Origin of the sequence: Kineococcus deserti, from assembly GCF_050871945.1 — a bacterium.
Classification (GTDB): domain Bacteria; phylum Actinomycetota; class Actinomycetes; order Actinomycetales; family Kineococcaceae; genus Kineococcus.
The window spans coordinates 1-55,810 of sequence record NZ_JBJLSI010000016.1 but is presented as its reverse complement, the minus strand read 5'-3'; the positions used below and the strand labels follow the sequence as shown (position 1 = coordinate 55,810).

At 73.8% G+C, this 55,810-nt stretch carries 57 protein-coding genes (1 of these 57 cut by a window edge); 29 read left to right on the top strand and 28 right to left on the bottom strand.

Translation table 11 applies throughout. The features are described 5' to 3' along the window. On the bottom strand, positions 1–639 hold the 5' portion of the coding sequence (locus ACRYR2_RS13775; protein ID WP_432563442.1) for a histidine phosphatase family protein. It extends 90 nt beyond the left edge of the window; the window shows 639 of its 729 coding nt (coding positions 1–639); its start codon is at positions 637–639; its stop codon lies beyond the left edge, outside the window. A gap of 106 nt (positions 640–745) precedes the next feature. Here ACRYR2_RS13775 and ACRYR2_RS13770 point away from each other — a divergent pair, with 106 nt between their 5' ends. Further along, positions 746–1,798, top strand: coding sequence for a magnesium and cobalt transport protein CorA (locus ACRYR2_RS13770; RefSeq protein WP_432563441.1), 1,053 nt, complete (start codon positions 746–748; stop codon positions 1,796–1,798). 7 nt (positions 1,799–1,805) lie between these two features. Here ACRYR2_RS13770 and ACRYR2_RS13765 read toward each other — a convergent pair whose 3' ends face one another. Further along, a complete protein-coding gene (locus ACRYR2_RS13765; RefSeq protein WP_432563488.1) occupies positions 1,806–2,648 on the bottom strand; it encodes an undecaprenyl-diphosphate phosphatase in 843 nt (280 codons plus the stop codon). A 130-nt stretch (positions 2,649–2,778) separates the two neighbouring features. Further along, positions 2,779–3,099, bottom strand: a complete 321-nt coding sequence (locus ACRYR2_RS13760) for a primosomal protein (protein ID WP_432563440.1) — start codon at positions 3,097–3,099, stop codon at positions 2,779–2,781. Between the two features lie 68 nt (positions 3,100–3,167). Here ACRYR2_RS13760 and ACRYR2_RS13755 point away from each other — a divergent pair, with 68 nt between their 5' ends. From ACRYR2_RS13755 to ACRYR2_RS13740, 4 genes are all read left to right on the top strand, one after another. After that, positions 3,168–3,395, top strand: a complete 228-nt coding sequence (locus ACRYR2_RS13755) for a DUF5703 family protein (RefSeq protein ID WP_432563439.1) — start codon at positions 3,168–3,170, stop codon at positions 3,393–3,395. 20 nt (positions 3,396–3,415) lie between these two features. Then, positions 3,416–4,885 carry an amino acid permease gene (locus tag ACRYR2_RS13750; protein ID WP_432563438.1) on the top strand — a complete coding sequence of 490 codons (1,470 nt, stop codon included), beginning with the start codon at positions 3,416–3,418 and terminating at the stop codon, positions 4,883–4,885. Between the two features lie 80 nt (positions 4,886–4,965). Next, positions 4,966–6,066, top strand: coding sequence for an LLM class flavin-dependent oxidoreductase (locus ACRYR2_RS13745; protein ID WP_432563437.1), 1,101 nt, complete (start codon positions 4,966–4,968; stop codon positions 6,064–6,066). Next, positions 6,059–6,493 carry a MarR family winged helix-turn-helix transcriptional regulator gene (locus ACRYR2_RS13740; RefSeq protein WP_432563436.1) on the top strand — a complete coding sequence of 145 codons (435 nt, stop codon included), beginning with the start codon at positions 6,059–6,061 and terminating at the stop codon, positions 6,491–6,493. Before ACRYR2_RS13745 ends, ACRYR2_RS13740 begins: the two co-directional genes overlap by 8 nt. Before the next feature lie 84 nt (positions 6,494–6,577). Here ACRYR2_RS13740 and ACRYR2_RS13735 read toward each other — a convergent pair whose 3' ends face one another. From ACRYR2_RS13735 to ACRYR2_RS13720, 4 genes are all read right to left on the bottom strand, one after another. Further along, positions 6,578–7,255, bottom strand: coding sequence for a hypothetical protein (locus ACRYR2_RS13735; protein WP_432563435.1), 678 nt, complete (start codon positions 7,253–7,255; stop codon positions 6,578–6,580). Between the two features lie 364 nt (positions 7,256–7,619). Beyond that, positions 7,620–9,533: an ABC transporter ATP-binding protein gene (locus ACRYR2_RS13730; RefSeq protein WP_432563434.1), complete on the bottom strand. Its 1,914-nt coding sequence runs from the start codon at positions 9,531–9,533 to the stop codon at positions 7,620–7,622. Between the two features lie 44 nt (positions 9,534–9,577). After that, positions 9,578–10,942: a hypothetical protein gene (locus ACRYR2_RS13725; RefSeq protein WP_432563433.1), complete on the bottom strand. Its 1,365-nt coding sequence runs from the start codon at positions 10,940–10,942 to the stop codon at positions 9,578–9,580. A gap of 60 nt (positions 10,943–11,002) precedes the next feature. Further along, positions 11,003–11,548, bottom strand: a complete 546-nt coding sequence (locus tag ACRYR2_RS13720) for a hypothetical protein (RefSeq protein WP_432563432.1) — start codon at positions 11,546–11,548, stop codon at positions 11,003–11,005. A 100-nt stretch (positions 11,549–11,648) separates the two neighbouring features. Here ACRYR2_RS13720 and ACRYR2_RS13715 point away from each other — a divergent pair, with 100 nt between their 5' ends. Further along, on the top strand, positions 11,649–12,353 hold the full coding sequence (locus tag ACRYR2_RS13715; RefSeq protein WP_432563431.1) for a hypothetical protein: 705 nt from the start codon (positions 11,649–11,651) through the stop codon (positions 12,351–12,353). On the opposite strand, the gene ACRYR2_RS13710 is transcribed toward ACRYR2_RS13715, so the two are convergent. Both ACRYR2_RS13710 and ACRYR2_RS13705 read right to left on the bottom strand, forming a co-directional pair. Next, complete coding sequence (locus tag ACRYR2_RS13710) at positions 12,307–14,577, bottom strand: DUF2201 family putative metallopeptidase (RefSeq protein ID WP_432563430.1); 2,271 nt, start codon at positions 14,575–14,577, stop codon at positions 12,307–12,309. The genes ACRYR2_RS13715 and ACRYR2_RS13710 overlap by 47 nt on opposite strands. 5 nt (positions 14,578–14,582) lie before the next feature. Further along, positions 14,583–15,719: an ATP-binding protein gene (locus tag ACRYR2_RS13705; protein WP_432563429.1), complete on the bottom strand. Its 1,137-nt coding sequence runs from the start codon at positions 15,717–15,719 to the stop codon at positions 14,583–14,585. Positions 15,720–15,796: 77 nt separating this feature from the next. Between ACRYR2_RS13705 and ACRYR2_RS13700 the strand changes: the two genes are divergently transcribed. After that, positions 15,797–17,197, top strand: coding sequence for a sensor histidine kinase (locus ACRYR2_RS13700; protein ID WP_432563428.1), 1,401 nt, complete (start codon positions 15,797–15,799; stop codon positions 17,195–17,197). On the opposite strand, the gene ACRYR2_RS13695 is transcribed toward ACRYR2_RS13700, so the two are convergent. From ACRYR2_RS13695 to ACRYR2_RS13680, 4 genes are all read right to left on the bottom strand, one after another. Continuing rightward, complete coding sequence (locus ACRYR2_RS13695; RefSeq protein WP_432563427.1) at positions 17,170–17,847, bottom strand: response regulator transcription factor; 678 nt, start codon at positions 17,845–17,847, stop codon at positions 17,170–17,172. The two genes, ACRYR2_RS13700 and ACRYR2_RS13695, sit on opposite strands and share 28 nt — an antisense overlap. Before the next feature lies 1 nt (position 17,848). Continuing rightward, positions 17,849–18,502 carry a response regulator gene (locus ACRYR2_RS13690; RefSeq protein ID WP_432563426.1) on the bottom strand — a complete coding sequence of 218 codons (654 nt, stop codon included), beginning with the start codon at positions 18,500–18,502 and terminating at the stop codon, positions 17,849–17,851. After that, a complete protein-coding gene (locus ACRYR2_RS13685) occupies positions 18,499–19,662 on the bottom strand; it encodes a sensor histidine kinase (RefSeq protein WP_432563425.1) in 1,164 nt (387 codons plus the stop codon). Before ACRYR2_RS13685 ends, ACRYR2_RS13690 begins: the two co-directional genes overlap by 4 nt. Positions 19,663–19,749: 87 nt before the next feature. Beyond that, positions 19,750–21,078 (bottom strand): amino acid permease, encoded by a 1,329-nt coding sequence (locus tag ACRYR2_RS13680; protein ID WP_432563487.1) that lies wholly within the window; start codon positions 21,076–21,078, stop codon positions 19,750–19,752. Between the two features lie 137 nt (positions 21,079–21,215). Between ACRYR2_RS13680 and ACRYR2_RS13675 the strand changes: the two genes are divergently transcribed. Further along, a complete protein-coding gene (locus ACRYR2_RS13675) occupies positions 21,216–21,686 on the top strand; it encodes a PPOX class F420-dependent oxidoreductase (protein WP_432563424.1) in 471 nt (156 codons plus the stop codon). A 36-nt stretch (positions 21,687–21,722) separates the two neighbouring features. Here ACRYR2_RS13675 and ACRYR2_RS13670 read toward each other — a convergent pair whose 3' ends face one another. Together ACRYR2_RS13670 and ACRYR2_RS13665 are read right to left on the bottom strand one after the other, a co-directional pair. Beyond that, positions 21,723–21,896, bottom strand: coding sequence for a DUF1059 domain-containing protein (locus ACRYR2_RS13670; RefSeq protein ID WP_432563423.1), 174 nt, complete (start codon positions 21,894–21,896; stop codon positions 21,723–21,725). After that, on the bottom strand, positions 21,893–23,074 hold the full coding sequence (locus ACRYR2_RS13665) for an EAL domain-containing protein (protein WP_432563422.1): 1,182 nt from the start codon (positions 23,072–23,074) through the stop codon (positions 21,893–21,895). The genes ACRYR2_RS13670 and ACRYR2_RS13665 overlap by 4 nt, the downstream gene beginning before the upstream one ends. 197 nt (positions 23,075–23,271) lie before the next feature. Here ACRYR2_RS13665 and ACRYR2_RS13660 point away from each other — a divergent pair, with 197 nt between their 5' ends. Next, positions 23,272–24,387: a lytic transglycosylase domain-containing protein gene (locus ACRYR2_RS13660; RefSeq protein ID WP_432563421.1), complete on the top strand. Its 1,116-nt coding sequence runs from the start codon at positions 23,272–23,274 to the stop codon at positions 24,385–24,387. On the opposite strand, the gene ACRYR2_RS13655 is transcribed toward ACRYR2_RS13660, so the two are convergent. Further along, positions 24,384–25,130, bottom strand: a complete 747-nt coding sequence (locus tag ACRYR2_RS13655; RefSeq protein WP_432563420.1) for an anti-sigma factor family protein — start codon at positions 25,128–25,130, stop codon at positions 24,384–24,386. The two genes, ACRYR2_RS13660 and ACRYR2_RS13655, sit on opposite strands and share 4 nt — an antisense overlap. Continuing rightward, on the bottom strand, positions 25,130–25,636 hold the full coding sequence (locus ACRYR2_RS13650; protein ID WP_432563419.1) for a sigma-70 family RNA polymerase sigma factor: 507 nt from the start codon (positions 25,634–25,636) through the stop codon (positions 25,130–25,132). Before ACRYR2_RS13650 ends, ACRYR2_RS13655 begins: the two co-directional genes overlap by 1 nt. A 76-nt stretch (positions 25,637–25,712) precedes the next feature. On the opposite strand from ACRYR2_RS13650, the gene ACRYR2_RS13645 reads away from it, so the two are divergent. Further along, positions 25,713–26,477, top strand: coding sequence for a phosphotransferase (locus ACRYR2_RS13645; protein ID WP_432563418.1), 765 nt, complete (start codon positions 25,713–25,715; stop codon positions 26,475–26,477). A 54-nt stretch (positions 26,478–26,531) separates the two neighbouring features. Further along, positions 26,532–27,194, top strand: coding sequence for a pyridoxine/pyridoxamine 5'-phosphate oxidase (locus ACRYR2_RS13640; protein ID WP_432563417.1), 663 nt, complete (start codon positions 26,532–26,534; stop codon positions 27,192–27,194). Between the two features lie 95 nt (positions 27,195–27,289). Here the strand turns inward: ACRYR2_RS13640 and ACRYR2_RS13635 are convergent, their stop codons facing one another. Beyond that, positions 27,290–28,078 carry an ABC transporter ATP-binding protein gene (locus ACRYR2_RS13635; protein ID WP_432563416.1) on the bottom strand — a complete coding sequence of 263 codons (789 nt, stop codon included), beginning with the start codon at positions 28,076–28,078 and terminating at the stop codon, positions 27,290–27,292. 34 nt (positions 28,079–28,112) lie between these two features. On the opposite strand from ACRYR2_RS13635, the gene ACRYR2_RS13630 reads away from it, so the two are divergent. The 6 genes from ACRYR2_RS13630 to ACRYR2_RS13605 all read left to right on the top strand — a co-directional run bounded on the left by ACRYR2_RS13630 (position 28,113) and on the right by ACRYR2_RS13605 (position 33,228). Next, positions 28,113–28,922, top strand: coding sequence for a hypothetical protein (locus ACRYR2_RS13630; protein WP_432563415.1), 810 nt, complete (start codon positions 28,113–28,115; stop codon positions 28,920–28,922). 211 nt (positions 28,923–29,133) lie between these two features. Next, a complete protein-coding gene (locus ACRYR2_RS13625; protein ID WP_432563414.1) occupies positions 29,134–29,388 on the top strand; it encodes a hypothetical protein in 255 nt (84 codons plus the stop codon). 118 nt (positions 29,389–29,506) lie between these two features. Next, the gene (locus tag ACRYR2_RS13620) at positions 29,507–29,836 is read left to right on the top strand and encodes a hypothetical protein (RefSeq protein ID WP_432563413.1); all 330 of its coding nucleotides are present in this window, start codon (positions 29,507–29,509) and stop codon (positions 29,834–29,836) included. A 185-nt stretch (positions 29,837–30,021) separates the two neighbouring features. Continuing rightward, positions 30,022–31,218 (top strand): type III polyketide synthase, encoded by a 1,197-nt coding sequence (locus ACRYR2_RS13615; protein ID WP_432563412.1) that lies wholly within the window; start codon positions 30,022–30,024, stop codon positions 31,216–31,218. Beyond that, complete coding sequence (locus ACRYR2_RS13610) at positions 31,215–31,928, top strand: class I SAM-dependent methyltransferase (protein ID WP_432563411.1); 714 nt, start codon at positions 31,215–31,217, stop codon at positions 31,926–31,928. The genes ACRYR2_RS13615 and ACRYR2_RS13610 overlap by 4 nt, the downstream gene beginning before the upstream one ends. Position 31,929: 1 nt before the next feature. After that, complete coding sequence (locus ACRYR2_RS13605; protein ID WP_432563410.1) at positions 31,930–33,228, top strand: FAD-dependent oxidoreductase; 1,299 nt, start codon at positions 31,930–31,932, stop codon at positions 33,226–33,228. Positions 33,229–33,259: 31 nt separating this feature from the next. Here the strand turns inward: ACRYR2_RS13605 and glgA are convergent, their stop codons facing one another. Next, positions 33,260–34,450, bottom strand: a complete 1,191-nt coding sequence (gene glgA, locus ACRYR2_RS13600; protein WP_432563409.1) for a glycogen synthase — start codon at positions 34,448–34,450, stop codon at positions 33,260–33,262. Between the two features lie 59 nt (positions 34,451–34,509). On the opposite strand from glgA, the gene glgC reads away from it, so the two are divergent. From glgC to serB, 3 genes are read left to right on the top strand one after another with little or no spacing between them, the layout of a single operon-like run. After that, positions 34,510–35,745: a glucose-1-phosphate adenylyltransferase gene (gene glgC, locus ACRYR2_RS13595; RefSeq protein WP_432563408.1), complete on the top strand. Its 1,236-nt coding sequence runs from the start codon at positions 34,510–34,512 to the stop codon at positions 35,743–35,745. Further along, positions 35,742–36,551 carry an LLM class F420-dependent oxidoreductase gene (locus ACRYR2_RS13590; protein ID WP_432563407.1) on the top strand — a complete coding sequence of 270 codons (810 nt, stop codon included), beginning with the start codon at positions 35,742–35,744 and terminating at the stop codon, positions 36,549–36,551. Before glgC ends, ACRYR2_RS13590 begins: the two co-directional genes overlap by 4 nt. A 44-nt stretch (positions 36,552–36,595) precedes the next feature. Beyond that, positions 36,596–37,819, top strand: a complete 1,224-nt coding sequence (serB, locus tag ACRYR2_RS13585; RefSeq protein ID WP_432563406.1) for a phosphoserine phosphatase SerB — start codon at positions 36,596–36,598, stop codon at positions 37,817–37,819. A gap of 93 nt (positions 37,820–37,912) precedes the next feature. On the opposite strand, the gene ACRYR2_RS13580 is transcribed toward serB, so the two are convergent. Continuing rightward, positions 37,913–38,644 carry an SDR family oxidoreductase gene (locus ACRYR2_RS13580; RefSeq protein ID WP_432563486.1) on the bottom strand — a complete coding sequence of 244 codons (732 nt, stop codon included), beginning with the start codon at positions 38,642–38,644 and terminating at the stop codon, positions 37,913–37,915. 104 nt (positions 38,645–38,748) lie between these two features. On the opposite strand from ACRYR2_RS13580, the gene ACRYR2_RS13575 reads away from it, so the two are divergent. From ACRYR2_RS13575 to ACRYR2_RS13560, 4 genes are all read left to right on the top strand, one after another. Further along, positions 38,749–39,111 (top strand): DUF3099 domain-containing protein, encoded by a 363-nt coding sequence (locus ACRYR2_RS13575; protein WP_432563405.1) that lies wholly within the window; start codon positions 38,749–38,751, stop codon positions 39,109–39,111. A 59-nt stretch (positions 39,112–39,170) separates the two neighbouring features. Next, entirely contained in the window at positions 39,171–39,449 is a 279-nt protein-coding gene (locus tag ACRYR2_RS13570; RefSeq protein ID WP_432563404.1) for a hypothetical protein, read from the top strand. Beyond that, positions 39,446–40,390: an SURF1 family cytochrome oxidase biogenesis protein gene (locus ACRYR2_RS13565; RefSeq protein ID WP_432563403.1), complete on the top strand. Its 945-nt coding sequence runs from the start codon at positions 39,446–39,448 to the stop codon at positions 40,388–40,390. The genes ACRYR2_RS13570 and ACRYR2_RS13565 overlap by 4 nt, the downstream gene beginning before the upstream one ends. A gap of 100 nt (positions 40,391–40,490) precedes the next feature. Continuing rightward, positions 40,491–41,243 (top strand): SDR family oxidoreductase, encoded by a 753-nt coding sequence (locus ACRYR2_RS13560; RefSeq protein WP_432563402.1) that lies wholly within the window; start codon positions 40,491–40,493, stop codon positions 41,241–41,243. A 45-nt stretch (positions 41,244–41,288) separates the two neighbouring features. On the opposite strand, the gene ACRYR2_RS13555 is transcribed toward ACRYR2_RS13560, so the two are convergent. Continuing rightward, on the bottom strand, positions 41,289–41,507 hold the full coding sequence (locus tag ACRYR2_RS13555; protein WP_432563485.1) for a helix-turn-helix domain-containing protein: 219 nt from the start codon (positions 41,505–41,507) through the stop codon (positions 41,289–41,291). 227 nt (positions 41,508–41,734) lie between these two features. After that, complete coding sequence (locus ACRYR2_RS13550; RefSeq protein WP_432563401.1) at positions 41,735–43,333, bottom strand: ABC-F family ATP-binding cassette domain-containing protein; 1,599 nt, start codon at positions 43,331–43,333, stop codon at positions 41,735–41,737. Positions 43,334–43,538: 205 nt separating this feature from the next. Here ACRYR2_RS13550 and ACRYR2_RS13545 point away from each other — a divergent pair, with 205 nt between their 5' ends. Further along, entirely contained in the window at positions 43,539–45,119 is a 1,581-nt protein-coding gene (locus ACRYR2_RS13545; protein ID WP_432563400.1) for a methyl-accepting chemotaxis protein, read from the top strand. Between the two features lie 70 nt (positions 45,120–45,189). Here the strand turns inward: ACRYR2_RS13545 and ACRYR2_RS13540 are convergent, their stop codons facing one another. The 5 genes from ACRYR2_RS13540 to ACRYR2_RS13520 are packed head-to-tail and all read right to left on the bottom strand — an operon-like array spanning position 45,190 to position 49,701. Beyond that, positions 45,190–45,534, bottom strand: a complete 345-nt coding sequence (locus ACRYR2_RS13540; RefSeq protein ID WP_432563399.1) for a metal-sulfur cluster assembly factor — start codon at positions 45,532–45,534, stop codon at positions 45,190–45,192. 26 nt (positions 45,535–45,560) lie between these two features. After that, entirely contained in the window at positions 45,561–46,319 is a 759-nt protein-coding gene (sufC, locus tag ACRYR2_RS13535) for a Fe-S cluster assembly ATPase SufC (protein ID WP_432563398.1), read from the bottom strand. Further along, complete coding sequence (gene sufD / locus ACRYR2_RS13530) at positions 46,320–47,555, bottom strand: Fe-S cluster assembly protein SufD (protein ID WP_432563397.1); 1,236 nt, start codon at positions 47,553–47,555, stop codon at positions 46,320–46,322. It abuts the gene before it with no gap. Next, entirely contained in the window at positions 47,555–48,991 is a 1,437-nt protein-coding gene (gene sufB / locus ACRYR2_RS13525) for a Fe-S cluster assembly protein SufB (RefSeq protein ID WP_432563396.1), read from the bottom strand. Before sufB ends, sufD begins: the two co-directional genes overlap by 1 nt. After that, positions 48,988–49,701 carry a helix-turn-helix transcriptional regulator gene (locus ACRYR2_RS13520; protein ID WP_432563395.1) on the bottom strand — a complete coding sequence of 238 codons (714 nt, stop codon included), beginning with the start codon at positions 49,699–49,701 and terminating at the stop codon, positions 48,988–48,990. Before ACRYR2_RS13520 ends, sufB begins: the two co-directional genes overlap by 4 nt. Before the next feature lie 141 nt (positions 49,702–49,842). Here ACRYR2_RS13520 and ACRYR2_RS13515 point away from each other — a divergent pair, with 141 nt between their 5' ends. The 3 genes from ACRYR2_RS13515 (at position 49,843) to ACRYR2_RS13505 (ending at position 51,984) form a co-directional block, all read left to right on the top strand. Next, entirely contained in the window at positions 49,843–50,805 is a 963-nt protein-coding gene (locus ACRYR2_RS13515; RefSeq protein ID WP_432563394.1) for an ABC transporter ATP-binding protein, read from the top strand. Continuing rightward, complete coding sequence (locus ACRYR2_RS13510) at positions 50,802–51,563, top strand: ABC transporter permease (protein WP_432563393.1); 762 nt, start codon at positions 50,802–50,804, stop codon at positions 51,561–51,563. Before ACRYR2_RS13515 ends, ACRYR2_RS13510 begins: the two co-directional genes overlap by 4 nt. 148 nt (positions 51,564–51,711) lie before the next feature. Next, entirely contained in the window at positions 51,712–51,984 is a 273-nt protein-coding gene (locus tag ACRYR2_RS13505; RefSeq protein ID WP_432563392.1) for a hypothetical protein, read from the top strand. Positions 51,985–52,095: 111 nt separating this feature from the next. Here the strand turns inward: ACRYR2_RS13505 and ACRYR2_RS13500 are convergent, their stop codons facing one another. Beyond that, on the bottom strand, positions 52,096–53,115 hold the full coding sequence (locus ACRYR2_RS13500; RefSeq protein WP_432563391.1) for a heme o synthase: 1,020 nt from the start codon (positions 53,113–53,115) through the stop codon (positions 52,096–52,098). Positions 53,116–53,466: 351 nt separating this feature from the next. Here ACRYR2_RS13500 and tkt point away from each other — a divergent pair, with 351 nt between their 5' ends. Next, positions 53,467–55,557: a transketolase gene (gene tkt, locus ACRYR2_RS13495; RefSeq protein WP_432563390.1), complete on the top strand. Its 2,091-nt coding sequence runs from the start codon at positions 53,467–53,469 to the stop codon at positions 55,555–55,557. Positions 55,558–55,810: the final 253 nt, after the last annotated feature.

The following is a 55,810-nucleotide window of genomic DNA, read 5'->3' as shown; positions in this document are numbered from 1 at the left end:
CGCGAGGTCGCCGCCGGAGTCGTTCATGCGCAGGACGAAGGGCCGCAGGGGCGCGTACCGGACGACCGAGACCGAGCAGGGGTCGGCCGAGATGCGCTGGAACAGGTCCAGGTGCATGCCCAGGGCGTCGGCCAGGACCGCCTTGATCACGTCGCCGTGGGTGACCGCGACCCAGACCGCGTCCTCCCCGTGCTCGGCCGCGATGCGCGCGTCGTGCTCGCGGACCGACTCCACCGCCCGGTGCTGCATGGTCGCCAGTCCTTCACCGCCGGGGCCGGGGAACACCGCGGCCGACGGGTGCGACTGGACGGTCCGCCACAACGGTTCCTTGGCCAGGTCCTTCAGCGCCCTGCCCGTCCAGTCGCCGTACTTGCACTCCCCCAGCCGGTCGTCGGTGCGCAGCGCCGGGCGCGGCCCGCTCGGGCCGTCCACGGCGACCAGCGCGGCCGCCGTCTCCTGGCAGCGCTCCAGGGGGGAGACGACGACGTCCGCCACCGGCACCGGCGCCAGCCGCCGGGCCAGCGCCTCGGCCTGCCCGCGGCCCGTGTCGTCGAGGTGGACGCCCGGCGTCCAGCCGGCCAGGACGGCGGCGGTGTTGGCGGTGCTGCGCCCGTGGCGTACGAGCAGGAGGGTCGGCACCGGTTCAGCCTACGGGCGGGCGATCTTCGCCGCGGCCGGGCGTCCACCGCCGACGAGGGCGGCCGCCGTCGATGCGGGCCGGGCGGCCGAGGAGCACGATGAGCCGGTGATCGTCGACGTGGCCACCTACCGGGACGGAACGCGCCAGGAGGTGGCGGACCTGCACACCGCGCTGCGCCGCTGCGCCGACCTCGCCGACCCTGCCGACGACACGCAGGCACTGCCCTCCTCGCAGGAGTTCCTCTGGCTGGGCCTGAAGGACCCCTCGGCCGAGGAGTTCACCGACATCGCCTCCGCGCTGCATCTGCACCGCCTCGCCGTCGAGGACGCGGTCGTGGGCCACCAGCGGCCCAAGATCGAGTACTACGACGACACCGTCTTCGTCGTCCTGAAGGTGCTGGAGTACTTCGACGAGACCTCCAGCGTCGAGACCGGCGAGATCATGGTGTTCGTCGGGCGGCACTTCGTCGTGACCGTCCGGCGCGGCGAGATCGGGGCGCTCTCGGACGTGCGCGCCGCCGTGGAGGGCGACACCGCCGAACTGCGGCGCGGGCCCAAGGGTGTGCTGCACGCCGTGATGGACAAGGTCGTCAGCGGCTACACCGTCATCGACGCGGCGCTGGAGCAGGACGTCGAGGAGGTGGAGGAGCAGGTCTTCTCCCCCACCCGCAGCTCGGACGCCCAGCAGATCTACTCGCTCAAGCGCGAGGTCCTGGAGGTCCGGCGCGCCGCCTTCCCGCTGGTGGCGCCCATGAAGCGGCTGGTCGACGGGGACGGGAACGGCGGCGGGCCGGGCGAGGGGCAGGACCCGCACGCGGCCCACCACCCCTTGGACGAGCAGGCGGTGTTCGTGCTGCGCGACGTGCTCGACAACCTGGTCCGGACCGTCGAGCACGTCGAGAGCTACGACCGGCTGCTCACCGACATCCTCAACGCCCACCTGGCCCAGGTCTCGGTGCGGCAGAACGAGGACATGCGCAAGATCTCCGCCTGGGCGGCCATCGCCGCGGCCTCGACGCTGATCGCCGGGATCTACGGCATGAACTTCGAGCACATGCCGGAACTGACGTGGCGGCTGGGCTACCCCGGCTGCCTGCTGCTGATGGCCGGGGTCTGCCTGGGCCTGTACCGGTTCTTCAAGCGCTCGGGCTGGCTGTGACGGCCGCTCAGCCCAGCGCGCCGTTCTGGAACGCCGGCAGCTGCCCCGCCAGGACGAGGGCGTAGACGACGACCGCGGCCGCGATCCGGTAGACCACGAACGGCGTGTAGCTGTGCGTGGAGATGAACCGCATGAGCCAGGCGATGACGGCGTAGCCGACGACGAACGCCACGAGGGTGGCCACGACGGTCGGTGCCCAGGCGATCGTCACGCCCGTGCTGACCTCGTCGAACAGCTGGTAGAAGCCGGACAGCACGACCGCGGGGATCGCCAGCAGGAACGAGTAGCGGGCCGCGGCCTCGCGCGTGTACCCCAGGAGCAGGCCCATCGTGATGGTGCCGCCCGAGCGGGACACCCCGGGGATGAGGGCCATCGCCTGGGCGAGCCCGAAGAGGACACCGTGCTTCCAGGTGAGCTGGTCCAGCGTCCGCGTCTTGCGGCCGAACCGGTCAGCGGCCCCGAGGACCAGGGCGAAGACCCACAGCGAGGTGGCGATGACGACGAACCCGCGCAGCACGGTCTCGATGGAGTCCTGGAACAGCAGCCCGAGCAGACCGATGGGGATCGTGCCGAGGATGACCAGCCAGCCCATGCGGGCGTCGGGGTCGTCGCGCGGGACGCGCCCGGTCAGGGACAGCACCCAGCGGCTGATGATCCGGGCGATGTCCTTGCGGAAGTAGATGATGACGGCGGCCTCGGTGCCCAGCTGGGCGATGGCGGTGAACGCCGCGCCCGGGTCGGCGGTCCCGATGAGGGTGCCGACGACCGCGAGGTGACCGCTGGAGGAGATCGGCAGGAACTCGGTCAGCCCCTGCACCAGGCCGAGGAACGCTCCCTCGGCGACGCCCATGCTCACGCGCGGGCACCTCCGGTGCAGAGGCGGCGTGGACGTGGGGGCGAGGCGGGCAGAAGCACGTGACGCACGGTAGCCGCTACGCCCCGCCGCCCCCGGCGGCACTCACCCGCACGCCACCGAACCCTCACATGGCGGTCGGGCGGTTCCCGTCGCCGTCGTCGTCGCCGTCGTCGTCGCTGTCGTCCACGTCCTCGTCGTCCTCGTCGTCGAGGTCGTCGTCGTCCTCGTCGTCGTCCTCGTCGTCGTCGTCGTAGAGGACGAAGGGGGTGACCTCGTCGTAGGCGTCGTACAGCGCCTCCTCGTAGGTCTCGAACGCCTCGGCGGCGCGCTGGTAGGCGTCGGCGACGGCGGGGTCCGTCTCGCCTCGGCGGTTGGCGGCGGCGGCGAGGTGGTCCTCGAGCGCGGCCACGAGGCGGGCCAGGGCCGCACGCGGGTCGGGCGTCATGGCCCGACCGTACCGAAGATCGGCCGGGTGGCCCCACCGGGACGAGCCCGGGTGCATCATGGACGGCGATGGCTGCACACACCGGCACGGGACGCACCGACTCCGGCACCCCCGACCAGTACGAGTACCGCGTGCTGACCCTGTCGCGCGAGACCTCGCGCTCGGACGCGCGCCAACTGCTCACCGAGCACGCCGAGTACGGCCGCTGGGAACTGGCCCGGGTCCGGCTCTACATGGGCGGCGGGCGCAAGATCTGGTTGCGGCGGAAGATCATCCGGGTCGCACGGACGGCCTGAGGGGCCTACCGTCGCCGTCCGTGGGCATCTTCCGGACGAAGAGCGTCGAGGACGCGATCGCGACCACGGACGAACCCGAGCACCGGCTGCGCAAGACGCTCAGCGCCTGGGACCTGACGGTGTTCGGGGTCGGGGTCATCATCGGGACGGGCATCTTCGTCCTGACGGGTGAGGCCGCGGGCACGCGCGCGGGGCCGGCCGTGGCCCTGTCGTTCGTGGTCTCCGGGATCGTCTGCGCCCTGGCGGCGCTGTGCTACGCCGAGTTCGCCTCCACCGTGCCGGTGGCCGGCTCGGCCTACACCTTCTCCTACGCCAGCCTGGGCGAGGTCGTGGCGTGGATCATCGGCTGGGACCTCATCCTCGAACTGGCACTGGGCGCCTCGACGGTGGCGGTCGGCTGGTCCAGCTACGCCGCGGACCTGTTGTCGGTCACGCTCGGCCTCGACCTGCCGCCCTGGCTGTACTCGACCGATCCCTCGCCGACGAACCCCAACCTCATCGCCGCCGCGGTGATCCTGGTGCTGACCGCGGTGCTGTGCGTGGGCACGAAGACGTCCGCCCGCGTCAACGCCGTCGTCGTGGGGATCAAGCTGCTGGTCGTCGGCATCGTCATCGTCGCGGGGTTGTTCTTCGTCCAGCGGGACAACTGGTCCCCGTTCGTCCCGCCGACCGGTTCGGCCGGGGCCTCGAGCACGCCGGCGGACCCGTCGCTGTGGGAGGACCTGGGGGTGCCGCTGGGCACCTTCGGCATCGGCGGTGTCTTCACCGCGGCGGCGCTGGTCTTCTTCGCCTTCATCGGCTTCGACATCGTCGCCACGGCCGCCGAGGAGACCAGGAACCCGCAACGCGACGTGCCCCGCGGCATCTTCGGCTCGCTGGCGATCTGCACCGGCTTGTACGTGCTGGTCTCGCTCGTGGTGACCGGGATGGTCAGCTACGAGCAGATCAGCGTCGAGGCCCCGCTGGCCAACGCCTTCCGCTCGGTCGGTGCGGAGGTGGTCGCGACGCTCATCAGCGTCGGGACGGTGGCCGGTCTGCTGACGGTGATGATGATCCTCATGCTCGGCCAGAACCGGGTGCTGTTCGCGATGTCGCGCGACCGGCTCATCCCGGCCTGGTTCTCCAAGGTCAACGAGCGCAGCGGGGTGCCGACCCGGATCACCGCGGTCACGGGTGTCGTCGTGGCCGTCGTGGCCGCGGTCACCCCGATCTCCGAGCTCGCCGAGATGGTGAACATCGGCACGCTGTTCGCCTTCGTCCTGGTCTCGATCGGCGTGGTGGTGCTGCGCCGCACCCGCCCGGACCTGCCGCGGGCGTTCCGCATGCCGTGGGTGCCGGTGCTGCCGATCCTGTCGGCCGTCGCGGCGCTGGTCCTCATGGGCTTCCTGCCGGCGATCAGCTGGATCCGGCTGGGGATCTGGATGGCCGTCGGCGTCCTGGTCTACCTGGCCTACGGCTACCGGCACTCCCGGCTGGCGAAGCGCTCCTAGCCGCCCGGGAACAACCCCGAGTGCTGTACGCTTCAACCAAGTACATGCAGACGCATGGACTTGTCGGAGAGGAGCGGGTCGTGCAGTTCGGGATCTTCACCGTCGGGGACGTGACGACCGACCCCACCACGGGGCGCACGCCCACCGAGGCAGAGCGCATCAAGAACATGATGACCATCGCCGAGCACGCCGAGGCCGTCGGCCTGGACGTCTTCGCCACCGGCGAGCACCACAACCGGCCGTTCGTGCCGAGCTCGCCCACCACCATGCTGGGCTACCTCGCCGGCCGGACGAAGAGGATCGTCCTGTCCACGTCGACGACGCTCATCACGACGAACGACCCGGTGAAGATCGCCGAGGACTTCGCCATGCTGCAGCACCTGTCCGACGGCCGCACCGACCTCATGCTCGGCCGCGGCAACACCGGACCGGTGTACCCCTGGTTCGGCCAGGACATCTCCAAGAGCGTCGAGCTCACCATCGAGAACTACTCGCTGCTGCGGCGCCTGTGGGACGAGGACGTCGTGGACTGGGAGGGGCAGTTCCGCGCCCCGCTGCAGGGGTTCACCTCGACCCCCCGCCCGCTGGACGGCGTCGCGCCGTTCGTGTGGCACGGCTCGATCCGCACCCCGCAGGTGGCCGAGATCGCGGCGTACTTCGGTGACGGGTACTTCGCCAACAACATCTTCTGGCCCAAGGAGCACTACATCCGGCTCATCGACCTGTACCGGCAGCGCTACGCCCACTACGGGCACGGCACGCCCGAGCAGGCCATCGTCGGGCTGGGCGGTCAGGTGTTCATGCGCAAGAACTCGCAGGACGCGGTGCGGGAGTTCCGGCCGTACTTCGACGTGGCCCCGGTCTACGGGCACGGGCCCTCGCTGGAGGAGTTCACCCGCCAGACGCCGCTGACCGTCGGGTCCCCCGAGCAGGTGGTCGAGAAGACGCTGACGTTCCAGGAGTTCTTCGGCGACTACCAGCGGCAGCTGTTCCTCATCGACCACGCGGGTCTGCCGCTGAAGACGGTCCTGGAACAGCTCGACCTGCTCGGCGGCGAGGTGGTCCCGGTGCTGCGCAAGGAGTTCGAGGCCCGTCGTGCGGCCGGTGTGCCGAGCGACCCGCCCTCGCACGCGAGCCGCGTCGCGGCCCGTGACCTCCAGGCGGCGCAGGCGCTTGTCTGACGGCCGGACCCGCGCGGCCGTCGACGCCTGGGAGTCGGTCTTCCGGGTGCAGGCGACGCTGCTGCGCCGGTTCGCCGCGCAGGACGTCTGGGGCGGGCTGAGCGTGCGCGAGTACGACGTGCTCTACACGCTCTCCCGCTCCGCCGGCGGCCGCTGCCGGCTGGGGGAGCTCAGCGAGGAGGTCTACCTCCCGCAACCCTCCCTCAGCCGGCTGGTGGACCGCCTCGCCGGCCGGGGCCTGCTGGCCCGCGAGGCCGACCCGCACGACGGCCGCGGTGTCGTCGTGCGCCTGACCGAGGCCGGTGCGGCGCTGCGCCGCGAGGCCGGCGGGCGGCACGCGGCGGCCATCGCGCGGGAGTTCGCGGGCCTCAGCCGGGAGGAGCTGGCCGAGCTCACCCGGCTGTGCGGCAAGCTCCTCCCGGCCTGAGCCCGTCGACCACGCCGTCCCGGGTCCACCGTCGCCCACGAGGCCGTGACCCGCGGGCAACGGTGGACGGTGGACGTCCCAGGGTCAGCCCGCCGCCCAGACCACCTGGTCGTCGGAGAAGTTGAAGTTCTGCTCGACGGCGACGACTCCGCCGGCGATCGCTTCAGCCGGCACGTCGAAGCACTCCTGGTACGTGGCGCTTCCGCCGGCTCGCAGGGCGGGGAGCGTCGCCGGGGACGTCGGTTCCACCGCGGCGCAGGAGGAGGCGGAGTAGTTCCGCGCGTCGGTGGCCTGGTAGTCGGTGGACAGGTCGAGCCACGGGTTGGCCTCCTCCGCCGTCCCGTTGTAGGTCACTGCGAGATCCACCAGGACGTACCGGCCGGCCGCCGGTTCGTTGAAGGGGTTCGCCTCCGCCATGGCCTGGGTCGCGTCCTGGTTCACGGCAGTCACGGTCACGGTGTAGTCGCCCACGGTCGCCGCGGTGCCGATCGGCAGCGCTTCGGCCTGCGCGGCGGCTGCTTCGTCGGGAGCGAGGGTGCTGTAGCCGTTCTCCGTGTCCGTGACGGCCTGGTCCACGGCCTGGTCGACCGCGTCGACGGCCGCGCCCGCCAGCAGGTTGACGACGATGGCTACCACGACCGCCACGACGGACAGCACGACGCCGGCCACCGCCATCCCCTTGCCTTCCGCCCGGCGAGCGAGCGCCACAGCACCCAGGACGAGCCCGACGACCGCCAGCAGGATGCTGCCGATGTTGAGCAAGGGGATGAAGCATCCTACTGCTGCAACGATTCCGAGGACGAGGGCGGCGACGGGCAGTCCCTTCCCGGGCCGACGCGACGTCGGCGGCGGAGGGGTGGCGATCTGGGACACGTGATTGCTCCTGAGACGGTGCTTCGACAGTCCGTGTTCGGACTGTTGAGCAGTCAACCACGCCGGGTGCGTCTACCGTGACTGGTTGCCGAATCTCGACCGGCCGCGGGACGAGGAGTTCGCGTAGTTCTCGAAGCTGCCGATGGCCGGCGTCGCGGCGGACGGGCTGAAGGACCACGGGTGCACGTGTTCGCGCAGCTCCCTCGACCTCGACGGCCACGGTGGCAGGTCGCCGGGAACCGGCCCCTGCTGCTCAGGCGGGTCCTCCGTCAGGTCGGCCGGCCACCTCCGACACGACGGCGGCCCCGTCCACGGGGGCGAGCGAACCGTGCCGGTGCAGTTCGGCGTACCGCCCACCGAGCGCGAGCAGTTCGGTGTGCGTTCCGCGTTCGACGATCCGGCCCGCCTCGAGCACCAGGATCTGGTCGGCGCCGCGCACCGTCGACAACCGGTGCGCGATGACGATCGCCGTCCGCCCCTCCAGCGCCTCGTCCAGCGCGGCCTGCACCGCCACCTCCGAGGCCGAGTCCAGGTGGGCCGTCGCCTCGTCGAGCACCACGATCCGCGGGTGGGCCAGCAGCAACCGCGCGATGGTCAGGCGCTGACGTTCCCCGCCGGAGAACCGGTAGCCCCGCTCCCCCACCACGGTGTCCAGCCCTTCGGGCAGGTTCGCCACCAGCTCCCCCAGCCGCGCGCGCTGCAGGGCGTCGAGCAGTTCGGCGTCGCTCGCGCCGGGCCGGGCCAGCTGCAGGTTCGAGCGCAGGGACTCGTGGAACAGGTGACCGTCCTGGGTGACCACCCCGACCGCACGGCGCAGGGACTCGGTCGTCAGGTCGCGCACGTCGGTGCCGCCGATGCGCACCGCCCCGGAGTCGACGTCGTACAGCCGGGCCAGCAGTTGCGCCAGCGTCGACTTCCCCGCCCCCGAGGAACCCACGATCGCCACCACCTGCCCCGGTTCGACCCGGAAGGAGACGTCGCGGACCACCGGAACCCCACCGCGCGCGTCGAGCGTCGCGACGTCCTCCAGCGAGGCCAGCGACACGTCGGCGGCGGCCGGGTAGCCGAAGCTCACCCCGTCGAACTCGACCCCCACCGGCCCGTCGGGCACGGGGCGGGCGCCGGGGCGTTCCTGCACCAGCGGCACGAGGTCGAGGACCTCGAACACCCGGTCGAAGCTGACCAGCGCGCTCGTCACGTCGGCCCGCGCGCTCGCGAGTGCCGTCAGGGGTGCGTAGAGGCGGGTGAGCAGCAGCGCCAGGGCCACGATGCTGCCGGCGTCGAGGGTGCCGGCGATGGCGGCCAGGCCACCGACGCCGTAGACGAGGGCCAGGGCGAGGGCGGAGACGAGGGTGAGGGCGGTGACGAAGACGGCCTGGCGGACGGCGGTCGTGACGCCGATGTCGCGGACGGCGCGGGCGGCGGCGGCGAAGGCGCGGGACTCGGCGTCGGGTCGGCCGAAGAGCTTGACGAGGGTGGCGCCGGGGGCGGAGAAGCGTTCGGTGGTCTGGTTGAGCATGGCGGCGTCGAGGTGGGCGGCGCGGCGGGCCAGCAGGGCGAGCTGGCGGCCCATGCGGCGGGCGGGCAGCAGGAAGACGGGCAGCAGGACGAGGGCGAGGAGGGTGATGCGCCAGGAGATGCCGATCATGACCACGGCGGTGAGGGCGACGGCGACGATGTTGCTGACGATGCCGGACAGGGTGTCGCTGAAGGCTCGCTGGGCGCCGAGGACGTCGTTGTTGAGCCGGCTGACGAGGGCGCCGGTGCGGGTGCGGGTGAAGAAGGCGACGGGCATGCGCTGGACGTGGTCGAAGACGCGGGTGCGCAGGTCGAGGATGAGGTCCTCGCCCAGGGTGGCGCTCAGCCAGCGGACGGCGAGGCCGAGGCCCGCTTCGGCCAGGGCGACGGCGGCGATGAGCAGGGCCAGGGTGGTGACGGCGGTGCGGTCGCCGGCGCTGACGGCGTCGATGGCGCGGCCGGCCAGGACGGGGGTGGCCACGGCGAGGACGGCCAGGACGACGGAGCCCAGGACGAAGAGGGCGAGCAGGCGGCTGCGTTCGCGGGCCATGCCCAGGACGCGGCGCACGGTTCCGGGGCGGAACGGCTTGGCGTCCGGGGCGGTCATCGCGTTCCACAGGGCGGAGTAGGCGACGTTCTCCATGCTCATGGCGCCGACGCTAGGTGCTGCAGCGGGCTGGAGGTCCAGTCCCTTCAGCCGCGCAGGACGGTGAGGAAGTCGAGGGTCTCGTCGTCGGGGTAGGTGCCGGTCTCCTCCATCTGCAGGAGTTCCTCGCCGGTGATGCCCAGGGAGAGCATCCGGAACAGGCGCAGCGCCCGGGCGGGGTCGCCGGCGCCGCCCTCGCCGAGGATGCGGTTCACGGCGCCGGCGGCGGCACGGACGGCGACGACGTCGAAACCCTGCAGGGCCAGGAGGCGTCCGGCGGCGGTGGCGGCCTCGCGCAGGGCGGCGCGGGCCTCGCCGTCGCGCAGTGCCTCGCGCGGGGCGTCCCGGTGGTCGTGCCAGGTGGTGAGGGCGTCGCGGAAGGCCTCCGTCCGCTGTTCCGCCTCGTGGGCCAGGTGCGGGTCGGTGGCCAGGTCGCGGTAGCGCTGCACGGCCGCGGCGAGGTGCCGGCGGCCGTCGTCCCGGGAGCCCTTCCAGGCGCCGGGGTCGGTGAGCAGGGCGAAGGCGTGGTGGCGCAGGTCCTCGGGCGACAGCGCGGCCACGGTGTCGCTGACGGTGTAGGTGGGGGCGGTGCGGGCGAGGTGGGCCCGCAGGTGGTGGTCGTGGTGCTCCTCGGGGACGCCGGGGCTGAGGAAGGGCGGCAGCGGGCGTTCGCCGGGCAGGAGGTGGGCGGGCGGGTCGACGTCGACGGCGGGGCGGCAGGCGGGGCAGCCCGGTGCCGGCCCGTCGGGGAGGCCGAGTTCGGTGTCGGCGGGGCACGGCAGGTCGCCGAAGGAGTTGACCCGCAGCAGGACGACGTCGAGTCCGGCGTCCTGGCAGACGCGGACGGCGGCGCGCTGGGCGGTGGTGAGGGTGGTGGTCGTGGAGACCACGCGCACCAGGTGGGGGCGGTCGCTGAAGCGGCCGGTGGTGGGCGTGCCGGGGTCGGGCCAGCTGAGGTGGGTGGGCCAGCCGGTGCGCCGCCCGCGCCAGTCCTGCCCGGCCCAGCGCAGCAGGGGCAGCAGGACGGGGGTGGGCACGACGTCGAGCAGGGTGTGGGCGGCGCGGCGGTCGCAGTCCTCGTCGGGGATGGTCGTGCCGGTCAGGGTGCGGCGGTGCCCGGCGCTGCCGTCCCAGTTCTCGTGCACCAGCGCGTGCAGCCGCTCCGGGTCGGTGGGCAGGTCCCCGGGCAGGTCGGTCCCCGCTCCCCCGGCCAGCGCGCCGAGGAGGTTGCCGAGCACGGTGGCCCCGAACGCCATGACGTGCCGTCCCTGCGCCAGGAGGTGCCGCAGGGCGTAGCGGTCGCGGGACAGCGCGGCGCGCGGGTCGTCGTCGGGGTGGGTGAGGAGGCAGTCCCGCCCGCTCAGCGTCCAGGCGAACAGGTCGTCGGTGGGGACGACGAGACGGGGCGGCACGGGCGCACGGTAGTTGCCGCCGCGGGCCGGGCGTGGGAGGGGGTCGGTGGGTGCGCCGGATCAGAACGTCCCGAGCAGGGCGGTCAGCAACGCGATCCGGTCGGGGGTGAGGGTTCCGTCGCGGTGGGCGCGGACGATCTCCGCGGCGCTCAGGCCCGCCTCGGCGGCGGCCAGGACCAGGGCGAGGTCGGGGGTCGCGGCGGTGGGGGCCGCGAGCGCGGGGCCGAGGAGGGCGGCGAGGTCGTCGCGCAGGAGGGCGTAGGCGAGCACCTGGGCGGGGTCCAGGGTGCACCGGTGGCCGGCGAGGACGTGGTGGGCGGGCAGCAGGCTGGTGGGTTCGCCGTGGCGCAGGGGTTCACCGTCGAGGTGGGTGGCCAGGACGCGGGTGCCCAGGGGGGCGACGTCGACGTGGTGGCCGGTCGCGCGGGTGATCCCGGGCAGCAGGAAGTGCCGGTACAGGTCGGTGTGGGCGGCGGGCCAGTCGAAGGGCGGTTGCTCGCTGCGGGGTGCCCGGGCCGTCCACGCGCCCCACAGGACGGCCGGCATCCCCCAGTGGGGGTCGGGGCGGGCCGGGGGTGGGGCGAGCAGGTCCGTGGCGTCGAGCACGAACGGCGCCGGAGGCGGCCCGGGGGGTGGTGGTCGGCGGTGTCGCCTGCGGGCGGGCACCGTTCGAGCCTACGTCGGGGGTGGGTGCGAGGGTGCCTGCGTGAGCGAGCCGACCCAGCGCGAGCCGACCGGGCGGGACCACCACGGGCACCTGCCGCACCTGTCGCTGCCGGGCCGTGGCGAGCCGTTGCCGGCGCACTGGGCGGACCTGCCGTGGCCGCGGCCGACGCCGGCGGCGGTGGTGACGGTGCTGGCGCGGGCGCTCGCGCCGCAGGCCCCTCGTCCCCGCGGTGGACCGGCGGACGTCCTGCACCGGCTGCGGTCCTCCGGCGTCCACCTGCCCCGCGAGCGGTCCGCGCCGGAGGTGGGTGCCGGGGACCTGCCCGGCTACGACCGGGTGCGCGCCGCCACGGGGGTCGCGGCGATGTCGGTGGAGGAGTTCGGCGACGAGGAGGCGTTCGGCACCGGGATGTGGCTGCGGGCGTGGGTGCGTACCCACCGGTCCCCCGCGGTGCGGGCGTGGGTGCAGGCGCGGTACCCGGACCTGCCGCCGGAGGTGGTGACGAGGACGGCCCGGGAGGTGTCGGTGGAACTGGCGCTGGCCGTGGTGGACGTGGAGGTGCTCGTCGTGGGGCTCCGGGAGGGGTGGAGCGACGCGTGGACGGTGGCGGTGCTCCAGGCGGGGTTCGGGGCCGGGGAGGCGGTGGCGTTGCACGGCCGGGAGGACGCCTGGGAGGTGCTGGCGACGATGGCCGCGCTCACCGGCGGCGGGTGGCCGCCTCGGGGGCCGGGTCGTGCCGGATGACGATCTTGTGCATCCAGTCCGGCACGCTGCGGCGGTCCCCGTCGAGCAGCAGGGCGACGTAGCGGGCGTCGGGGTTCTCCGGCGGCGGCGCGGCCGGCCAGGGGGTGTCACCGTCGGTCATGGTGACGACGAGGTCGAACCGGGGGCGGGCGCGGGCGGCGGCGGTGAGGCCGACGCGCATGTCGGTGCCGCCGCCGCCGACCATCCGCAGGTCGGCGAGGGAACGGACGGTGCGGGGGGCCGCGGCTGCGGCGTCGCAGGCGATGACGGTGACGCCTTCGGCGCGGCACCGCTTGACGATGGCCTCGGTCTCGGCGTGCACCTGGCTGAGCATCTCGTCGCTGATGGATCCGGAGGTGTCCACGACCTCCGCGACGCGCGGGGGCCGCGGTTGGCGCATCGCGGGCAGCACGACGTGCGGGAAGGACGCCGCCCGGCGCGAGGGCCGGGCGTAGGAGTAGTCGCGCACGCCGGCGACGTTGGCGCTGACGCGGCGGGTGATGCTGTGCAGCTCCTTGCGCCAGTCCACCTCCGGTTCCAGCACGAGGCTGGCCCAGCGTTCCCACCCGGCCGGGACGCTGCCGCGGCTGCGGGCGTGCTCCAGGACGTGACGGGCGGTCTGCAGGCGGATGAGCTCGCCGCGGCCGGCGTCGACGCTGCCGTCGTCGTGGCCGTCCTCGTCGGTGCCGGACTCGTCCTGCTCCCAGGGGCGGCGCCCGCCGCCGGCGCCCGAACCGCAGTCCTGGCCGTCGGCGGGGTCGCTGTCGTCCGGTCCGGAGCCGGCGGCGTCCTGCTGCTCGTCTCCCCCGGCGTCGTCCCCGGCGTCGTCCCCGGCGTCGTCCCCGGCGTCGTCGGAGGGGTCGCCCCCGCCCGCGGCGTGCCCACCGACGGTGAGGGTGGCCAGGGCCCGCGTGGTGCCGGTGGTCAGCACGACGGCGTACCGGCCGTCGTCCAGGGGCCGGGTCAACGGGAAGGTGACGACGGCACCGCCCGGCTCGGGGCTCTCGCGCACCTCCAGCGGCCCGGTGGCCCCGGCCACCTCGGCATCGCCCGCGCCCGGGTCGAGGACGGCGACGGTGCTGTCGGCCCCCACGTGCAGGTCCTGGACCGTCCCGGACAGCTGGACGGGGGTGCGGTACCCGCTGGGCAGGGTGGCCGGGTGCAGGTCCAGGTGCGGCAGCCCGACGGGCAGGAAGGCCTGGACGACCTCGTCCCCCGTCCGCACCCGGACCCGGTGCAGGCCGTCGGCGAGCGCGCCGACCTCGAAGGTCAGGTACGTGCCGCTGACGGGCGTGACGTCGGCGACGACGTCGAGGGAGCGGCCCGTGACGTCGAGGACGTGGACGCGCGAGGCGGGGGTGAAGGCGGTGTCCCGGCCGGCCACGACGATCTTCGCCGGGGCCTGCCAGCCGCCGGCGAGGTGGTCCGGGCGCAGCTGCACGGTGGGCTCGGTGATCGTCAGGGCGGCGCGGACCTGCTCCGGACCGGAGGTGATGAGGATGTCGTAGCGCCCGGCCGGCAGGGCCGCCTGCACCGTGAACGAGGCACCGCGGCCGTCGCGCACGTCCAGGGCCCCCACCGCGGGCGTCCCGTCGCGGTCGGCGACCGGCTCGCCCCCCGGCGCCAGCAGGGTCACGCTCGCGGCGGCGGTGAGGACCGGGTCCCGACTCACGCAGACGACGAGGGCCGGCCCGTCCCGTCGCAGGTCGTTGCGGGGCAACGTGTCCGGCAGCAGGAGCAGCTCGGGGGACCGCCGGTCCAGGGCCCGCCCGGCGGGGCCGTCGAGCAGGAGCCGGTACATCTGCTCGGCGGTCATGCCGGGTTGCGCGCCGGGGATCTGCTCGGGGTACCAGCCCTTGACCGCCGGCGGCCGGACACCGGCGGCGCGCAGGTCGGCGTTGATCGCGGCGTCGGCGGCCTGGTTGAACAGGACCGCGCGCTCGACCGGTTCGGCCAGCGCCGCGAACCGTTCGCCGTGCCGGCGCAGCGGGTGGCCGACCTCGTGCAGCCAGGCACCGGCGACCTCCTCGACGGAGCCGGTGAGGATGAACTCGGGGTTGTAGTACAGCCGCCAGCGGGTGTCGATGGCCAGCGTGGGCACGTCGGTGGTCGCGACGGCCTTGACCGCGTACAGGGCGTCGGCCAGGTACGGCATGAGGTCGGTGGCCTTGGCCCGCCCGGCGGCCAGCCGCAGGTTCGCCTGGTGCAGGAGGTCCTCGGCCACCTCGCTCACCCCTGGGTCACCAGCAGGTTCAGCTCCCGCAGGATCGGCGCCAGCCCGCGGACGATGCGCTCGGTCGGCATCGCCCCGGCCGGCCGCGCGGCCGCCCACAGCCGACCGTGGGAGAAGGCGATGTCGGCGCTGCCGGCCTCGGCGATGCGGGCCAGCAGGGCACCGCAGCTCACCCACCGCTGCGGGGTGTTGCGCGCCGCCGTCGCCGCCCACACCGACGCCGCGACGGCGTAGGTGCGGTCGGTGCGCCGGCGGTCGACGTCGAAGGCGTCCGGGTCGGCCAGCAGCGTCTCGGGGTCGGGCAGGTCCAGCTCGCGCAGGTAGTTCAGGAACATCCCGCCGGCGGCGATGCCGACGGTCCCGGCCAGCAGCATCGTGGTGACGGTGCTGTTGACCCCCGCGGCGTGCGCGTAGGCGTGCAGCCGCGCGGCCATCTCCCACGAGCGCGGGGTGGGGAAGGCGCGGCCGGCCTCCTGCGAGGAGCGGGGCAGCTGGGTGACCAGTTCGGGTTTCGACCCCAGGAACACCCCGACCAGGGCGCGGGTCCGGTCGACCTGTTCCTGCACCCGCTGCTCCTCGAGCACCGGCACCTCCACGGCGGGCCAGCCGGTGCTGAACCCCTCGCGCACGGTGGCGGCGTCCAGTTCCCAGGTCAGGTGCACGAACCGGTTGGCCACCGGCGGGGCCAGGTCCCAGCCGTCGGCGGCGACGTCCGGGGGGTTGGCCGCGGCGACGGTGCGCACCGCCGCGGGCAGGCGCAGGTCACCGACGACGCCCTCCAGGATGGGGCGCAGCAGCGCGGCCTGGGTGGCCGGGGGTGCGGTGGAGACCTCGTCGTAGAACTGGATGCCCATCCGGCCCTCCTGCTCGACCGCGTCGCGCAGCCGGACCGCCCAGGACGGCGCGGCCAGGGAGGCCGTGCGGGTCGCGGGGTCGACGACGGGCAGGCCGGCGAAGTCGCTGGGCTCGCGGATGGAGGCGATGACCGTCTCCAGGTGGGCACCCAGGCCCGCGGCCAGCTCGGCGACCACCGAGGACTTCCCCTGCCCGGGCGGGCCCCACAGGACCACCGGGACGTTGGCCAGCAGGGCGACACCGAGCGCGGTGCAGGTGTCGGTGTGGCGCTGACTCATGCGGCGGGTCCCCCAGGTGGTGCACTGCCCGTTCGGCTCGGCCCATCCTACGAGCCGGCTGCCCGCAGACTGGTGCGGTGATCACGTGGTGGCGGCGCGCCGGGGTGCGGGTCCGGTCGACGGTCGCGGCGACGACCCTGCTGGCGGTGCTGGTGGTCGCCGGCGCCCTGGCCGGGCTGGTGCTGCTGCGCGAGGCGCTGATCTCCGTCGACGAGCAGACCGGTGAGGTCCAGGCGCGGCTGGTGCGGCTGTCGGTGACCGACCGGGCGCTGGCGGGTGACCCGGCCGAGCGGCTGCTGACCGCGGTCGGCGCCGACGTCGAACGCGGTTCGCACATCCAGGTGCTGACCGGGCAGGACGAGGTCGTGGCCGCCAGCGCCGGCCTGCAGGGGGTGCCGGCGCTGACGGGGTTGCGGCCGCAGGTGGCGGGGCTGGAGCACGAGGTGGTCGACCTTCCGGCGCTGGGCCGGGAGGGACCGTGGGTGGTCACCGTCCTGGGCGGTGCGCTGGACGACCGGCGGTTCTGGGTGGTCGTCGCCGAGAGCACCGAGGACGCCGACCGGGTCCTGTCGCGGGCGGTGCTGCTGCTGGCGATCGGCACGCCGGTGCTGCTGGCGGCGATCGCGGTGGCGACGTGGACGTTCGTGGGCCGCTCGCTGCGGCCGGTGGAGGCGATCCGCTCCACGGTGCAGGGCATCACCTCGCGCGGGCTGGACGGGCGGGTGCCGGTGCCACCGGGCAGCGACGAGGTCTCGCGGCTGGCGGTGACGATGAACGAGATGCTGGCGCGGCTGGAACTGGCCCAGCGCAGCCAGCGGCGGTTCGTCGCCGACGCCAGCCACGAGCTGCGCTCCCCGGTGGCCACGTTGCGGGCCGCGGCGGAGGTGTGGGGGCGCGAGGGGTCGGTCGACGCCCGCTTCACCGAGCTCGTCGGGTCCGAGAGCGGCCGGCTGGAGGCGCTGGTGGCCGACCTGCTGCTGCTGGCGCGCGCCGACGAGGGCCGCGTCGCGGGGGTCTCCTCCGAGGTCGACCTCGACGAGGTGGTCGAGGTGGAGGTCGCGCGGCTGCGGACCGTGGCCTCGGGGCTGGACGTGCGGGCCCGCACGGTGCCGGTGCGGGTCGCCGGCGACGGCGCGGCGCTGGCCCGGGTCGTGCGCAACCTGACCGACAACGCGGTGCGGTACGCCGGATCCGTGGTCGAGCTGGAGCTGGCCGAGGTCGAGGGGTCCGCGGTGCTGACGGTCGCCGACGACGGCCCGGGGATCCCGGCCGCCGACCGCGAGCGGGTGCTGGAGCGGTTCGTGCGCCTGGACTCCAGCCGGCAGCGCGGGTCCGGCGGCACCGGGCTGGGGCTGGCGATCGTGGCCGAGGTCGTCGCCGCCCACGGCGGCACGGTGCGCGTGGGCGAACGCCGAGGTGGCGGGGCGTCGGTGCGGGTGCGGCTGCCGGTTCAGCCGCCGTCGGCGGCGAGCCGGTAACCGGCGCCGCGGACGGTCTGGATGGCGTTGCGGCCGTAGGGGACGTCGATCTTGCGTCGCAGGTAGCGGACGTAGACCTCGACGACGTTGGGGTCGCTGACGACGGTGGGGTCCCACACGGCGCGCAGCAGGTCGGGTTTGGCCAGCACCTCGTCGCGGTGGCGCATGAGGTGCTCCAGGAGGGCGAACTCGCGGGCGGTGAGGGTGATCTGCTCGCCGGCGCGTTCGACGCGGCGGGTGCCGGGGTCCAGGACGAGGTCGCCGGCGGTCAGGACGACGGGACGTTCGGGGGCCCCGCGACGGTGCAGGGCCCGCAGCCGGGCCAGCAGGACGGGGAAGGAGAAGGGTTTGGTGAGGTAGTCGTCGGCGCCGAGGTCGAAGGCGTCGACCTGGTCGTACTCGCCGTCCTTGGCCGACAGGACCAGCACCGGGGTCCACACCCCCGCCGAGCGCAGGTCGCGGCACACCTCGTAGCCGTTGCGGCCCGGCAGCATCAGGTCCAGGACCAGGACGTCGTAGGCACCGGCGCGGGCGCGGGCGTAGCCGCTCGGCCCGTCGGGGGCGACGTCGACGGTGATGCCCTCGGCGGCCAGGCCCCGGCGGACCGTCTCGGCGAGGTTGGCCTCGTCCTCGACCAGCAGGACCCTCACGTCAGCACCTCTCCTGGAGCAGTCCGGCGTCGCGGGCCAGCAGCGCGGCCTGCACCCGGGAGGTCAGGCCGAGCTTGGTCAGCAGCCGGCTGACGTGGGTCTTGGCCGTCAGCGGGGAGATGCTCAGGGCACCGGCCAGGGCGGTGTTGGACAGTCCCTGGCCCAGGCAGCGCAGGACGTCGACCTCGCGGGCGGTCAGCGCGGACAGGTCCGGTCGCCGCGGTGGGGGTCCGCCCGCGGCGACCGCGGCCAGCAGGGTGCGGGTGACCTCGGGGGCCACGACCCCCTCGCCCGCGGCGACGCGGCGCACGGCGTCGAGGAGCTGGGCGGCGTCGGCGGTCTTGAGCAGGAACCCCGCGGCCCCGGCGCGCAGGGCGGCCAGCACGAGGTCGTCGAGGTCGAAGGTGGTCAGGACCAGGACCTGCGCCAGGTCCTCGGCGACGATCTGGGCGGTGGCGGCGACCCCGTCGGTGCCGGGCATGCGCAGGTCCATGACCACGACGTCGGGACGCAGGGCGCGGGTCTGGGCCACGGCGGTGGCGCCGTCGGCGGCCTCGCCGACCACGGTGATCGCCTCGGCGGTCTCCAGGATCATCCGCAGGCCGGTGCGCACGGCGGTGTGGTCGTCGGCCAGCAGCACCCGCACCCCGTTCACGCGGGCACCGCCGCGGGCAGCGGGACGGTGAGCTGGACCCGCCACACCGGGGGGTGCAGGTCCGCTCGGGCTGCGGCGCTGAAGGTCGCGCCGAGGGCGTCGGCGCGCTCGCGCATGCCGGCCAGCCCGTGCCCGCCGTGGCCGCCGGGCCGGGCGGCCGGGGTGCGGAGCGGCAGGGGCGAGTCGACCCGCAGGTCCAGGTCGCTGCCGTCGGTGCGCGCGTGGACGCGCACCAGGACGTGCACGGGGCCGGGGGCGGCGTGCTTGCGGGCGTTGGTGAGAGCTTCGGTGAGCACCCGGTGCACGGTCTGGCCGGCCAGCGGGTGCGCGCGAGCGGACTCGGGCAGCGCCGCGACCAGCGCCGCGACGTCCAGGTCGGCGCGCACGTCCAGACCGGCGGCGCGGGCCAGGTCCACGGCGGCCGGCAGGGCGGCGAGGCCCGGGCTGGTGGCGATCTGCTCCTCGCCGCTGTCCTCGGCCTCACCGCTGCGCATCAGGGTGATCATGGTACGCATCTGGGTCAGCGCCTCGACGCTGGCGGCGCGGACGCCGGGCAGCACGCCGGGGTCGGCGCCGCGGGCCCGGGCGGCGGCGAGCGCCGCCTCGGACTGCAGGGCGATGGCGGACAGGTGACCGGCCACGACGTCGTGCAGGTCGCGGGCCATCGCGGCGCGCTCGGCGCGGCGGGCGCGTTCGGCCTCCAGGCGGGCCAGCTCGGCGCCGCGCAGGACGTCGCGGGCCCACCACAGGGGCAGTGCGAGCACGGCCGTCAGGTACAGCGCGCCGGCCACGACGGTGCGGGCGCCGGCGCCCGACAGCGCCACGACGGCCGCGCCGGCGACCACGCACCCCAGCGCGGCGACCTCCAGCCGGGCCCGGCGTGCCGGGGTGGTGCCGGTGTACGCCCAGTACAGGACGTTGGTGGCGGCGATGAGGGTGACCGGCGAGGCGCCGGTGTCCCAGCCCAGCAGGGAGTCGGCCGCGAAGGCCGCGCCCGCCGCCGCCGCGGTGGCCAGCGGGACCCGCGCGACGGTGAGGTGGGCGGCGCTGACCACCAGCAGCGGCAGCAGTTGCCAGGCGTGCCCGCCGCCGGCGCCGAGGCAGAACAGGACGGTGCCGGCGGCGGCGAAGCCGGCGGCCTGGCTCTTGCGGTGACGCACCACCCCATCGCACCACGCGCGGTGCGGGGTGGGCGTCCATCCTCCGGAGTACGGGCGGGGCGGGGTTCCTGCCGGCGCGCGGAGCCCTCAGCGCCCTGCGCCGACCCGCCGGCCGGTGCGTCGCTGGTGCCGCACGCCGAGGGCCACGACCGCCGCGGTGAGCACGAAGGACAGCAGCAGCTGCAGGCGCTGGCCGGGCAGCACGACCATGAGGACGAGCACGACGGCGATGAAGGCCAGTGCGGCGTAGGTCAGCCACGGGAACAGCCACATCCGCACCGGCGGACGTTCACCGGCGGCGTCCAGCCCGCGGCGCGCGCTGAGCTGGCTCAGGGCGATGAACGCGTAGACGACCAGGGCCAGGGCACCGCTGGTGGCCAGCAGCAGCTCGAAGATCCGGTCGGGCAGCAGGTAGTTGCCGACGACGGCGACGAAACCCACGGCCGTGGAGGCCAGGATGGCCGGGTAGGGCACGCCGCGGCCGGAGACGTGCGAGAGCCAGCGCGGCCCGTCGCCGCGCACCGACAGCGAGAACACCATGCGCGAGGCGGTGTACAGGGCCGAGTTCAGGCAGCTGGCGACCGCGGTGAGGATGACGACGTCCATGATCGTGGCGGCGCCGGGGATGCCGATGGCCTGCAGCGTCGCCTGGAAGGAGCCGTGCTCGGCCAGGTCCGGGGAGTTCCACGGCACGATCGCGACGACGACGGCGATGGAGCACAGGTAGAACACCGCGATGCGGCCGATGACGGAGTTCACCGCGCGCCGCACCCCGCGCAGGGGGTCGGGGGACTCGGCGGCGGCGATGGTGACGATCTCGGTGCCCATGAAGCTGAACATCGTCAGCAGCATCGCGGCCAGCACGGCGCTGAAGCCGTTGGGCAGGAACCCGCCGGCGGCGCCGGTCAGTTCCAGCCCCGGGGTGCCGGTGACGTCGGCGCCGGGCAGGACGCCGGTGACGGCCAGCACGCCGACGACGACGAACCCGACGATGGCCACGACCTTGATCCCGGCGAACCAGAACTCGAACTCGCCGTAGTTGCCGACGCTGGCCAGGTTGGAGGCGGTCAGCGCCAGGGTCACCAGCAGCGCCCACACCCACTGCGGGGCACCGATCCAGGAGCTGAGGATGTCGGCGGCGGCGGTGGCCTCGACGGGGATCACCAGCACCCAGAACCACCAGTACAGCCAGCCCACGCTGAACCCGGCCCAGCGTCCCAGGGCGCGGTCGGCGTAGGTCGAGAACGAGCCGGTGTCGGGATGGGCGGTGGCCATCTCCCCCAGCATCCGCATGACCAGCACGACCAGCAGGCCGGCCAGTGCGTAGGACAGCAGCACCCCGGGGCCGGCCTCGGCGACGGCCGAGGCGGACCCGACGAACAACCCGGCACCGATGACGCCGGCGATGGAGATCATCGTGATGTGCCGGGGTTTGAGCCCGGTGCCCAGCCCGTTGCCCGGTTCCTGCGGCTCGACGGCCTGCACGGCGCCTCCTGCTGCGTCAGGTGGTGCCCTGGGTGTCGCAGGGCGCCGACGACGGTAGCGTCGGGCTCATGAGCCCGCGAACCATCGCGACGTCGCGTCGCGTCGACCTGGCCGAACTGCTGGAGTTCGTCCGCCCGCGCCACCACGTGGTGCTGACGACCTTCCGGGCGGACGGTTTCCCGCAGTCCTCGCCCGTGACGGCCGGCGTGGACGAGCAGGGGCGCATCGTCGTCTCGACGTACCCCGAGCGGGCCAAGACGGTCAACGCCCGCCGCGACCCGCGTGGTTCGGCACTGGTGCTCTCCGACGACTTCGGCGGCGCGTGGGTGCAGGTCGACGGGGAGTTCGAGGTCCTCGACGGCGAGGACGCGGTGGAGCCGCTGGTGGAGTACTTCCGGTGCATCGCCGGGGAGCACCCGGACTGGACGGAGTACCGCCAGGCGATGCGCGAGCAGGGCAAGTCGTTGCTGCGGCTGACGATCCGCCGCTGGGGCCCGGTCGCGACCGGTGGTTTCCCGGCGCGGCTGGCGAACGGCTGACCCGAGGGCGGAGGACCGCTCCGGGTCTCGCGCGCACTAGGCCTCGCGCAGGTTGGCCTCGACGGCCTGCACGAGGGTCAGGTCGACCTCGGTGACGCCGTGGTCGGCGCGGGCGTGCTCGGCGACCTGGGCGAGGATGTCCTCGCGGTCGGTGCCGGTGAACTCCCGGCGGCAGCCGGGGACGACGTCCCCGCATCGGAAGGCCTTCATGCTCCCATCCTCCAGTGCCGACGACGGTGGGCGGCGGGAGGGGTGGCCGCCAGGTCCAGGACGACGTCCTCGACACCGACGACCCCGACGTAGCGGCCGGTGGCGTCGGTGCACACCAGCGGGTCGAAGCGGACGTCGCCGTCGCGGGCGATGGCTCGCGCGGCGGCCTCGGAGACGGCGGTCTCGGGGGCCAGGGTGATGCCGACGGCTTCGACGCGGGGCTGGTCGCCGGCGCGGTGCGGTGGCAGCACGATGACGCGCGGGACGTCCTCGGTGTCGACGACGACGACCGGGGCGGCCTCCTCGGCCACGACCTGCACGGCGCCGGCGACGGTGCGGGAGGTCTTGGTGCGGCGGGCCAGGTCGCCGGTGCGGCGGCCCGCGACGGCGGCCGGGTGCGAGCTGTGCTCCTCGCGGTGCAGGTGCCGGTGGACGGGGGCTCGCAGCAGGCGCAGCGCCTCGTCGCTGAGCGGGGCGAAGTCGTCGTGCGGACGGGACAGCAGGAACCCCTGGACGAGCGGGACGCCCATGCCGCGCAGGACGTCGAGCTCGGCGACGGTCTCCACCCCCTCGGCGATGATCCACGCGTCCAGGCGGCCGGCGCACTCGCCCAGGAACTGCACCAGGGACCGCTTGACGGGGTCCTGGTGCAGGTTGCGGACCAGTTGCAGGTCGATCTTGAGGATCTCCGGTCGCACGACGGCCATCCGCAGCAGACCCGAGTGCCCGGTGCCGACGTCGTCCAGGGCGACCAGGGCGCCGCGGGCGCGCAACCGGGCCAGCGGGGCGACCAGGTCGCGCGGGTCGCAGTCGTCGTGCTCGGTCAGTTCCACGACGACCCCGGTGAGGTCCTGGGCCGTCAGCAGGGCCATGAGGTCCTCGTCGGCCAGGGAGGTGGGGCCGGCGTTGACGGTCAGGAAGGTTCCCGGTGGCAGCGCCTGCAGGCGGGCCAGGGCACCGGTGAGGACCACGCGGTCCAGGTCGGCCTCGCGGCCCAGCGCGCGGGCGGCGCGGAACCACTCCTCGACCGGGACGGCGGAGGGGAAGCGGGACAGGACCTCGTAGCCGGCGACCCGGCCGGCGGCGACGTCGACGACGGGGTGCAGGACCAGCTGCAGCAGGTCGGGTTCGGCGCACAGGGCGTCCAGGCGTCGGTGCCACCGGCCGCGGTGTGTCACGTGACCCACGGTGCTGCCCCCCTCGACTGTCACTCTCGGTGGCAGTTCCCCATCACCGCGTTGATGAATCCTCGATGTGAGGACGTCGTGCAGATCCGTCGTCGTGGCGGGGAGCATATCGGGGTGACCGCATGACTACCGACTGCTCACCGGGTCCGTGTCTCAAGAACTTCCCCGGCCACGTCGATCTGCACCGCGTGAGGACTCGACCGCGCGCTGCGCCCACCCGGCTGGTCGGCGCCGCCCTGCTCCTCGGACTGACCGGCCCCTGGCTGGCGACGCCGACCGCGAGCGCCGACCCCACCACGGCGGCGCAGGCCCGCGCCCGGGCCGCCGCCGCGCAGCAGGCCGCGCAGGAGGCCGCGCAGGCCGTCGCCCGCGCCCAGGAGGAGCTGACCCGTTCCACCGAGGCGGTCTCGGCCGCCGTCAGCGACAGCATCCGCAGCCAGGTGCGGGCCGAGGCCGCGGCCGCGGCCGCCCAGGACGCCCGCACGGCCAGCACCCGGCGGGTCCGCTCGATCTACATGGACGCCGGCACCGACGGCGCGCGCCGCGGGCTGGCCCTGCTGACCTCGGCGGTCGGTGGCGGGGACCCGGCGGTCAGCGTGCGGGCCTTCGCCGCGGCCCGCCGCACCGACGACACCGCCCAGCGCGGCGCGCAGCAGCTCGCGCAGACGCAGCAGGTGGCCGCCGAGCGGGCCGGGACCGGAGCCGTCGAGGCGGTCGCGGGACTGCGCGACGTCGCCGCGCGGGTGACGGCGATGGACGAGGCGCTGGCCGCGGCCCAGGCGCAGGTGCAGTCGCTGACCGGGGAGGCGGCGCGGCTGCAGGCCGCCGAGGAGGCCGCCGCGGCACTGGCCGCCGCCCGCGCCCAGGCCGCGTCGGTGAACTCCACCGTCGCCGACCGGGCCGCCGGGGTGCACGCGCGGAGCGTGCCGGCCGACTACGCCGAGCTGTACCGGGCCGGCGCGCGGACCTGCGCGGGGATGCGCCCGGCGCTGCTGGCGGCCGTCGGGCAGGTCGAGAGCGGGCACGGCGTGGACGTCGGCCCCAGTTCGGCCGGGGCGCAGGGACCCATGCAGTTCATGCCCGCCACGTTCGCCGCCTACGGCGTCGACGGCGACGGCGACGGCCGGGCCGACGTGCTGAACGCGGCCGACGCCGTGTTCAGCGCCGCGAACTACCTGTGCGCCAACGGCGCCGGGCACGGCCGGCAGGCCGAGGCGGACGCGCTGTTCCGCTACAACCGCGCCGACTGGTACGTGGCGATGGTGCAGCGGGTGGCCGACGAACTCGAGGCGCAGGGCTCCTAGCTCTCGTCCAGCTGCAGGACCGTCGTGCCGGTCATGGTCTGCACCTGGACGCTGGCGATCTGCGAGCGCGTCCACGACGTCGCCCCCGACAGTTGCGCGTCGCGGCCCGGGACGGCGGTCCAGGTGCCGATCTGCTCGTGGGCGCCGTCGCGGTCGGTGACGACCAGGGCGTAGCGGTAGGGCTGCTCGGCCTCGGCCTGGGCGTAGGCGCAGACCAGGTCGACCTGCGTGCCCCAGCCGACCTCGGTCAGCTGCACGGTGGCGGTGATCGGGGTGGGCACCAGGGCGTCCATCGACTGCGCCTCCCCCGCCGGGCCGCCCGCCTGCACCGACGTGGTCGGCGCCGGCTGCCCGGCCCCGCTGAGGGTGGGGACCGCGACGGCCGCCGCCAGCCCGGCCGCGGCGACCAGGCCGCCGGCCAGCGCCACCCGGCGACGGGTGCGCCGGCGCCGCACGGCGCGCAGCAGCGCGGGCAGCACGGTGCCGGGCACGCCGGTCTCCTCGCGCACCGCGGCCTGCGGGTCCTCCTCGCCCAGGGCGGCGACGACCTCGCCCGGTGTGCGGGACAGCAGGCCGGGCAGCCCCGCCAGTTCCTCCACCGACCGGCGGCAGTCCGCGCACCCGCGCAGGTGCGCCTCGAACTCGGCGCGTTCGGACGGTGCCAGGGCCCCCAGCACGTACGGGCCCGCGGTCGTGCCGAACGGATCGGACGGGTCGGACGGCATCGACAGCGACTCCTCCATCAGCGGCTCACCCCCATCTCCTGCAAGGCCAGTCTGAGGTTCATCAACGCGTAGTGGGTCCGCGACTTGACCGTCCCGGCGGGGATCCCCAGCGTCCGCGCGGCCTCGGCGACCGACCGGCCGGCGAAGTAGCACTCCCGCAGCACCGCGCGGTGCTCGGGCGACAGGCGCGTCAGCGCCTGGGCCACGACCCACTGCTGCAGCACCTGCTCGGACTCGTCGACGACGGCGCGGTCGGGGACGTCGGCGTGCACCGTCTCCCGCCGCGAGCGCGCCGAGCGCCAGTCGTCGATGACCAGCCGCCGCGCCACGGTGAACAACCAGGCCCGCGTCGACCCGCGTTCGGGGTCCAGGGACGCGGGGTGGCGCCAGGCGCGCAGCAACGTCTCCTGGACGACGTCGTGGGCGCTGACCCGGTCGCCGGTCAGGGAGACGACGTACGCCCACAGTGCGCCGGCGTGCTCGTCGTGCAGGGTGCGCACGAGCTCCTCGTCGGCATCGGTCATCGGGTCCTCCGTTCCCCTCCGAGCACATCACGAGACGACGCCGGAAACGGTTCGACAGCGCTCCTAGGTTGGGCCTGTGAACATCCCGATCAGCCAGGTCCCCGACGGCCCGCTGGCCGTCCCGGTCGCGCTGCGCGAGGTGGTGCACCGCTGGGGTGGCCCGGCCGAGGCGGCCGTGCTGCCCGCGGTGTGGGTCAACGCCCTGGGCGGCACCACCTTCGCCCTGGACGGCGCGCACGGTCGGTTGTTCTGCAAGTGGGCCCCGGCCGGGGTCGCGCTCGACCTGGCCGCCGAGGCCACCAAGGCCCGCTGGGCGGCGCGCTGGCTGCCGGTGCCCGACGTCGTCGAGCACGGCGCCGCCGCCGAGGGGTCGTGGCTGGTCTCGCGCGCCCTGCCCGGCCGCAGCGCCGTCGAACCGGACTGGATCGCCCGCCCGGCCACGGCCGTGCCGGCCCTGGCCCGGGGCCTGCGGCGGCTGCACGACACCCTGCCGGTGGCCGGCTGCCCGTTCGACTGGGGCGTGCCGTACCGGCTGGAGCGCGCCGTGGGGGACACCGGTGGGCTGCAGGACCCGCCACCGGTCGACCGGCTGGTCGTGTGCCACGGCGACGCCTGCTGCCCGAACACGCTGCTGGACGACGCCGGCGGGGAGGCGGTGGGTTTCGTGGACCTGGCCGGGCTGGGGGTCGCCGACCGGTGGGCCGACCTGGCCGTGGCCACCCTCAGCCTGGGCTGGAACTACGGCCCGGGCTGGGAGGCGACGTTCCTGGCCGCCTACGGCGTCGATCCGGACCCGGTGCGCACGGACTACTACCGGCGCCTGTGGGACGTCGGGCCGTGACGACCAGGTGACCACCGTGCGGGGCCACCACCCCCGACGGGCTACCGTCGCGGGGTGCGCAGTGAGTTGTCCGGCTTCCTCGCGGGCCTGTCCTGGCCCCGGCCGCAAGGACCGCAGTTCGATCCCGAGACCGCCCCCACCGATCCGGTGGCGTTGTTCGAGCGGTGGTTGCGGGACGCGGTGGCCGCCGACGTGCCGGCCCCGCACGTCATGACGCTGGCCACGGTCGACGTCGCCGGCCGCCCCGACGCGAGGGTCACCCTGCTGGAGGACGTCGACGAGCAGGCGTTCTGGGTCGCGGCCAGCGAGACCAGCCCCAAGGGCAAGCAGCTGGGCCGGGTTCCCGTGGCCGCGCTGGTGTTCCACTGGCCGCAGCTGGGCCGGCAGGTGCGGGTCCGCGGGTCGGTGCGCGCCGCGGACGAGGCCCGCACCGCCGACGCGTTCGAACGGCTGTCCGCGCACGCCCGCGCCGAGGCGCTGGTGGACCGGCAGAGCCTGCCCCTGCACGACGAGCAGTGGCTGTCCGACGCCCTGGGCGACCCCGCCGACCTGATCGCCCTGGAACAGCCCGGCGCCTCCTCGGCGCCGGCGTGGCGGTTGTGGGGCGTCGACGCGGGGCGCATGGAGTTCTTCCAGGCCGCCGCCGACGGCCACCACGTGCGGTTGCGCTACTCGCGCAGCCAGGACGGCTACGCCACCGAGCTCCTGCGCCCCTGACCCCGACGCCGGGATCACCGGCGACGTCCGCGTTCGGTGCCCCGGGGCGGACGGCGCCGGCCCGTGCGGACCTCAGGGAGCCGCGCTTCCCGGCGTCACGAGGAGACCGCGCGGGCGGTGAACCGTCCGTCGCGGTCGGCGACCTCCAGGGCCAGCCCGAACGTCGCGCTGAGGTTGTCGGAGGTGAGGGTCTGCGCCACCGGACCGGCGGCCACGACCTTGCCGCCGCGCAGCAGCAGCGCGTGGGTGGTGCCGACCGGGATCTCCTCGACGTGGTGGGTGACCATGACGGTCGTCGGGGCGTCGGGGTCGGCGGCCAGGTCCGTCAGCCGGCGCAGCAGGTCCTCGCGGCCGCCCAGGTCCAGCCCGCCGGCCGGCTCGTCCAGCAGCAGCAGCTCGGGGTCGGTCATCAGCGCGCGGGCGATCTGGACGCGCTTGCGCTCCCCGTCCGACAGCGTCGCGAAGGTGCGCGCGGCCAGGTGGCCCACGCCCAGCACGTCCAGCAGGTGCGCCGCGCGTGCCTCGTCGTCGGGGTCGTACTCCTCGTGCCAGCGTCCGGTCACGCCGTAGGCGGCGGTGACCACGACGTTGCGCACCAGTTCCTGGCCGGGCACCGAACCGGCCAGGGCGGTGCTGGCCAGCCCGATGCGCGGGCGCAGCTCGAAGACGTCGACCCGTCCGAGCGTCTCGCCGAGGATGCCCACGGTGCCCGAGGTCGGGAACAACCGGCCCGCCGCGATCGAGAGCAGGGTCGACTTCCCGGCACCGTTGGGGCCCAGCACGACCCAGCGTTCCTCCACGCCCACCGCCAGGTCGACGGCGTCGAGCAGCACGCTGCTCCCCCGGCGGACGGTCACCGCGGACAGGTCCAGCACGTCACTCATGGTCGCGACCCTAACCAGTCGTATCCTCACGCCTGTGCTGGACCTGCCCCGCTCCGCGCGGTTGGCCGCCTGGGGCACGGGCGTGCTGACCGCGAACGTTCCGCTCGAACGAGCCGTCGCCGCCGTCGTGCGCGACGACGAACCCCACGTGGTGCGCTGGGAGGGCGCTGCGCTGCCGGGGGTCGCCTCCACACCCGACGACGTCACGACCCTGCTGGCGGGTTTCGCCGAGTGCGCCCCGGCCGGGTCGGGCCGGATGCTGCTCACGCTGCCGGTGCCCGGCGACCCGCGCGGGCTGCCGGGGCCGCCGGCGGTCAACGTGGCCGCCCTGGAGGCCGGTGAGTGCGTCGTGGCCGAACTCGACGGGCACCCCGAGCGGTGGGCGCTGGTCCCGGAGGTGACCGAGTTCGGGTCGGTGTGGGAGCCGGGCGCCCTGGTGTCCTGGACGGTGCACGCGGCCGCGTCGCGGCGGGCGCCGGAGAGTTCCAGCGTGGCCGAGTCCGAACGTGAACTGCGCACGGCCCTGTCGACGGCCACGCAGGCGCTGGCGACCCTGGACGTGGCCCGCTGGCGCGAGGAGGCCGCCGACCGCATCGCGGCCGTGCGCGACGGCGGGCTGGCCAAGGACGCCGTGCCCCCGGACACCTCCCCCCGCGCCCTGCGCGTTCTGCAGACCGCGTCGCGGGTCCTGGCGATCGTGGAACTGGCCGGCGAGGACGACGGCGCGGCCATCACCAGCCTGGAGGCCGGTTCCCGGGCCCGGGCGCTGCGCGAGGTCGGTGCGGTGGCCCGCCGGGCGCTGGTGGCCGCGGTCAACGCCCACACCGAGCCGGTGCGTCCCTGAAGACCGGGCACGCCGGGAGCGCCGCCCGGGTCCGGGTCGTCCTGGACCGCGGTCGGGGCCCGAACGTGTGACGCACCAGACAGCGCCGTGCGGGGCACAGACCGGGCCCTCGCGCTGTTGTGCCTGGCGGGGCGAGGAGTTCCAGCTGCTCGGGCGGCTGTCGGAGCGTGCGCCCCACCATCGGCGAACCGGACGAACGAGGCACGCACGCATGACTGCACCCCTGCACCTGCTCTGGAACCGCGTCGAGCGCCGGCGCAGCGACCCGCGCACCGCGGCCGCCCTGCCGGACCTGCACCGGCTCACCCGCGAGGACCTGGACGACGACGCCGTCCGGGCCGCGACGGCCGTCGCCCTCGCCGGCCTGGGCACCGACCGGCTCACCGCCCTGCTCGACCTGCGCGAGGCGCTGGCCAGCGGGGCGGCCGACGAGTGGGCCAACGCCTGGGCCAGCGAAGTGATCTGAGACAGCGCGGGAGTTCTTCCCGTTCCGTGAAGATCGCCGGATCTTTCCGGGAACTCCTCCCGCACCAGGTGGTGACGTCGATCCACAGTGGTGTCCTCACCGACGAGAGGAAACTCCTGTGACCGTCCAGGCCGACACCGCTGTCCCGTCGCTGCGTCTCGAGAACCGCTCCCCCGGAGGCACTCCCGGCCTCCGGACCCCACCTGCCCAGCCCACCCCCGCACGGGAGCAGCCGGACCTGCTCGACCTGTCCGACGCGCAGCTGGGCGAGCTCTTCCGCAGCGCACCGGCGCGCTGGGCGACCGAACTCGACCGGCTCGAGGCGCACCACGCCCGGTCCGCGGAGCGGCCGCCGTCGCAGGTCCGCCGCGACGTCGACCGGCTCCGGGACGCCCTGCGCGCCGCGATGTGGACGCAGCACCGCTGGGAGGCGTGGAAGGTGGAGTGACCCGGCACCCTCACCCCGCCGCGAACGCGCGCCGGTGGGCCGAGGGCGCCGGCCCGGCGCGGAAGCGGCGCGGAAGCGGCGCGCTGTGCCGCACCCGGTGGTGACCGCTCCGCCGACCCCACCCCGGGGCGCGCCGTTCCGGTGCTCGCGTTGTGGAGCGGGCGAGGCTGACGTCTGATGAGGCCATGGCAGTCACCCTGCGGTCGATCGAGGTCGCCGTCCCACCCACCGCGCTGGTCCAGCACCAACTGCGCGACCTCTTCACCGCCCAGCCCGCTCTGGGCCGGCTCGGCGCGCGGCTGGCGACCGCGGCGTTCAACGCCTCGGGGATCGAGCGTCGCCACACCGTGCTCGCCGAGCTGGCCCCCGGCGCCGACACCGGCGCGACCGCCTTCTTCGACCCGGCCACCGGCCGGCTGCTCGACCCGAGCACCGGTACGCGCAACGCCCTCTACGCCCGGGAGGCCGGCGAACTGTTCGTCGCGGCGGCGGAAGCCGCCCTCGGCGGCTGCCAGGGGATCGGCGCTGGGGACGTCACCCACGTGGTCACCGCCTCCTGCACGGGTTTCTACTCCCCCGGCCCGGACTACCGGATCGTGCGCAGCCTCGGCCTGCAACCGTCCGTGCAGCGCTCGCACGTGGGCTTCATGGGCTGCTACGCCGCCTTTCCCGCGCTGCGGCAGGCGAACGCGATCTGCCGTGCCGACCCCGACGCCGTCGTCCTCGTCGCCGCCGCCGAGCTGTGCACGCTGCACGTGCGCGTGCGCGACGACCAGGACACCGTCGTGGGGGCCTCGCTGTTCGCCGACGGCGCGGCCGCCGCGATCGTCACCGGCCGCGACCTCGGGGACGCACCGGCGCTGCAGCTGGACGACTTCGCCAGCGTCCTGACGCCGGTGGGCGAGGAGGCGATGGCCTGGAACATCGGGGACAACGGCTTCGAGATGGTGCTCGGCTCCTACGTCCCGCACATCATCGACGAGCACGTCGAGTCCGCGCTGGCCCCGCTGCTGTCCCGCGACGCCGCGCTGCGCGGCAGCGCCCACCGCGACGTCGAGCACTGGGCCGTCCACCCGGGCGGGCGCAGCATCCTCGACAAGGTGGAGACGACCCTGGGGCTGTCGGCCGAGCAGATGCGCCCCTCGCGCGAGGTGCTGCGCGACTTCGGCAACATGAGCAGCGCCACCGTCCTGTTCGTCCTGCGCGACGTCCTGGCCCGGGCGGCGGCGGGGGAACGGGTGTGCGCCATGGCCTTCGGGCCCGGGCTGACCGTGGAGTCCGGGCTGTTCACCCGGGTCGGCTCCCCGCTCACCGGGCGCGGGGACGACGCCGAGCCGGTGACGGTCGCCGCACCGCGTCGGGAACTGACGGGAGTCCGGTGAGCCCGCCCGACCTGCGCACGCGCGACCGCACCGCCGTCGAGCTCATGGACGACCCGGGCTGCGACCTGCCCACGCTGGAACGCACGTACGCGCAGTTCCGCGCGGTGAACGCCGTCGTCGCCGGCTGGCAGGTCGCCTACCACCGGCACGTGCGGCCGCTGCTGCGCGAGGACCGCGTCACGGCGATCCTCGACGTCGGCTGCGGCGGCGGCGACCTGGCGCGGGCCCTGGCCCGCTGGGCGCGTCGCGACGGGCGCCGCGTGCAGGTCACCGGCATCGACCCCGACCCGCGGGCCCACGCCTGGGCGGCGCGGCAGCCGCCGGTGCCGGGGGTGGCCTTCCGGTGCGCCCACAGCAGCGACCTCGTGGCCGAGGGACGGCGCTTCGACGTCGTCGTCTCCAACCACGTCCTGCACCACCTCGACGAGCAGGCCCTGCACACGCTGCTCGACGACTCGCGCGCGCTGGCCCGCGACCGGGTCGCGCACAGCGACATCGCCCGCAGCGCGTGGGCCTACCGGCTGTTCTCGCTGGGGACCCGCCCCCTGGCGTCCGGCTCCTTCGTCCGCGAGGACGGGCTGACCTCGATCCGGCGCAGCTACACCCCCGCGGAGCTCGCGGCGGCGGCCGGTCCGGGCTGGCGCGTCGAGCGGCCGTGGCCGGCTCGCAACCTCCTCCTGGACGCCCCTGCCGACGACGGGCCGCGCTGACGTGCCGGCCTGCGAGGTGCTCGTCGTCGGTGGCGGGCCCACGGGGCTCTTCCTCGGCGCGCTGCTGGCCGGGCGCGGCGTCGACGTCGCCGTCCTCGAGCGCCGCGCCCTGCCCAGCACCCACTCGCGGGCCATCGGGCTGCACCCGCCCGCACTGCACGCACTGGAGGAGATCCACCTGCGCGAGGCGGTGGTGGCAGCCGGTGCGCAGGTGCACACCGGCCAGGCCCGCAGCCGGGGCCGCCTGCTGGGCTCCCTGACCTTCGAGCGGGCCTGGCCGCAGACGCCCTTCGTGCTCACGCTGCCGCAGCAGCGCACCGAGGCGGTCCTGGAGCAGCGGCTGGCGCAGCTGGCCCCGGGTGCGCTGCGTCGCGGCCGGGAGGTGCTCGAGGTCCACGACACGGGCCCGGGACCGGTGCGCGTCCGGGTGCGCCCCACCGCACCGGGCACCTCACCCACCGGCGCCGAGGAGGACCTGGAGACCTGGACCGCCCGGATCGTCGTCGGAGCCGGCGGCGCGCACGGGTGCCGCCGGGAGCTGTTCGGCACCGTCGGGCGGGTGCGGACCTACCCGGACACCTACCTCATGGGCGACTTCGCCGACACGACCGCCGACCCCGGGACCGCGGCGATCCACCTCGAACCCGGGGGCGTCGTGGAATCGTTCCCGCTGCCCGGCGGGGTGCGCCGCTGGGTCGCGCACACCGGGCGGGCACCGGCTCACCCACCGGCTCACCCGCCGGCCCACCGGCAGGGCGGGCAGCTGCAGCAGGCGCAGCGGCTGGCCGACGTCGTGGCGCAGCGCACCGGTGCGGTGCTGGACGTCGGCTCCACCTCGATGGTCAGCGCGTTCGCCGTCCACCGCCGGATCGCCGAGCGCATGGTCCAGGGGCGCCGGGTGGTCCTCGGGGACGCCGCGCACGAGATCAGCCCCATCGGCGGTCAGGGCATCACGCTGGGCTGGCTGGACGCGTGCGAGCTGGCCCCGCTGCTCGTGCGGGAACTGCGCAGCGGCGCCGGCCGCGCGCTCGCCGACGTGCCCGAGCTGGTGGCCTTCCAGCGACGTCGGCTGTCCGCGGCCCGGCGGGCGGCGTGGCAGGCGGAGGCCAACACGCGCCTGGGCCGGCCGGCGCCCGTCGTGGTGCACGGGCTCCGCGACGGCCTCCTGCGGGCCGTGCTGTCGACTCCCGCCCGCCACGAGCTGGCGGCGGCCTTCTCCATGCGCTGGGCCGGTGCGGCCCAGCGGCCCCGGCGAGCCCAGACGGCGCGCTCGGCGCCGGGCGCCGGGCGCGCTCGCTGACCGCCTCAGCTGCGGCCCGGCCCCCGTCGCGTCACAGGACCGACCGGTAGACCTCCAGCGTCCGCGCGGCGATCGCGTCCCAGGAGAACTGCTCGACGGCGCGGGTGCGGCCGGCGGCACCACGGGCGCGGGCCCGGTCGGGGTCGGCGACGGCTTCGGTCAGGACGGCGGCGAGGTCGGCGACGAACCGGTCGGGATCGACCGGCGCGCCGGTGCCGTCGCTGACCTGCTCGATGGGCACGAGCCAGCCGGTGGTGCCGTCGTCGACGACCTCGGGGATCCCGCCGGTGGCGGTGCCGACGACGGCGGCGCCGCAGGCCATCGCCTCGAGGTTGACGATGCCGAGGGGTTCGTAGACCGAGGGGCAGACGAAGACGGTGGCCTGCGACAGGTGCTCGAGCAGCTCGGGCCGCGACAGGTGCCGGTCCAGCCAGACGACCCCCTCCCGGGTCTTCTGCAGCTCGGCGACCAGCCCGGCCACCTCGGCGGCGATCTCGGGGGTGTCGGGGGCACCGGCGCACAGCACGAGCTGGACCTCCGGCGGCAGCTGCGCCGCCGCGCGCAGCAGGTGCGGCAGCCCCTTCTGCCGGGTGATGCGCCCGACGAAGACGACGCTGGGGCGGTCGGGGTCGACGCCGTTGGCGCGCACCAGGTCCCGGCCCTGCACGGGGTGCCAGTCGGTGGCGTCGATGCCGTTGTGCACGACGTGGACGCGCTCGGGGTCCAGCGCCGGGTAGGAGCGCAGGATGTCCGCGCGCATGCCCGCGCTCACGGCGATGACGGCCGCCGCCGCCTCGAACGCGGTCCTCTCGGCCCAGCTGGAGACGCGGTAGCCACCGCCGAGCTGCTCGGCCTTCCAGGGCCGCAGCGGTTCGAGGCTGTGCGCGCTGACGACGTGCGGAACGCCGTGCAGCAGGGAGGCCAGGTGCCCGGCCATGTTGGCGTACCAGGTGTGCGAGTGGACCAGGTCCGTCCCGCCCACGGCACCGGCCATCTGCAGGTCCACGCCGAGCGTGCGCAGCGCCGCGTTGGCGCCGGCGAGTTCGGCCGGTTCGGGGTAGGCGGTCGCCCCGGCCTCGGTGCGCGGCGCCCCGAAGCAGCGCACCCGGACCTCCGGTCCGCCCCGCAGGGCGCGCAGGGCCCTGACGAGCTCCTCGACGTGCACACCGGCGCCGCCGTAGATCTCCGGCGGGTACTCCTTGGTCAGCAGGTCGACACGCACCGGCCTCACCTCTCTCGCATCCTGGGCACGCAACGGTACTGGGGCCTATGGTGCCCTTCGTGGCCACACCGAACGTCCTCGCGATCGTCCTCGCCGGCGGGGAGGGCAAACGGCTCATGCCACTCACCGCCGACCGCGCCAAACCCGCCGTGCCCTTCGGCGGCACCTACCGCCTCATCGACTTCGCGTTGTCGAACCTCGTGAACGCGGCCTACCGCAAGATCGTCGTGCTGACGCAGTACAAGTCCCACTCCCTGGACCGGCACATCTCCCAGAGCTGGCGGATGTCGAACCTGTTCGGCTCCTACATCGCCTCGGTGCCGGCCCAGCAACGGGTCGGGCAGCGCTGGTACCTGGGTTCGGCCGACGCCATCTACCAGTCGCTGAACCTCATCTCCGACGAGCGTCCCGACATCGTCGTGGTGGTCGGCGCGGACCACGTGTACCGCATGGACTTCTCCCAGATGGTCGACGCGCACATCGCCTCGGGCGCACCGTGCTCGGTGGCCGCGATCCGCCAGCCCATCTCGCTGGCCGACCAGTTCGGCGTCATCCAGACCGAGCCGGGGTCGAACCGCATCGCGGAGTTCCTGGAGAAGCCCAAGGACCCCAAGGGCCTGGCCGACTCCCCGCACGAGGTGCTGGCCTCGATGGGCAACTACGTCTTCGACGCCGACGCGCTGGTCGACGCGGTCACCCGCGACGCCGAGCGGGAGGACTCCAAGCACGACATGGGCGGTGACATCGTTCCCGACTTCGTCTCGCGCGGGCTGGCCTCGGTCTACGACTTCAAGGACAACGAGGTTCCCGGGGCCACCGACCGCGACCGCGCCTACTGGCGCGACGTGGGGACGCTGGACGCCTACTTCGAGGCGCAGATGGACCTCATCTCGGTGCTGCCGGTCTTCAACCTCTACAACTACGAGTGGCCCATCATCGCCGCCCAGGACTTCTACCCGCCGGCCAAGTTCGTGCACGGCTGGCAGGGAACCTACGGGCACGCGGTGAACTCCATCATCAGCCAGGGGACCGTCGTCTCCGGTGCGCTGGTGGAGAAGTCGATCGTCTCGCCCAACGTGCGGCTGGACTCCTGGGCCCACGTGTCCGAGTCGGTCCTCATGGACGGGGTGCAGGTGGGCCGGCACGCGGTGGTGCAGCGCGCCATCGTCGACAAGTTCGTCCAGATCCCCGACGACGCCCGCATCGGCGTCGACCCGGAGGAGGACCGCGCACGGGGCTTCCACGTCACCCCCTCGGGCATCACCGTCGTCGGAAAGGGCCAGATCGTTCCATGAGCACCAGCACCACGGGCACGACCAGCAGGCCGGCACGCATCGGGATCCAGCTCCAGCCCCAGCACGCGCAGTACCCCGCCATCCGCGCCGCGGCCGCGCGCGCCGAGGAACTGGGCGCCGACATCGCCTTCAACTGGGACCACTTCTACCCGCTGTCGGGTGAGCCGGAGGGTCTGCACTTCGAGTGCTGGACGATGCTGGCGGCCTGGGCCGAGGCCACCAGCCGCATCGAGATCGGTGCGCTGGTCAGCTGCAACTCCTACCGCAACCCCGAACTGCTGGCCGACATGGCCCGCACCGTCGACCACGTCTCGGCGCACGACACCGGGTCGGGCCGGCTGGTCCTGGGCATCGGGTCGGGCTGGTTCGAGAAGGACTACGACGAGTACGGCTACGAGTTCGGCACCGCCGGCGGCCGGCTGGACAAGCTGCGTGACGACCTGCCGCGCATCGAGTCCCGCCTGGGCAAGCTGAACCCGGCGCCGACGCGCCACATCCCGGTGCTCATCGGCGGCGGCGGGGAGCAGAAGACCCTGCGCATCGTGGCCCGGCACGCCGACATCTGGCACACCTTCGGCGACGTGGAGACGTTCACCCGCAAGAGCGGCATCCTCGACGAACGCTGCGCCGAGATCGGCCGCGACCCGGGCGAGATCGAGCGCTCGGTCGGCGTCGACTCCGTCGAGGGCGCCGAGGCGCTGTACGCGGCCGGTGCCCGGTTGTTCACCACCAGCGCCGGTGGGCCGGACTACGACCTGGGGTTCCTGGCCGACCTCATCGCCTGGCGCGACAGCAAGAACGCCTGAACCGGGCGGACCGCCCCGCTGAGCACGCCCGGTAGGGTTCGGGCGTGCTCAGCCCCGCCCCCGCAGGACAGACCGACGCCGAACAGCAGGTGCTCGTGACCGTCACCGGTCCCGACCGGCCGGGGGTCACCTCCTCGTTGTTCGCCGCCCTGGCCGGTACCGGCGCGCAGGTCGTCGACGTGGAACAGGTCGTCGCCGGGGGGATCCTGACGTTGTCGGCGCTGGTGACGCATGGTCCGGCGGTGCGGGCGGCGATCGAGGCGTTGCAGCTGGAGGGTCTGGAGATCCGCTGCACCGCACCGCAACCGGTCGCTGCGCAGCGACCGCGCCGGTTGCACGTCACGTTGTTGGGAGCGCCGTTGGTCCCGGCCGCGGTGGCGCGCATCACCACGGTGCTGGCCGAGGCCGGCGCCAACGTGGACCGGATCCGGCGGATGTCGGCCGAACCCGTCACGAGCGTGGAACTGGACGTCTCGACGCGCGGCAGCGCCGCCGACGTGCTGGCGTTGCGGCGCACGCTGGCCGTCGAGGCCGGCCGGCACGGGCTGGACGCCGCGGTCTCCCCCGCCGGCCTGGCGCGCATGGGCCGCCGGCTGGTCGTCATGGACGTCGACTCCACCCTCATCCAGCAGGAGGTCATCGAACTCCTCGCCGCGCACGCCGACCGCGAGGCCGAGGTGGCGGCCGTCACCGAACGTGCGATGCGCGGCGAGATCGACTTCGCGGCCTCCCTGCGCGAACGCGTCGCCTGCCTGGAGGGGCTGGGGGTCGAGGTCGTCGACGCGGTGCGCGAGGCCGTGCAGCTGACGCCGGGGGCCCGCACGCTGTGCCGCACGCTGCACCGGCTGGGTTTCACCCTGGCGCTGGTCTCGGGGGGTTTCCTGGAGGTCGTCGGGCCGCTGGCGGCCGAACTGGGCATCGCGCACGTGCGGGCCAACCGGTTGCAGGTCGTCCACGGCCGGTTCACCGGCCGGGTCCTGGGGCCGATCGTCGACCGCGCCGCCAAGGCGAGGGCGCTGCGGGAGTTCGCCGCGGCCGAGGGTCTGCCGCTGCACCGCACCGTCGCCATCGGCGACGGCGCCAACGACCTGGACATGATCGGCGCGGCCGGGTTGGGCATCGCCTTCAACGCCAAGCCGGTCGTGCGCGAACAGGCCGACGCGGCCCTGAACGTGCCCTACCTGGACGCGGTGCTGCCGCTGCTGGGCATCACCCGCGAGGACGTCGAGGACGCCGACGCCGCCGACGAGGCCCTCAACCGCGGTTGAGGGCCCACGTCGACAGCCACGCCAGGGCCGCGATGAACACGACCATCACCGCGCCCAGGACGGCGAGCTTGCGCCCGCCGGAGGGGGCGCTCATCAGTGGCCCATGCCCAGACCGCCGTCGACCGGCAGCACCGCGCCGTTGACGTAGCCGGCGTCGGCCAGGAACAGGGCGGCCTGGGCGATCTCGGCCACGTCGCCGAACCGGCCGGCCGGGATCGCCTTCTTGTAGTCGGCCTGCGTGGCCTCGGGCAGCGCGGCGGTCATGTCGGTGTCGATGAAGCCCGGCGCGATGACGTTGGCGGTGATGCCGCGGCTGCCCAGCTCACGGGCGATGGAGCGGGCCAGCCCGATCATCCCGGACTTGCTGGCCGCGTAGTTCGTCTGACCCGGGGAGCCGTACAGGCCCACGACGCTGGACATGAAGATGATGCGGCCCTTCTTGGCGCGCACCATGCCGCGCACCGCGCGACGCGCCACCCGCCAGGCGCCGGCGAGGTTGGCGTCCAGGACCGAGTCGAACTCCTCGTCGCTCATCCGCATGAGCAGCTGGTCGCGGTTGGTGCCGGCGTTGGCCACGAGCACCTCCACGGCGCCCTGCTCGGCCTCGACGGCGGCGAACGCCTCGTCCAGCGAGGCGGGGTCGGTCACGTCGGCGCGCACGCCGAACAGGCCGGCCGGCGGCTCACCCGAGCGGTAGGTGACCGCCACCCGGTCGCCGGCGGCGGCGAAGGCCTGCGCGACGGCCAGGCCGATGCCGCGGTTGCCGCCGGTCACCAGGACGCTGCGCGGGGTACGGCCGCTCTGCGAGGCGGCTCCAGGGGTCACGGCTTCGGGGTTCACGGCTTCCGAGGACACGAGGGCCGAAGCTAACGCATCGCCCTGCGCGAACCAGCGGGTGGGGGGCCCGGCGCGGGCTTACCGTGGACGACGTGCTGCACGAGCCGAACCACGAGACGGCGAGCTACCGGATCACCGACGCCCCGACGTCGCACACCGACGACCTGGGCGTCCGCTACCGCAAGTACGTCGTCTCGATGGTCATCCGCACCGCGTGCTTCCTGGCCTTCGTCTTCGTCGACCACTGGACCCGGTGGATCTTCGTGGTGGGGGCGATCTTCCTGCCCTACGTCGCGGTCGTGCTGGCCAACGCCGGCCGGGAGACCCGCTCGGCCCCGCCGGAGTCCTTCGACGTGCAGCCGCAGGCCCCGCGCCCGCCGCAGCAGCTGCCCGCGATCGAGGCGAAGATCACGGACATCCGGACCTCGCACGACGAGCCGGCCGACCGGTCCTGACCCGACGCCCGGCGTTCACCGCTTGGTCGCACGTCCCGGCGGGTGCGAGACTGACGGGCGTGGAACCTCGCGTGGAGTCCCGGGGAACGTCCGCCGAGCCGTCTGACGGTTCCCCGCACGACTCCCGGCACGAACCACCGTCCGACCTCGTCTGCAGCGCCCGCGGCTGCACCCACCACGCCGACTTCGGCCTGCTGTGGAACAACCCGAGCCTGCACACCCCCGAGCGCCGCAAGACGTGGCTGGCGTGCGCCGAGCACCGCGAGCACCTCTCGCAGTTCCTGGGAGCCAGGGGTTTCCTGCGTGAGGTCGTCGAGGTGGCACAGTTGCGCTCGTGAACGTGTTGCGGTTGCTGCGCGAGCCCCGCTGGATCCGGGGGCTGGCGGTCGCCGTCCTGGTGGCGCTGGTGTGCTGCGTGCTGGGCCGGTGGCAGTGGCACCGGCGTGAGGACCGCCTCGCGGCCAACGGCCCGCTGGTGCAGAACTACGACGCCGCCCCCGTCGAGGTCACCTCGGTCCTGCCCGCCGGCGCCGAACTGGCCGACGAGGACGTGTGGACGGCCGTGCGGGTGAGCGGCACCTACGACACCGACGCGACCGTGCTGGTCCGCAACCGCCCCCGCGACGAGCAGACCGGCTACGACGTCCTCGTCCCGCTCGTGCTGGGCGACGGGACCGCGTTGCTGGTCGACCGCGGCTGGCTGCCCGCCGGTGCCGACGCCGAACGCCCCGACAGCGTCCCGGCGCCCCCGGCCGGGCAGGTCAGCGTGGTGGCGCACCTGCGGCAGTGGGAGGACGCGCGGCGCGGAACGGTCCCGCCGGGGCAGGTGGGCTCCATCGCCGCCGGCGCCGTCGGGGAGGCGACCGCCGCGGCCGGGGCTCCGGAACTGCTGGGCGGGTACGGGGTGCTGGTCTCCGAGGACCCGGCCGCGGCGCAGGCGCCGGCGAAGGCCGTGGAGCCCACGGTGGACGAGGGCCCGCACCTGGCCTACACGGTGCAGTGGTTCGGTTTCGCGCTGACCGCCCTGATCGTCTGGGTGGTGGCCGGTCGTCGTGAGCTGCAGGCCCGCGCGGAGGCGGCGCCCGCGCAGGGCGCAGCCGAGCCGTCGAACGGCGGGACCGAGGCCGCCGACGCCGTCGCGCCGTCCGGCGTGGCCGGCCCGGCGACGCCACCGGCGCCGGCGGCCCGCTCGACGCGGTCGGCCCGGGGCGCCCGACGGCGCGGGGGTCTGGACGAGGCGGCCGAGGACGCCGAACTGGACGCCATCGACCACCGCTGACCCGCGGCTGCCGGCACCTCGCGGGTGCCGTAATCACCTCGTTCGGACGCACCCGATCATGCTGCGTGTCTCATCGGCCACTCTGCGCAACAATGGGCGCATGGACCTGGGCCTGAGTGACCGCGTGTACATCGTCTCCGGTGCATCCACCGGTCTCGGGCTCTCCTGTGCGCGGGTGCTCGCCGACGAGGGTGCACTGCTCGTGCTGCACTCCTCGGACGAGGACGAGCTGGCCGCCGTGGTGCCCACCATCGGGGATCCCTCGCGGCTGCTGCCGGTGCCCGGCGACATCTCCGACCCCGGGACCGAGACCCGGCTGGTGGCGGCCGCCAACGCCCGGTTCGGGCGGCTGGACGGGGCGATCATCTCCTGCGGGACCCCGCCCACCTCCACGGTCCTGGAGGCGGCCGACGGCACGTGGCGCGAGGCGTTCGAGTCGAGCCTGCTGGGGCCGCTGCGACTGGCCCGCTCGGTGGGCAAGGCCGCGACCGGCGAAGGTGCCTCGATGGTCCTGCTGCTGTCGAGCACCGTGCGCACGCCGGCCATGGACGCCGGGGTGGCCAACGGGTTGCGGCCCGGGCTCGCCATGGCCGCCAAGGCCCTCTCGGACGAGCTGGGACCGCGCGGCGTGCGGATCAACAACCTGCTCGCCGGGCACGTGGACTCCAGCTCACCGCTGGAGTTCGAGGACTCCGCGGACCTGGCTCCCGAGCTGCTCGAGGGCATCCCGTTGCGGCGCGCCGGGCTGCCGGACGAGTTCGCACGGGCGGCGGTCTTCCTGCTGTCCCCCGCCGCCAGCTACATCACCGGCGCCTCGCTGACGGTGGACGGGGGCACCGACCGCTCGTTGTGAGCGGTCGGGCCTCCGGCTCCGGCCCGAGGCCGGCTCGTTGCGGACTCAGCCCTGTCGTGCTCTGCCCCGTGTGGCCCCACCGCGGCTGCGCAGCGTCACGTCGTTCTCGCTGAGGAGCCGGTGCACGAACCCGTAGGACCGTCCCGTCTCCTCGGCCAGCGCACGGATGCTCTTGCCCTCGGCGTAGCCCTTCGACAGCTCGTCGGCGAGCTGTTCCCGTTCGGTCCCGCTCAACCGGGTTCCCCGCTTGATCGTCTCGGTCACCCCGACCTCCTCCACGTCGTCGCAGACCTCCACCATGGTCACCACCCGACGCGGTTCCGGCCACTCGAAGCGGGGACCGCCGGCCCGTTCGTGATCTCCCCGAACGCGGTCCCCACCTGCGGGAACGTTTCAGGTCCGCCGCCGGGCACCCGGGCCTGACGACTTCCTGACACACCTGGGCCGGACGCGCGCCAGAACGGGGGTGCCCCCGGTGGGCAGCGCCCGGGTCAGGCGAGCGAGACGAGCTCGGCGTAGGAGGCGTTCCACAGGTCCTCGACCCCGTCGGGCAGCAGCACGACCCGCTCCGGCCCGAGCGCCTCGACGGCCCCCTCGTCGTGCGTGACGAGCACGACGGCCCCCTCGTAGTGCTTGAGCGCGTCGAGGATCTCGGCGCGCGAGGCCGGGTCGAGGTTGTTGGTCGGTTCGTCCAGCAGCAGCACGTTGGCGCTGGAGACGACGAGGGTGGCCAGCGCCAGGCGGGTCTTCTCCCCACCCGAGAGCACCCCGGCGGGCTTGTCCACGTCGTCGCCGGAGAACAGGAAGGAGCCCAGCACCGTCCGCACGCGGGTGTCGTCGAGGTCCGGGGAGGCCGAGCGCATGTTCTCCAGGACCGTGCGGTCGTGGTCGAGGGTCTCGTGCTCCTGCGCGTAGTACCCGACCTTCAGGCCGTGCCCGGCCACGATCCGACCGGTGTCGGGGTCCTCGACACCGCCGAGCATGCGCAGCAGCGTCGTCTTGCCGGCACCGTTGAGGCCGAGGATGACGACGCGGCTGCCGCGGTCGATGGCCAGGTCGACCGACGTGAAGATCTCCAGGGAGCCGTAGGACTTCGACAGCCCCTCGGCCATCAGCGGCGTCTTGCCGCAGGGAGCCGGCTTGGGGAAGCGCAGCTTGGCGACCTTGTCCTGGACGCGGACGTCCTCGAGCCCACCGAGCAGCTTCTCCGCGCGCTTGGCCATGTTCTGCGCGGCGACGGCCTTCGTCGCCTTGGCGCCCATCTTGGCGGCCTGCAGCAGCAGCGTGCCGGCCTTCTTCTCGGCGTTGGCGCGTTCGCGGACGCGGCGCTTCTCGTCGGTCTCGCGCTGCTTGAGGTAGTTCTTCCAGCCGACGTTGTAGAGGTCGATCGTCGCGCGGTTGGCGTCCAGGTGGAACACCCGGTTCACGACGACCTCGAGCAGCTCGACGTCGTGGCTGATGACGATGAGCCCGCCGGAGTAGTTCCTCAGGTGCTCGCGCAGCCAGGTGATGGAGTCCGCGTCGAGGTGGTTGGTCGGTTCGTCCAGCAGCAGCGTCTCGCTGTCGGAGAACAGGATCCGGGCCAGCTCCACGCGGCGGCGCTGACCACCGGACAGCGTCTTGAGCTGCTGGTCCAGGATGCGGTCGGGCAGGTTGAGGTTCGCGCAGATGCGCGCGGCCTCGCTCTCGGCCGTGTAGCCGCCGAGGGCGACGAAGCGCGCGTCGAGCTTGGTGTAGCGGTCCATGGCCTTGTCGCGGACCTTGGGGTCCTCGCTGGCCATGTCGACCTCGGCCTTGCGCAGCCGGGTGATGATGTCGTCGAGCCCGCGGGCCGCGAGGATCCGGTCGCGGGCCAGCATCTCGGGGTCCCCGGCGCGCGGGTCCTGCGGCAGGTACCCGATCTCACCGGAGCGGGTGACGGTGCCCGAGGCGGGCTGCCCCTCACCGGCCAGGACCTTCGTCAGCGTCGTCTTGCCGGCGCCGTTGCGCCCGACCAGCCCGATGCGGTCCCCTGCGGCGACCCGGAAGTTGACCCCCTCCATGAGGAGCCGGGCCCCGGCTCGCAGTTCGATGTCGGTGGCGACGATCACGAGGGCAGCTCACAGTTCCGTGGTGGGGCGGCGGTCGCCCCATTCTACGAGCCGTCGCGGGCGGCCCCGTGGAGCGTCACCGACAGCGACGATTGGGCCGGACGGGTGAGCTGAACGTTGCGGGACTCAATCCCACCGTAGCGCTCCGCCGATGAATCGTCACAGCCCGTGGAGAGTCCCGGGAGAGTCCCGGAAGGCATCCGCCATGCAGCGCCTGCGCGACCTGAACGTCGCCTCGAAGTTGTTCGCCGGTTTCGGCGTCGTCGTCCTGCTCCTGGTCGCCGTGGGGGCCGTCGGCTTCGTCGGGCTGCGCTCGGCGCAGACGCGGCTGGCCGACATGTACACCAACAGCGTCCTGTCGGTGCACGCCCTGGACAACGTCCAGACCACCTACATCTCGGCCACCAAGGCCCTGGCCGACCTGGCCCTGACCGGACCCGACGGCAAGGCCGACGCCGAGGCGAACGTCGCGACCGCGGACGAGGCCGTGGACGCCGCCTGGGCCGCGTACCTCGACACCGACCCGCAGCAGTCGGCCGCCGAGCTCGAGACCTTCGAGGCTGATCTGGCCGCCTACCGCAGCGCACGCGAGCAGCTGCTCCCGCTGGCCCGGGGCACCGACACGGCAGCCTTCACCGCGCTGCGGTCGACGACGACGACGCCGGTCAACGAGAAGGTCGCCGCCGAGCTGTCGGCGATGCTGGAGAACGAGACGGCCGCCGCCGAGGCGTCCCAGGAGGCCGGTGCGGCCGCTTACCACCGCGCGGTGACCCTCACGGTCGTCGTCATCGCGGTCGCCGTGGCGGTCTCGGTGGCCATCGCCGTGGTCATCGCCCGGGGCGTCTCCGGCCCGCTGGGGCGCGTGCTGGACGTCGTGCAGGGGCTGTCCGACGGGCAGCTCGACCGGCGCGCCGGCATCACGAGCAGGGACGAGATCGGCGTCATGGCGCAGGCCCTGGACGCCTCGACCGAGCGGCTGGGCGCCGTCATGGGGCAGATCGTCGCGAACGCCACGACGCTGTCCGCCTCGGCCGAGGAACTGACCGCCGTCGCCACCCAGATGTCCTCCGGCGCGCAGGAGAGCTCCTCGCAGTCGCAGGTCGTCTCCGCCGCCACCGAGCAGATCAGCGCGAACATCGGCACCGTCGCCGCGGCCGGCGAGGAGATGACCGCCGCCATCCGCGAGATCTCCGCCTCCACCGCCGACGCCAGCCAGGTCGCCGGGACCGCCGTGCAGGCCGCGCAGGCCGCCGACCAGACCCTCACCCGCCTGGCGGCCTCCAGCCGGGAGATCGGTGACGTGGTCAAGCTCATCACCTCCATCGCCGAGCAGACCAACCTGCTGGCCCTGAACGCCACCATCGAGGCCGCCCGCGCCGGCGACGCCGGCAAGGGCTTCGCCGTCGTGGCCGGTGAGGTGAAGGAACTGGCGCAGCAGACCGCCCGCGCCACCGAGGAGATCGTCTCCAAGGTCGGCTCGACCCAGGCCGACGCGACGGCCGCGGCCGCCGCGATCGCCGAGATCAGCGAGGTCATCGCCCGCATCGACGGCCTGCAGGGCACCATCGCCGCGGCCGTGGAGGAGCAGTCGGCCACCACGGCCGAGATGGTGCGCAACGTCACCGAGGTCTCGGCCGGCGCGAACGAGATCTCGGCCAACATGGGCGGCATCGCCGCCGGCGCGGTCGAGTCCTCCAACTCCGCCCAGCACACCGCGACGACCAGTCAGGACGTCTCCCGGGTCGCCAGCGATCTGCAGCAGCTGGTGTCGGGCTTCCGCTTCTGAGGCGCGCCCCACGACGACGGAACCCCCTGGAGCCGGGCTCCAGGGGGTTCCGTCGTGTCCGCAGCCGTCGTCAGACGTTGAAGCCGAGGGCGCGCAGCTGGTCACGCCCGTCGTCGGTGATCTTCTCCATGCCCCACGGCGGCATCCAGACCCAGTTGATGCGGTGGTCGGCCACCACGTCGACGAGGGCCTGCGCGGTCTGGTCCTCGATGACGTCGGTCAGCGGGCAGGCCGCGCTGGTCAGCGTCATGTCGATCGTCGCGACGTTGTCGTCGGAGACCGTGAGCCCGTAGACCAGGCCCAGGTCGACGACGTTGATCCCCAGTTCGGGGTCGATGACGTCCTTCAGCGCCTCCTCGACGTCGGCGAGGGCCGCCGGCGTCGGGCCGCTGGCGGGAGCTGTCGTCTCGCTCACGGTCTCCTCCTCGATCTCTGGCAGTCTCAGGCGTTGGTGAGGAACCGGTCGTACCCGGTCTCCTCGAGGGAGTCGGCCAGCTCGGGGCCACCCTGCTCGGCCACCCGGCCGTTGACGAAGACGTGCACGAAGTCGGGCTTGATGTAGCGCAGGATCCGCGTGTAGTGCGTGATGAGCAGCACACCCGGGTTCGCCGTGGACAGCGACCGGTTCACGCCCTCGGACACGATCTTCAGCGCGTCGACGTCGAGGCCGGAGTCGGTCTCGTCGAGGATGGCGATCTTCGGCTTGAGCAGCTCCATCTGCAGGATCTCGTGCCGCTTCTTCTCGCCGCCGGAGAAGTGCTCGTTGACGTTGCGCTCGGCGAACGAGGAGTCCATGCGCAGGTCGTCCATCGCCTGCTTGACGTCCTTGACCCAGGTGCGCAGCTTCGGCGCCTCGCCGTCGATGGCGGTCTTGGCGGTGCGCAGGAAGTTCGAGACGGTGACGCCGGGAACCTCGACGGGGTACTGCATGGCCAGGAACATGCCGGCGCGGGCGCGCTCGTCGACGCTCATCGCGAGCACGTCCTCACCGTCGAGGGTGACGGTGCCGCCGGTGACGGTGTACTTCGGGTGGCCCGCGATGGAGTAGGCCAGCGTCGACTTGCCGGACCCGTTGGGGCCCATGACCGCGTGCACCTCACCGGAGTTGATGGTGAGGTCGACCCCGCGCAGGATCTCCTTCACGGAGCCGTCGGCTTCGTCGACCGTCACGTGCAGGTCGCGGATCTCCAGGGTGGACATTCAGTTCTCCTCGACGTTCTGCACGGCAGGGTTGCCCTGCGAAAGCTGGGTCTCGATCGTGGTCATGAGTCGCTGCGAGATCTCGGGGATGCCGATCTTCTCGACGATGCTGGCGAAGAACCCGCGGACGACCAGCCGGCGGGCCTCCTCCTCGGGGATGCCGCGCGACTGCAGGTAGAACAGCTGCTCGTCGTCGAAGCGACCCGTCGCCGAGGCGTGGCCGGCGCCGACGATCTCGCCCGTCTCGATCTCCAGGTTCGGGACCGAGTCGGCGCGCGCCCCGTCGGTGAGGACGAGGTTGCGGTTCAGCTCGTAGGTCTCGGTGCCCTCGGCCGAGGCGCGGATGAGGACGTCGCCGATCCACACCGCGTGCGCGGACTCGCCCTGCAGCGCGCCCTTGTACTCGACGTAGCTCTTGCAGTTCGTCGCCTCGTGGTCGATGAACTGGCGGTGCTCGCTGTGCTGGCCGGAGCCGGCGAAGTAGACGCCCAGCGTGGTCGCGTCGCCACCGGGGGCGGCGTAGCTGACGTTCACCGACACGCGCACGGCCTTGCCGCCCAGGCTGACGCCGATGTGGCGCACCGTCGCGTCCCGGCCGACCCGCACGTCGTGCTGGCCGACGTGGATCGCGTCGGCGTCCCACTCCTGCAGCGTCACGACGGTCAGGTCGGAGCTGTCACCGGCGAGGACCTCGACGTTGCCGCGGTGCGCGCCGCCGCCCAGGTGCGAGAGCACGACGAGCGCCTTGGCGTGGTGGCCGGTCTCGACGACGACGTGACCGGCGGTGGTCCGGCCGGCCTCGCCGCGGATCGTCACGACGACGGGCTCGGTCAGCTCGGCCTCGGCCGGGATGCGCACCAGGTGCGCCAGCTCGGTGGAGTTCCAGCCCGCCGCGGCGGCGCGGTCGCCGGGGACGAACGCCTTGCCGCCGACCTCGCTGGGCTTGCCCGTGGTGTGCTCCACGACGTCCGGGCCGCTGACCTCGACGGCCGCGGAGTTCTCCGGCGCGGGGTCGACGACCTCGAACAGCGGCGCGAAGTCGCGCAGCGGGGAGAACTTCCACTCCTCCTCGCGCCCACCGGGCACGGGGAAGTCGGCGACGTCGAAGGACGTCTTGCGCGCGGCCCGGGAGGCCTCGGGCACCACGGGCCCGCCGTGGGTGTGCGCGCCGGAGGTGTCCGCGGTCCCGGACCTGGTCCCCGGCGCCGAGGCGGTCTCTTCGTTGACGAGGGTCATCAGCCGACGGCCCCTTCCATCTGCAGCTCGATGAGGCGGTTCAGTTCCAGCGCGTACTCCATGGGCAGCTCGCGCGCGACGGGCTCGATGAACCCGCGCACGATCATCGCCATCGCCTCGTCCTCGGCCATGCCGCGGCTCATGAGGTAGAAGAGCTGGTCGTCGGAGACCTTCGAGACCGTGGCCTCGTGCCCCATGACGACGTCGTCCTCGCGGATGTCGTTGTAGGGGTAGGTGTCCGACCGGGAGATCGTGTCGACCAGCAGCGCGTCGCAGCGCACCGTCGAGGCCGAGTGGTGCGCGCCCTCCAGGACCTGGATGAGGCCGCGGTAGGAGGTGCGGCCACCACCGCGGGCGATCGACTTGGAGACGATCGAGCTCTTGGTGTGCGGGGCGGCGTGCACCATCTTGGCGCCGGCGTCCTGGTGCTGGCCCTCGCCGGCCATCGCGATCGACAGCGTCTCGCCCTTGGCGTGCTCACCCATGAGGTAGACGGCCGGGTACTTCATCGTCACCTTGGAGCCGATGTTCCCGTCGATCCACTCCATGGTCGCGCCCTCGGCGGCCGTGGCGCGCTTGGTGACCAGGTTGTAGACGTTGTTCGACCAGTTCTGGATGGTCGTGTACCGCACGCGGGCGTTCTTCTTCACGACGATCTCGACGACCGCGGAGTGCAGGGAGTCGCTCTGGTAGATCGGCGCCGTGCAGCCCTCGACGTAGTGCACGTAGGAGCCCTCGTCGGCGATGATCAGCGTCCGCTCGAACTGGCCCATGTTCTCGGTGTTGATCCGGAAGTAGGCCTGCAGCGGGATCTCGACGTGGACGCCCTTGGGCACGTAGATGAACGAGCCACCCGACCACACCGCGGTGTTCAGCGAGGCGAACTTGTTGTCACCGACCGGGATGACGGTGCCGAAGTACTCCTTGAAGAGCTCCTCGTGCTCGCGCAGGCCGGTGTCGGTGTCGACGAAGATGACACCCTTCTCCTCCAGGTCCTCGCGGATCTGGTGGTAGACGACCTCGGACTCGTACTGGGCCGCGACGCCGGCGATGAGCCGCTGCTTCTCGGCCTCGGGGATGCCCAGGCGGTCGTAGGTGTTCTTGATGTCCTCGGGCAGTTCGTCCCAGCTGGTCGCCTGCTTCTCCGTGGACCGCACGAAGTACTTGATGTTCTCGAAGTCGATCCCGGTGAGGTCCGAGCCCCAGTCCGGCATCGGCTTGCGGCCGAACAGGCGCAGCGCCTTCAGCCGCAGCGCGAGCATCCACTCGGGCTCGTTCTTCTTCGCCGAGATGTCGCGCACGACGTCCTCGGACAGACCGCGACGGGCGGACGCGCCGGCGACGTCGGAGTCCGCCCAGCCGTACTGGTACTTGCCGAGGCCCTCGAGTTCGGGCGGGCCCGCGGTCGTCTGGGTCTCGGAGACGGTGTCGGTCACAGTCGTCGTCCTTCCGTGGCTTGCTGGCTGTCTTGCCGGGCTTCGTGCTGGTCCTGCTGGTGGAGCTGGTCGAGGGGGACGAACGTCGTGCAGACGTGGTCTCCGTGCGCGAGCGTCGCCAACCGTTGCACACGCGTCCCGAGGATCGTCTCGAAGGTCCGCCGTTCGGCCTCGCACAGCTGGGGGAACGCCTCGGCGACCTTCTGGACCGGACAGTGCCCTTGGCACAACTGGACGCCCTCCGCGAGTGTTCCCACCGCGACGGGGCGGGAGCTGGCCGAGAACCCCTGGTCGGCCAGGGCCCGCACGAGGGCCTCGACCTTCTGCGGCAGCGGGCCCTCCAGACCGGCCAGGGCCTGCTCCAGCGCGGCGAACCGCTGACGGGCGAAGTCGCTGACGGCCTCGGGGCCGTGCACCCGCTGCAGGTACTCCAGGGCCGACAGGGCCAGGTCGTCGTAGCCCGAGGGCAGGTCGTCGTGACCGGCCGAGGCGATGACGTACTCCTTGGCCGGGCGGCCGCGGCCGCGGCGGGCCTCCGGACGCGGGTCGCGCGCCTCGAGCACCCCCTCGGCGACCATCGCGTCGAGGTGCCGGCGCACCGCGGCGCCGGTCAGGCCGAGCAGCTCGGCGATCCGGGCGGCGGGAACGGGCCCGAGCTCGGCGACGGTGGTGCGCACCCGGGTGCGCGTGCGCGCCTCCTCGGAGCTCACCCCCCGGGCCGGACCCTGGGGTGAGACGGCGCCAACTGAGGCTGGCCTCACCATTTCCACAACAACCATGTTACCTAATTGCGCGCGAAGGTCCCAGCGCGGGTCGGCCCGCTACTACCCGTCCTCGTAGACTGCCCCCTCGTGGCGCTCGGTTCCCCCTCACCCGCGACGGTGCACGACGTCGACACCACGGCCGCCGTCGACGTCGCGGACCTGCGCAAGGCCTACCGCGGCGGACCCGCCGTGCTGGACGGGCTGACGTTCCGCGCCGGCCGTGGCCGCGTCACGGCCCTGCTGGGCCCCAACGGCGCCGGCAAGACGACGACGGTGGCGATCTGCGAGGGCCTGCGCCGCGCCGACTCCGGCACCGTGCGGGTGCTGGGCCTGGACCCCGTGGCCGACGCCGTCGCGCTGCGCCCCCGGGTCGGTGTGATGCTGCAGGACGGTGGCCTGCCCACCGGCGTGGGCGCCCTGGAGGCCCTGCGGCACATCGCCTCCCTGCACAGCGACCCCCTCGACGTGGGCGCCCTGGCCGAGCGGCTGGGCCTGACCGGCTTCGCCCGCACCCGGGTGCGCCGGCTGTCCGGCGGGCAGCGGCAGCGGCTGGCGGTGGCGTGCGCGCTCGTCGGCCGGCCCGAGCTGGTCTTCCTCGACGAGCCCAGCGCCGGCCTGGACCCGCAGGCGCGCCTGGCCGTCTGGGACGTGGTGCGCGAAGCGCGCGGAGCCGGCGTCGCCGTCGTCCTGACGACCCACCTCATGGAGGAGGCCGAACGCCTCGCCGACGACGTCGTGGTCGTCGACCACGGCCGGGTCGTGGCCGCCGGCTCCCCTGAGGAGCTGACCCGCGGGCCCGCCTCCCTGACCTTCCGGTCCCGGCCGGGGCTGGCGACGGCCTCCCTGGCCCGCGCCCTGCCCGACGGCGCCGAGGTCACCGAGACCGAGACCGGCCGCTACACGGTCACCGGCATCGCGGTGGACCCGCGGGTGGTGGCCACCGTGACGAACTGGTGCGCCTCGCACGACGTGCTGGCCGAGGGCGTGGGCCCCGTCCGGCGGACCCTGGAGGACGTGTTCCTCGACCTGACCGGGAGGACCCTGCGATGACGACCGGTGCGAGCGTGCTGGACCTCTCCCCCGCCGGGACCGCGACCCCCTGGCTGCCGCGCGTCCTGCGCCAGGCCGCCTTCGAGACCACCATCGCGCTGCGCAACGGCGAGCAGCTGCTGCTGACCCTCGTCCTGCCCGCGCTCGTCCTCGTCGGCGTGACGCGGGTGACCTCCCTGGACCTGGGGGACGGGCCGCGGCCCGCCCTCGCGCTGGGCGGGGTGGTCGCGCTGGCGGTCGTGTCGACGGCGTTCACCGGACAGGCCATCGGCACCGGCTTCGACCGTCGCAACGGCGTGCTGCGGCTGCTGGCCACGTCCCCGCTGGGACGGTCGGGGCTGCTGGCGGGCAAGGTCCTGTCGGTGCTGGCGCTGGTCGTCGTGCAGGTGCTCGTGCTGGGCCTCATCGCCGGCTTCCTGGGCTGGTCGCCGTCCGCCTCCGCGCTGGCCGCCGTGCCCGCGCTGCTGCTGGGCGCGGCCGCCTTCACGGCGCTGGGCCTGCTGCTGGCCGGCACCGTGCGCGCCGAGGGGACGCTGGCCGTCGCGAACTTCGTCTGGGTGCTCCTGCTGGCCGGCGGCGGCCTCGTGCTGCCCTCCCCGCTGGCCCCCGTCACCGACGTGCTGCCCTCGGGGGCGCTGGGCACCGCGGTGCGTGAGGCGCTGGCCGGCGGCACCGTCGCCGCGGGCCCGCTCGTCGTGCTGGGCGTGTGGACCGTGGCCTGCAGCCTGGCCTGCGCCCGGTGGTTCCGCTGGGAGTGAGGCTCCCGGGTCCCACGGGGGCACCCGCCGGGGTCACCACGTGCAGCGGGGTACAGGTGTCCAGCGGGGCACGGGTGTCCCGAACCGGTCGCCCCCACGACGGCGTGCGGACACCCACGGGTGCCCCCACGACGGAGGAGGGCCGTCGGTGACCGCAGCCGTGCTCGGCCTGGCGCTCCTGGCGCTGGGCGCGCTGGTCGTCCTGGCGAGCCTCGTCTCAGCCCTCACCGGCCGCCGGCGCACCCCCGCCACGCTGGGCTGCGCCCTGGCCGGGGCGGCGTTGCTCGTGGTCTGGACCGTCCTCACGTCCGGCGCCGCCGGGCGCGGGGGAACCGTCTACTCGTACGTCCAGTGGTGGGCCCTGGCCGTCCTCGCGGCCCTGGTCTCACTGGTGCTGACGGTACGCGGCCGACGCCGCTGAGAGGCCCGAGGTCGCCTCGTCACGCCCCGGTGGGGTCCTGCGCGCCCGCACCACGCCGGGAACGCCGCAGGGCGGGCCGAGGAGACCTCGGCCCGCCCTGCGTGCACAGCCTCAGAACGGCCAGCCGACCTTCACGAACGGGTCCAGGGCCACCGCGAGCGACAGCAGCGTCAGGTACGTGATCGAGCCGTGGAACACGCCCATGGGCGAGATCCGCTTGAGCTGCTCCATCGTCCCGGCGTCCTGCCCGCCGGTCTCCCGCTCGAAGCGGGAGGCCCTGCGGTGCAGGCCGATCGTCTGCCACAGGAAGCCGGCGCCGAGCACGGCGGCGGCCACGCCGTACACCACTCCGGCGTTGCCCAGGGGCACCAGCAGCAGCGAGCACAGCACCATCGCGACGGTGTAGGCCACGATCTGCCGCGAGACCGTCGTCGGCTTGGCGACCACCGGCAGCATCGGCACGCCCGCGTTGGCGTAGTCCTCGCGGTAGCGCACCGACAGCGGCCAGTAGTGCGGCGGGGTCCACAGGAAGATCACCCCGAACAGCACGAACGGCGCCCAGTCCAGGGAGTCGCGCACGGCCGTCCAGCCGATGAGCACCTGCATGCAGCCGGCGACACCGCCCCAGACGATGTTCTGCGACGTGCGGCGCTTGAGCAGCAGCGTGTAGCCCACGACGTACAGCAGGATCGCGCCGATCGCCAGCACGGCCGAGAGCACGTTGACGAAGGCCAGGAAGATCCCCGTCGAGGCCAGGCCCAGGGCGGCCGCGAAGACCAGCGCGCGGTTGGGGGTGATGGCCCCGGTGACCAGCGGCCGGTTCTCGGTGCGCTTCATGAGCGCGTCGATGTCGCGGTCGAAGTAGCAGTTCAGGGTGTTGGCACAGCCCGCGGCCAGCGCGCCCCCGACGAACGTCGCCAGGACGAGCCACAGCGAGGGCAGTCCGTCCGCGGCGAACAGCATCACGGGGATGGTGGTGATGAGCAGCAGCTCGATGATGCGGGGCTTGGTGAGCGCGACGTAGGCGGCGGCCCGGGGGAAGCGCGGGGGGCGCCCGCTGCGGCGCCGGCCCAGCAAGCTGGTCCGGGAGTGCGCAGGGGCGTCGGAGAGACGCGGGTCGGCGACGGTCACAGTGTCCTCGGGGCGAGGCGGCAACGGGCAGTCCTGAGCTTACGCCTCTGCTACGCAGTGTCGTATCCGGTGTCGCTCCCGGGGGTCGTGATCACACCCTCGTCGCCGGGGGAACGACCGCGCCACCCCTGCCCGGCTGCAGTCCAGCCCGCTGCGAGTAGGCTCGCTGCTGGTGATCCCCCGTCACCCTCAGCACGAGGAGCGCGGGCGGATCCCTGACGACGAACGCCTCGGACGTCGGGCCGCACGACGCGGTCCCGACACGCGACGGAGACAGAGAGCGGACCACGGCCGGTCCCCCACCGCCATCCGGGCGCTGGTCGGTCAGCTGGTTCGCACGGGAGGAGACACGTGAGCCAGCCCCTCGAGTGGAGCGAACTCGACCAGAAGACGGTCGACACCGTCCGCGTCCTGGCGATGGACGCCGTGCAGCGCGCCGGCAACGGGCACCCGGGCACCGCGATGAGCCTCGCCCCGGTGGCCTACCTGCTGTTCCAGAAGATGCTGCGGCACGACCCCGCCGACCCGGACTGGGTCGGCCGCGACCGCTTCGTGCTGTCCTGCGGGCACTCCAGCCTGACGCTGTACATCCAGCTCTACCTGGCCGGCTACGGCCTCGAGCTCGACGACCTCAAGGCGCTGCGCAAGTGGGGCTCGAAGACCCCGGGCCACCCCGAGCACGGCCACACCGCCGGTGTCGAGATGACCACCGGTCCCCTGGGCCAGGGCCTGGCCTCCGCGGTGGGCATGGCGATGGCCGCCCGCCGTGAGCGCGGCCTGTTCGACCCCGAGGCCGCCCCGGGCACCAGCCCCTTCGACCACCACATCTACGTGCTGGCCTCCGACGGGGACATCGAGGAGGGCGTGACCTCCGAGGCCTCGGCCATCGCCGGCGTCCAGGAGCTGGGCAACCTCGTCGTCATCTACGACGCGAACCACATCTCCATCGAGGACGACACCAACATCGCCCTGGGCGAGGACACCGGCAAGCGCTACGAGTCCTACGGCTGGCACGTCCAGACGATCGACTGGACCAACGGCGGCGAGGGTCCCTACACCGAGGACGTCGCCGGCCTGCACGCCGCGATCGAGGCCGCCAAGGCCGAGACCTCCAAGCCCTCGATCATCGTGCTGCGCACGACGATCGCCTACCCGGCGCCGAACCTGCAGAACACCGGCAAGTCGCACGGCTCCGCCCTGGGCGAGGCCGAGGTCAAGGCGACCAAGGAGGTCCTCGGGTTCGACCCGGAGAAGGACTTCGAGGTCTCCGACGAGGTCATCGCCTTCGCCCGCCAGGCCCGCGACCGCGGCGTGGCGGCCAAGGAGGAGTGGCAGGCGTCGTTCGACAACTGGCGCAAGGGCGCCGGTGAGCGCGCGGAGCTGTTCGACCGCATCCGCACCCGCACGCTGCCCGCGGGCTGGCAGGACGCCCTGCCCGTCTTCGAGGCCGGCAAGTCGATCGCCTCGCGCAAGGCCTCCGGTGAGGTCCTCAACGCCCTGGCCTCGACCCTGCCCGAGCTGTGGGGCGGTTCGGCCGACCTGGCCGAGTCGAACCTGACCTCGATGAAGGGCGAGCCGAGCTTCCTGCCGCCGAGCCGCACGACGAAGATGTGGGAGGGCAACCCGTACGGGCGCACCCTGCACTTCGGCATCCGCGAGCACGCGATGGGCTCGATCCTCAACGGCATCGCGCTGCACGGCGGGACCCGCCCCTACGGCGGCACCTTCCTCGTCTTCAGCGACTACATGCGCCCGGCCGTCCGGCTCGCGGCGATCATGCGGCTGCCGGTGACGTTCGTGTGGACGCACGACTCCATCGGCCTGGGCGAGGACGGCCCGACGCACCAGCCGATCGAGCACCTCGCCGCGCTGCGCGCCATCCCGGGCCTGGACGTCGTCCGCCCCGGTGACGCCAACGAGACCGCGTGGGCCTGGCGCACGATCCTGGAGCACACCGACCGTCCGGCCGGCCTGGCGCTCTCGCGCCAGAACCTGCCGACGTTCGACCGCTCGCAGGCCGGCTGGGGCGACGCCTCCGGTGTCGCCAAGGGCGCCTACACGCTGGTGGAGAGCTCCAAGGCGACCCCCGACGTGATCCTCATCGGCACCGGCTCGGAGGTCCAGATCGCCGTGGCCGCGCGCGAGAAGCTCGAGGCCGAGGGCATCGGGACCCGCGTCGTGTCGATGCCCAGCCGTGAGTGGTTCCTGCAGCAGGACCAGGCCTACCGCGACACCGTCCTGCTGCCGCAGGTCAAGGCCCGCGTCTCGGTCGAGGCCGCCCTGGCCTTCGGCTGGGAGCAGTTCGTCGGCGACGCCGGCCGCTCGGTGAGCATCGAGCACTACGGCGCCTCGGCCGACTACCAGGACCTGTACCGCGAGTTCGGGCTGACCGACACCGCTGTCGTGACCGCGGCGAAGGAATCGCTCGCCGGTCTGCAGTGATCGAAACCCGGGGGCCTGCGCGAGCAGGCCCCCGGGTTCCTCTGCGGGCGCCGTCCCGGCGCCCACCCCGCGAAGTGGACGAAGGAACGGAGAAACTCCCGTGAGCAACAACCTCGAGACCCTGCACCAGCACGGTGTGTCGGTCTGGCTGGACGACCTCTCCCGCGAACTGACCGACGGGGGCGAGCTGCAGCGCCTGGTCGACGCGGGTGTGCTCGGCGTGACGTCGAACCCGACGATCTTCGCCACCGCC

Excerpts from the sequence above, each read along its gene's own strand:
- ACRYR2_RS13765 (WP_432563488.1), bottom strand. The coding sequence starts at position 2,648 with ATGGGCGTCGCCGAGGGAGCGTTCCTCGGCCTGGTGCAGGGGCTGACC.
- ACRYR2_RS13760 (WP_432563440.1), bottom strand. The coding sequence starts at position 3,099 with ATGACGCCCGACCCGCGTGCGGCCCTGGCCCGCCTCGTGGCCGCGCTC.
- ACRYR2_RS13755 (WP_432563439.1), top strand. The coding sequence starts at position 3,168 with ATGGCTGCACACACCGGCACGGGACGCACCGACTCCGGCACCCCCGAC.
- ACRYR2_RS13730 (WP_432563434.1), bottom strand. The coding sequence starts at position 9,533 with ATGAGCATGGAGAACGTCGCCTACTCCGCCCTGTGGAACGCGATGACC.
- ACRYR2_RS13705 (WP_432563429.1), bottom strand. The coding sequence starts at position 15,719 with ATGAGTCAGCGCCACACCGACACCTGCACCGCGCTCGGTGTCGCCCTG.
- ACRYR2_RS13680 (WP_432563487.1), bottom strand. The coding sequence starts at position 21,078 with ATGATCTCCATCGCCGGCGTCATCGGTGCCGGGTTGTTCGTCGGGTCC.
- ACRYR2_RS13675 (WP_432563424.1), top strand. The coding sequence starts at position 21,216 with ATGAGCCCGCGAACCATCGCGACGTCGCGTCGCGTCGACCTGGCCGAA.
- ACRYR2_RS13670 (WP_432563423.1), bottom strand. The coding sequence starts at position 21,896 with ATGAAGGCCTTCCGATGCGGGGACGTCGTCCCCGGCTGCCGCCGGGAG.
- ACRYR2_RS13655 (WP_432563420.1), bottom strand. The coding sequence starts at position 25,130 with ATGGAGGAGTCGCTGTCGATGCCGTCCGACCCGTCCGATCCGTTCGGC.
- ACRYR2_RS13650 (WP_432563419.1), bottom strand. The coding sequence starts at position 25,636 with ATGACCGATGCCGACGAGGAGCTCGTGCGCACCCTGCACGACGAGCAC.
- ACRYR2_RS13635 (WP_432563416.1), bottom strand. The coding sequence starts at position 28,078 with ATGAGTGACGTGCTGGACCTGTCCGCGGTGACCGTCCGCCGGGGGAGC.
- ACRYR2_RS13625 (WP_432563414.1), top strand. The coding sequence starts at position 29,134 with ATGACTGCACCCCTGCACCTGCTCTGGAACCGCGTCGAGCGCCGGCGC.
- ACRYR2_RS13615 (WP_432563412.1), top strand. The coding sequence starts at position 30,022 with ATGGCAGTCACCCTGCGGTCGATCGAGGTCGCCGTCCCACCCACCGCG.
- ACRYR2_RS13590 (WP_432563407.1), top strand. The coding sequence starts at position 35,742 with ATGAGCACCAGCACCACGGGCACGACCAGCAGGCCGGCACGCATCGGG.
- ACRYR2_RS13560 (WP_432563402.1), top strand. The coding sequence starts at position 40,491 with ATGGACCTGGGCCTGAGTGACCGCGTGTACATCGTCTCCGGTGCATCC.
- ACRYR2_RS13545 (WP_432563400.1), top strand. The coding sequence starts at position 43,539 with ATGCAGCGCCTGCGCGACCTGAACGTCGCCTCGAAGTTGTTCGCCGGT.
- sufC (WP_432563398.1), bottom strand. The coding sequence starts at position 46,319 with ATGTCCACCCTGGAGATCCGCGACCTGCACGTGACGGTCGACGAAGCC.
- sufD (WP_432563397.1), bottom strand. The coding sequence starts at position 47,555 with ATGACCCTCGTCAACGAAGAGACCGCCTCGGCGCCGGGGACCAGGTCC.
- ACRYR2_RS13510 (WP_432563393.1), top strand. The coding sequence starts at position 50,802 with ATGACGACCGGTGCGAGCGTGCTGGACCTCTCCCCCGCCGGGACCGCG.